The organism is Arthrobacter sp. TJ-270 (assembly GCF_058269075.1).
In genome coordinates, this window is the sequence record NZ_JBZCNB010000001.1 from 114634 (window position 1) to 171404 (window position 56771).

Here is a 56771-nt window from a genome sequence, read left to right on the forward strand (position 1 = left end):
GTGAGGTTGAAGTCATCGGCGTGGTGGAAGACGCAGTCGCTGCCGGCGGTGAGGGTGGACTGTTGGGTGTTGCGGTGCCGCCCGACTTCACTGAGGATCCGCGCCTCTACCTGTACTACACGAGCCCGGACGACAACCGGATCGTCACCATGGCCTATGACCAGGACGGCCTGGGGACTATGGAAGAGATCCTGACCGGGATCCCGAAGGCCAGCATCCACAACGGAGGGCGCATCAAATTCGGCCCGGACGGGTATCTCTACGTCGGTACCGGGGACGCAGCGAACGCAGACAACGCCCAGGACCAGACGAGCCTCGGCGGGAAGATCCTTCGGCTGCGCGCCGACGGTGCACCTGCACCGGATAATCCGTTCGGCTCTGCGGTTTATTCTTTGGGTCACCGCAATGTGCAGGGTCTGGACTGGGACTCTGATGGCCGACTCTGGGCGAGCGAGTTCGGCCCGGATCGCGATGACGAACTGAATCTCATTGTGCCCGGCGGCAACTATGGGTGGCCTGCTGTCACCGGGGCCCCGGGAGATAGCGACTTCATCGACGCTAAGGTCGTGTGGCCGTCCACCGCCACCTCGTCGCCGAGCGGCATGGCCATTGTCAATGATGTCGCCTTCATCGGCGGGCTGCGGGGTGAAAGATTGTGGCGGGTTCCCCTGGCCGGTACCTCCGTTGGAGAGCCGGTGAGCTACTTCGAGGGGACTTACGGACGGTTGCGGGACACGATTACGGGGGGTGACGGCGAGCTGTTGATAGCGACCAACGAAGGCGGCGGTTCCCGCATCCTGCGGGTGGAAGTGGACTAGCTCACATCCGGCCTCCCGATTTCAATTTTCCGTCAGAGTGCTGGTACAGTTTAGTGCTGTTGCGGAACGCGGTAGGACCGGATTTCGCAGGCACCTCTAGCTCAACTGGCAGAGCAATTGACTCTTAATCAATGGGTTCCGGGTTCGAGTCCCGGGGGGTGCACAGAGAAAAATCCTCCTGTCGGGCGTACCGACGGGAGGATTTTTTATACTTTTCGGGCAGATTCGTTCAAGGGCAACCGATGACTCACCGGTTGCCCGTGAACGAATGAAGCTATTCCGCTCCTAGTTTTCCTGCTGGCCCCGACGGGTCGCGGGAGCCTGCTAATCCTTACTCAGCGCAGGCTCCAGCAAGCCCACCTGCGGCACACCGGAACCCGGCGTCGCAACATCCCAGCTCCAGCGCGGAGCGCCAAGATCGCGAATGACGCCCTGAAGGTGTGATCTCAGTTCGTTCGATACGAGTCCCTCACCGGGGATGAGCGTACGCTCGACGTCCTGGGCTTCGCTGAGGACCCGACGTCCGGCCGGCGTGATGGAGACAGCATGGCTTCGACGGTCAACATCACTGCGTGTCCGGACGATATGTCCCCGCACTTCGAGGCGGGAGAGCGTCTTGCCCATAGTCTGTGCTTGTACACGAACAAGTTGCGCGAGGTTGGCCTGCGTCATGGCACCCTGGGATTCCAGGACCCCAAGTGCGATCACTCCGGCATGCGTGACGCCGATGGAAACCAAACGTTCATTCCACGCATGCTCCACCAACCGAGCGGCCGTCGTCAGTAGTCGACCTGTCGGCCATTGCTCGAGATCCGGCATCTGCTAAAAACTTCCTTCCGCCCCACGCTGCCTCATGCAGCCTCGCTGGGGACCTACAAATCCACCCCCATATGATAGCTACGGCCGAAGCCATAACTCGGACGAGTTGCACGGCTGATGCACAATTGAGACCGAAAAGAGAGGCTCGTATGTCAGAACGACTCCAGGCCGGGGACCGCGCACCCGACTTCACACTCCAGTCGGCGGACGGCTCCACCGTTTCGCTCGGCGACTTCGCGGGAGAGAACGTCGTCGTCTATTTTTACCCGGCGGCAGCAACACCGGGCTGCACCACTCAAGCCTGCGATTTCCGGGACAACCTCGCCTCGCTGGGCTCAGCGGGCTACAAGGTCGTCGGCATCTCCCCTGACTCAGAGACCAAGCTCCGCTCCTTCACTGAAAACGAGGCGCTTACCTTTCCGCTGCTCTCTGACCCTGACCACGCAGTGGCCGAGGCTTGGGGAGCCTGGGGCGAGAAAAAGAACTATGGGAAGACCTACGAGGGTCTCATCCGCTCCACCGTCGTAGTGCATGGATCGGGTCATGTTGCATTGGCGCAGTACAACGTGAGGGCCACCGGGCATGTCGCTAAATTGCGCCGCGATCTGGGGCTCAGCTGACCGACCCGCGATCGGCTCGTAACCAGGAACTGAACGCCGACTGAACTGAGTACAATGGAGCGTGCGTTGGCCGGTTCGGCAAGTCAGCGCACCTATGCGCGAGTGGCGAAATTGGCAGACGCGCTGGATTTAGGTTCCAGTGTCTTCGGACGTGGGGGTTCGAGTCCCCCCTTGCGCACCAGTGATTGCGGTCGTTTCAGACGCCGAACATGTGGACCCCCGGCCTTGGGCCGGGGGTCCACTGCTTTAACGCCCGGCGGTTGCCCTCCTGCGGCCTCGCGATCATCCTTCCCGGATAGCTCCCGCACAATTTCTTTTCATCCTCACCCATCCACCGACATTTCCCAGCCGAAGTAAGCGTGAGACACCTGCACGGTGTGTTCGTCCGGAAATTAGACCGCCGCGTTTGACGTGAGGTCGGAATCTTTAAAGGAGAATTGAAATGGAACTTCTGAAGCGCAGGAACCTTTCCGTACTCGGTGTCGCAGCCGTCGCCATGTTCGGCCTGGCTGCATGTGGCGGCGGCGAGGAAGCAGCTACCGGCGATACGGGGACCACCGAATCGACGACAACGGAGTCCTCCGAGGCTGAGATGACTGAAGAATCGACGGATGAGGCAATGGATCCCGCCGCAAATCTGGTGGGTCCCGCTTGTGAGGATTATGCAGCACAGGTTCCGGATGGAGCAGGCTCCGTTTCCGGCATGGCCGAGGATCCCGTGGCCACTGCTGCCTCCAACAACCCGCTGCTTACCCAGCTGACTGCGGCTGTTTCCGGCGAACTCAACCCCGAGGTTGATCTTGTCGACACCCTCAACGGTGGCGAGTTCACGGTCTTCGCACCGGTTGATGAAGCCTTCGAGGCACTTGATGCCGAGACCGTAGAGGCTCTGAAGACAGATGCAGACCTCCTCAGCGGCATCCTTACCTACCACGTGGTTGAGGGCCAGATGGCTCCCGATGAGGTGGCCGGAACCCACACCACCGTCAACGGTGCTGAGCTGATGGTCGAGGGCGAAGGCGACTCCATCACGGTCGGCGAAGAGAATGCGGCCGTGATCTGCGGCGGCGTCCAGACCGCCAATGCCACGGTGTACCTGATCGACGCCATCCTGATGCCCCCGGCCGAGTAATTCCTCGGGCTATCTCGTCGAGCAATGGACTGAACAATCAAGCCAGCCAAGTAGGCTAAGCGATTCAGTCCAGCAATTGAGCCAGATTATTAGGGCGCGTATTTGGCCCGCGTAAAAGGCAAAACAATCATGCGAGAAATCGCTCGATATAAACCCCCTGATTCGAATCCTCTAATCTGTTTCAGGGATACGGCGGGTATCTGCACCTCTGTGCAGATACCCGCCTTTATCGTCTCGAAGCTCCCACCTCCCCGATGCCACGATCAGCCGCCGTCCAGCCTCGTGACCTACACTGGATATTCCGTCCGCAGTCCTTGCCCACTGCACGCGCGCCCAGAGGAGACCATGCCAGCGAGCCCCACGCACCGCCGTCGTCGGCTGTCTCTGCCACTGCGCGCGCTGGCGGCCGCTACAGCTCTCGGGCTCACCGCGTGCACTGCCGGAACTCCCATAGCTACGCCGACGACGGCGCCCGCCACCTCGACGGAACCGTCGGCATCGGTCGGAGACACCACCACCGGTACGTTTTCCTTCGGCGCCGCCGCGGATCCTACCGGCCTGGACCCGGCACTTGCGTCAGACACCGAGTCGTTCCGGGTCACACGGCAGGTACTCGAAGGCCTTGTCGGGATCGACCCGCTCACCTCTGAACCGGTTCCGCTTCTGGCCACATCGTGGGAGGAACGGAACGAAGGCCGGGCCTACGCCTTTGAGCTGCGCAAGAACGTGAGCTTTCATGACGGCCAACCATTCAACGCGGCGGCCGTCTGCGCCAACTTCGAGCGCTGGTACACGATGCCTCCGGAGACCCGCACGGCGGTTGCATCTATCGCCTTCAAGTCGGTATTCAAGGCATTTTCGGACGCACCCGGGGAGTCTGTCTTCGACTCCTGCCAGCCTCTCGGCGAGCATAAGGTGCTCATCCGGCTCACCGGGCGCCTGACCTCGTTCATTCCCGCCCTCGCACTGCCGGCCTTCGGCATGGCCTCCCCGCAGGCGCTTGAGGAGCTCAACGCCAATGAGCTGACTGTGGAGAAGGATGGCAGGCAGCTCTCGGAGTTCGCACTCAGCCCGGTGGGTACGGGACCGTTCACCTTTGAGGCGTGGTCCGAGGACGGGGTGATCCTGAACGCCTATGACGATTACTGGGGTTCACCGGGGGAAATACAGACCGTGACATTCCGGACGATTCCCCGCCCGGATGCACGCCTTCGTGCGCTGTTGGGTGGAGATATTGACGGCTACGACCTTGTGACCGTGGACAACGCCGCTGAGCTTGCCAGACAGGGCCAGCAGATCCTCCAACGCGACCCCTATTCCGTGCTCTACCTCGGGATGAACCACGACTTCCCTGGAGTCGACGATGCACTGTTCAGGCAGGCGGTTGCCCACGCCATCGACAAGTCAGCCCTCATCGAGGGCCGCTTCCTGGACGGCACAAGCCCGGCAACGCAATTCACCCCGCCGAAACTCGGCGTAACCAACGAAGAAATCACCGACTACGAGTACAACCCGGAGCGTGCAAGGGAACTTCTGGATGAGGCCGGGTATGACGGGGAGCCTCTCCCCTTCCATTACCCCCGCAACATCTCCCGCCCATACCTCTCCTCCCCCGAGAAGGTCTATGCCGAGCTAAGCCGCCAGCTCACAGCGTCCGGGTTCAACCTTCAGCCCGTCCCCACGGAATGGTCACAGGGCTACATTGAGACCGTCCAGAACGATGACAACCGGGCCTTCCACCTGCTCGGCTGGAGTGGAAGCTACCAGGATCCCGACAACTTCGTCGGGGTGCTCTTCGGCAGTTACGGCGAAGAGTTCGCCTTCCGCGACAACCAGCTCTTCAGCAAGGTCGCACGCGCCGTCACCCTGCCCAACGGGGATGAACGCACAGCCGCTTACCGGGACATCAACGAAAGCATCGCCGTCGACGTTCCGGCGGTTCCGCTCGCCTTCCCCATCTCGGCCGCGGTGGTCTCCCCGCGGGTGCTCAGTTACCCCGTGAGCCCGGTTATGCACGAGGTGTTCAACAACATTGACCTCGCCGATGTCGAGCAGCCCACCCCTTCGAAAGGCAGCTGAACAGGGAACTGGGCATGTAGCTCAACTGGGACGAGGATCACGCCGCCGCCAGGGCGTTCCAATTTAGGGAACACCACCGCCAGAGGCTACGCTTCAAGGGCTAGCGCCCTTGCTATTGGAGACCCATCGTGACTGCTGAGAGCCAGGCGGGAAAGCCCGCGAACCACACTGACGTCGTTCTTATTGGCGGCGGAATCATGAGTGCCACCCTCGGTGCATTCCTCAAGCAACTGCAGCCGGACTGGGGCATCACTCTTTTCGAGCGGCTCGACCGGGCCGGACTGGAAAGTTCAGACCCCTGGAATAACGCCGGAACCGGCCACGCAGCATTGTGCGAGCTCAACTACGCGCCGGCCGGCAAGGACGGCTCGGTTGATCCGTCCAAGGCCATCGCCATCAACGAGCAGTTCCAGGTCTCCCGCCAGTTCTGGGCGCACATGGTCTCGAACGGACACCTCGGCGATCCGGGCAGCTTCATCAACGCTGTACCGCACATGAGCTTTGTGTGGGGCGAAGGCAACGTGGAGTACCTCCGCCGCCGGTATGAGGCTCTCCGCACGCAACCGCTCTTCAAGTCGATGGAGTTCGCAACGGACCACTCAGCCATTGCCGAGTGGGCTCCGCTCATCGTGAAGGAACGCGATCCCTCACAGCACGTGGCAGCATCGCGGGTGGCCGGTGGAACCGACGTCGACTTCGGCGCTCTCACGCGCGGCCTCACAGCCTATCTCGGTGAGAACGACGTCGACCTCCGCTACGGACACGACGTCACGAACCTTTCCAAGACTTCGCAGAACCGCTGGGATGTCACGGTGCGAAACCGTGCAACCGGCGAGGAGCACACGGTCAACACCCGCTTCGTGTTTATCGGCGCCGGTGGCGGCGCGCTGCACCTGCTCCAGAAGAGCGGGATCCCTGAAGGGCGAGGATTCGCCGGGTTCCCGGTCTCCGGTCAATTCCTGCGCTGCACCAACCCGGATACCGTCAACCAGCACAGTGCCAAGGTGTACGGGCAGGCGTCGGTCGGTGCACCGCCCATGTCCGTACCGCACCTTGACACCCGCTACGTCAACGGCGAACGGTCATTATTGTTCGGTCCGTACGCGGGGTTCTCCACCAAGTTCCTCAAGCGCGGATCGCTGCTGGACCTGCCGACCTCAATTCGACCGTCCAATCTCGTGCCCATGCTCGCAGTAGGCAAGGACAACATTCCGCTCACCAAGTACCTCATCAGCGAGGTGCTCAAGAAGCGCGAGGCAAAGAACGAGTACCTCAAGGAGTTCGTACCGTCGGCCGATGGCAACCGGTGGGAACTGATCACTGCGGGGCAGCGTGTACAGGTCATCAAGAAGGCACCCGGGAAGGGCGGCGTCCTGCAGTTCGGCACCGAGATCATCACCTCGGCTGACGGCACTGTCGGCGCCCTGCTGGGTGCATCCCCAGGAGCATCGACCGCGGCACCGATCATGATCGAGCTGATGCGCCGGTGCTTCCCCGGACAGCTTGCTGGCTGGGAACCCAAACTGAAGGAAATGATCCCCGGGTACGGCACGAAGCTCAATGAGAATGAGTCTCTCGCCGATGATGTCCAGTCAATGACCGACAGGGTGCTGGGGCTCAAGTAGACCGCGGCGCCACCAGGACTGGTCGCCCGCAGAAGGCAGAACCGATGTTCCGTTTGGCGCAACTGTCCCTGGGGAATCGCGCACTGATTGCCCTGATCACCGTGTTCGCTGCGGTGTTCGGGGTAATCACCATGGGCTCCCTGAAACAGGAGCTCATCCCCTCGCTGGAGTTTCCCCAGGTCACGGTGGTGTCCTCCCTCCCAGGGGCCAGCCCGGAGTACCTTGACAAGCAGGTCAGTGAGCCGCTGGAACGAGCGCTGAGCGGTGTGGAGGGGCTGGAGTCGTCGTCGGCGACCTCACGCAACGGCGTCTCCACGGTCAGCCTGATGTTCGCCTACGGCACCGACCTTGACCGTGCCCGCGGCCAGGTCGACCGCGCTATCTCGACCGTGCGGCCCGCGCTTCCCGAGGATGTGGAACCCCAGTCCCTGGCGGGCAGCATCAACGACCTACCCATCGTCTTCATGGCGGTGTCCTCTAATCAGTCGCTCAGTGAACTGGGTGAAGAACTGACGCGGCTCACCGTGCCGCAGCTTCAGAAAATAGAGGGCGTACGCAGCGCCGAAATTACCGGCGGCGCCGAACAGCATATTTCCGTCCTCCCTGCCCCCGAGGAACTCGCAGCCCAGGGGCTCACCGTCGGGGACATCGTTGACGCCCTCGAGAACAACGGCGAACTGTTTCCGATCGGCACCCTGGACGAGGGCGAACGCTCGCTGACGATTCAGGCCGGCAGTCCCATCCAGTCACTGGCCGATATCCGGAACCTGCCGCTCCTCCCCCAGGATCCGCCGACTGGCTCCGCCACCGACCCTGTGACCATCGGCGACGTTGCGGATGTGGCAGTAGCCGACGACGACGCCACCTCCATCACGCGGACCAACGGCGTCGAGACGCTGGCACTGACCGTGACGAAGGTTCCATCGGCGGATACCGTCACGGTCTCGAACGCAGTCACGGCCCTGATCCCGGAACTTGAGGCCGAACTGGGTGACAGTGCGGACATCACGGTGATCTTCGACCAGGCGCCCTTCATCGAGCGTTCCATCTCCGACCTCACCACCGAGGGCCTGCTTGGTCTGGGATTCGCCGTCCTCGTTATTCTGGTGTTCCTCCTCTCGGCCCGCTCCACCCTGGTCACCGCCGTGTCCATCCCGCTGTCGCTTCTCATCACGTTCATCGGGTTGGCGGCCACCGGTTACTCGCTCAACATCCTGACCCTGGGAGCGCTGACCATTGCGATCGGTCGCGTTGTCGACGATTCGATCGTGGTCATCGAGAACATCAAGCGCCATCTCAGCTACGGCGAAGACAAACGCTCGGCGATCCTGACGGCCATCCGCGAGGTGGCCGGCGCCATCACCGCCTCCACCCTCACAACAGTGGCGGTGTTCGCACCGATCGCCTTCGTCGGGGATCTCGCGGGTGAGCTGTTCCGGCCGTTTGCCCTGACCGTCACCATGGCCCTGCTCGCCTCGCTGGCTGTCTCGCTGACGATCGTTCCGGTGCTGGCCTACTGGTTCCTGCCGAGGACCCGAATTTCCTCGGAGCTGACGGATCCCGCAACGGCGGCGGCCGAGCAGCGGTACCTGGCAGAAGAGAAGGAGAAACGCTCCTGGCTCCAGCGGGGGTATCTTCCGATTCTTCGCGTGACCCAGCACCACCCGGTGTGGACGGTAGTGGCCGGAGTGCTGGTGCTTGCCGGGACGGTTGCGCTGGTGCCCTTCATGCAGACCAATCTTCTGGGCAACACCGGCCAGAACAGCTTTAGTGTCATCCAGCGCCAGCAGCCGGGCTCGAGCCTGGAAAACACCGTTGCCGAGGCGGGGCGCGTGGAGGAAGTCCTCTCCGGCTTCGAAGAAATCCGTGATGTGCAGGTGACCGTCGGAAATGCAGCCGGAGCCGTAGGCGCGCGGTTCTCCGCCGGTGCTTCCACCGCGCAGTTCACCGTGACCACGGAGGAAGAGGCCGATCAGCAGCAGCTTCAGAATGAGGTTCGTGCCTCGCTGAACGAACTTGAGGGAGCAGGCGAGATCGCGCTGTCGACCCAGCAGGGCGGGTTCGGCACGTCGAACACCGTGGACATCAACATCACCGCGCCGGAACCTGACATCCTTGCCGAGGCAAGTGACGCCGTCGTCACCGCGATGCAGGGTGTACAGGGGGCCCGCGACGTGACGTCCAACCTCGCTGCAGCTCAGCCGCAGATCCAGGTCAGCGTCGATCGCGCGGCCGCGGTGCGGTCGGGACTGAGCGAGGGCCAGATCGGCGCCCTGCTCGGAGGCAATGTCAGCGCCATCCCCGGCGGCGTGGTCCGGCTTGAAGCCACCGACTATCCCATCCTGATCGGGGAAGGGACCGAGATCACCAGCCTGGACCAGCTCCGCGACCTCACCGTGCCGACCCCCGCCGGACCGGTCCCCCTCACGGATGTCGCAACCGTCGAGGAGGTACAGGTTCCGCTCACGATCACCAGCTCCAACGGTGAACGAACAGCACAGGTTTCCATCACGCCGTCGGGAGACAACCTGGGCGCCCTGACCGCGGCCGTCACCGAACGCCTGGAGGGTGTAACGCTCCCGGCCGGCGCAACGGCCACGCTGGGCGGGGCATCGGAGCAGCAGGCGGAGTCCTTCGGGCAGCTGTTCCTGGCACTGTGGGCTGCCGTGGCCATCGTGTACGTCATCATGGTTGCCACCTTCAAGAGCCTCATCCAGCCGCTGATCCTCCTCGTATCGGTCCCGTTCGCGGCGACGGGCGCCATTGCCCTGCTGGTGATCACCGGGATCCCGCTGGGGCTGCCTTCGCTGATCGGCATGCTGATGCTGGTCGGGATTGTCGTCACCAACGCGATTGTCCTGATCGACCTGATCAACCAGTACCGGCGGCCGCTTGACGGTTCTGTCGGGCTCAACGTCGCGGACGCAATCACGCGAGGAGCCAGACAGCGGCTTCGACCGATTCTCATGACTGCGCTGGCGACCGTCTTCGCGCTGACACCGATGGCGCTTGGTCTGACCGGAGAAGGAGGCTTCATCTCCCAGCCGCTTGCCGTCGTCGTTGTTGGAGGTCTGGTCTCCTCAACGCTGCTGACGCTGGTGCTGGTTCCAGTGTTGTACCGACTGGTCGAAGGCCGCCGGGAGAAGCGTGACGAGGTGGCGGAGGAGTGGGAACAAATCCGGGAAGGCGCTGGTTACGGAGTACAGTAGATGCAAATGCATGTACTTCTAGGAGGAGGAATTCCATGCAGATCGGTATCTTCAGCGTCGGCGACGTAACGGTTGACCCCACCAAAGGCACCGCTCCCACCGAACACGAGCGTATCAAGGCCATGGTGACCATCGCGAAGCACGCCGAAGACGTTGGACTGGACGTCTTTGCCACCGGCGAGCACCACAACCGCCCGTTTGTCCCCAGCTCCCCCACCACCATGCTCGGATATGTGGCGGCGCAAACCTCCCGCATCATCCTCTCGACCTCGACGACACTGATCACCACCAATGACCCGGTCAAGATCGCCGAAGACTACGCGATGCTCCAGCACCTTGCCGACGGCCGGGTGGACCTGATCCTGGGACGCGGCAACACCGCACCCGTCTACCCCTGGTTCGGCAAGAACCCGCAGGACAGCGTCGAACTCACGGTCGAGAACTACCATCTGTTGCGCCGGCTCTGGGACGAGGACGTAGTCACCTGGGAAGGCAAGCACCGCACGCCCCTGCACAACTTCACCTCCACCCCCCGCCCGCTCGACGGCGTCGCCCCCTTCGTCTGGCACGGCTCCATCCGGACTCCCCAGGTCGCTGAGATTGCCGCTTACTACGGTGACGGCTACTTCGCCAACAACATCTTCTGGCCGAAGGAGCACTACCAGCAGCTCATCTCGCTCTACCGGGAACGGTATGCGCACTATGGGCACGGCACTGCGGAACAGGCGATCATCGGTCTAGGCGGACAGTTCTTCATCCGCCCCAACTCCCAAGACGCCATCAACGAGTTCCGTCCGTATTTCGACAATGCGCCGGTGTACGGTCACGGCCCATCACTGGAGGACTTCAGCTCCCAGACGCCACTGACCGTAGGCAGCCCGCAGGAAATGATCGACAAGACGCTTTCCTTCCGCGAATTCTTCGGTGACTACCATCGCCAGCTGTTCCTCGTGGACCATGCAGGGCTCCCGCTGAAGACGGTGCTGGAGCAGCTCGACCTGTTCGGTGCCGAGGTCCTGCCTACCCTGCGCAAGGAATTCGCCGAGCGCACACCTTCTTCAGTGCCCGCTCCACCGACATTCGAGAACCGCAAGGCTGCGGTGCCTGCCGATGCCTGAGTCCCCAGGCACGCCGATGCGCCTCACCGCCGAAGCATGGGAGTCACTCTTCCGGGCGCAGGTTGCGGTGATGCGCAGGCTACGGCGGGAAGGGTCCTTCTCTCCGCTCGCAATCGGTGAGTACGACGTCCTTTTCAATCTCAGCCGCTGCCCCACCGGATGGACCAGGCTCAATGAGCTGAACAGCCACCTTTTGATCAGCCAGCCGAGCCTCAGCCGGATGGCGGAGCGCCTCGAAGACAAGGGACTGATCCAGCGCAAGCAGGCGCCGAACGATCAGCGCGGTGTCCTGCTGGCCCTCACCGACGAAGGACGCCGGCTCCAACGCGAGATCGGGGCGGCACATGTGCGCAGCATCCATGCCATCCTGGGGCCGATCCTTGACGAGGAGGAACTGGAGCAGCTGTTGAGCCTGACCACGAAACTCAGGGCAGGCCTGGAGAACGACGACGGAGCGCATCATCCGGCCTGACGGCCGCTTTGCAGCCGGTCGGCTGGATGCACGCTAGTTGAGTTGCACCAGCGAGGCGCCGTCGTCGTCGTGCAGGGTGCTTGACGTAGCGGTGACCGTGAGTGTGTCCAGCGTGAGGCTGCCACCGACGGTGGACAGGAAAGCCGTATCTGCGGCGTCGCGTCCTGTTGCAATGCGCAGGAGGTTGGTCCGCGGTGCGAGGCCGGTTGCGTCGACGACATGCCACGCCCCATCCACCCATGCCTCCACCACCGCGTGGAAGTCCATCGGGGTCAACCCCGGGGCATAGACGGACACCAGTCGGGCGGGGACATCCTTGGCCCGCAACAGCGAAATCACCAGGTGAGCGTAATCACGGCAGACGCCGCGGCGGGACAGCATCGTGTCCGTGGCGCCGTCCGTGTGGCGGGATGAGCCGGAGACATAGCTGAGGTTCCCGCTCACCCACTCCCGCACGGCCGACAACAGTTCACCGCCCTGCATACTTCCGAACAGGGCGTACGACGACGGCAGCAGACGGTCCGATTCGCAGTAGCGGCTGGGGCGCACATAGCGGATGAGGTCGGCGTCGTCCTTTTCAGCGGCGGCGGCTGTGCCCGAGACCTCCGCACGGTAGTTCAGTTCAAGCGTTGCGGGCCGCTCGAGCGTGAGCGTATGCAGGACTCCCCCATGGAGGTCCCCGACGGGCGTGAGCGCCACCGGTTCCCCGTCGGCCGTGACCTCGAAGACTTCGTCAACGGATGAATACCCGGCATTCCGGGCAACCGCCACAGAGAAGGCAATCGATGTGTTGGCCCGTGCCTGGGCGGTCAGGTGAGCCGTAACGGTTCGATTCATTCGGCGAAGCTCCTGGCGGATCTCGGTGAGCGTGGACTGTGCCGGTCTGAAACACTGGCTGTAACACGGTACGACGAGAAAGGCGCACTTTGTGAATCACTCAATCAACGACACGTCCGGAGAGTCCAGTCTGGATGGGCTGACCGCTGTTGTCACCGGCGCCAACAGCGGCCTCGGGCTGCAAACCGCCATTGGTCTGGCCCGGCGCGGGGCGTCAGTGGTTCTCGCGTGCCGCAACGAGGAGCGGGGTGCGGCCGCCCTGCAGCGGGCGCGCGACGCGTCCGGAAGCGCGTCACTGACCCTGCGGCAGCTCGACCTCGCAGATCTTGGGTCGATCCGGTCCTTCAGTCGCGACTGGGCCGGTCCGCTGGATCTTCTGGTCAACAATGCAGGGATGATGGCCACACCGCTGAGGCGCACGGCTGACGGCTTTGAGCAGCAGTTCGGCATCAACCACCTGGGTCATTTCGCGCTGACCGGACTGCTGCTGAACGCACTCCGCCAGTCGCCCTCGGCGAGGGTGGTCACTGTCTCCTCGCTGGCTCACAGGCGCGGGCGGATTGACTTCCAGGACCTCAATGCCCATTCCCGGTATCGGCCGTGGAAGGCCTACAACCAGAGCAAGCTCGCCAATCTGCTGTTCACGATGGAACTCGACCGCCGGGTACGCGCTGCCGGCTGGCCGCTGATCGCCGTTGCCGCACATCCCGGGTTGTCCACGACCAACCTCACCGCTGGGATGCGTGGCGCGGCAGTTCTCGATTTGATGGGCGGTTTTTTCCGGCTGATGGGCCAATCGGATGCAGAGGGCGCAAAGCCGATCCTCCTGGCTGCCACCGGCGCGCAGGTGCACGGCGGCGACTACTACGGCCCGAACGGACCCGGCGAAACCCGCGGGACCCCGGTTCTCGTTGCTCCCTCTCCGTCGGTGCTCGACGAGGCTGTCGCCGCGAGGCTGTGGGCAGTCAGTGAGGAACTTACCGGGGTGACCTACGACAGCCTTCCCGCCGGCCTTGGTTCTGATTTCCAGTCCGGCCCTTGATCAGAGGCGAATGGTAAGCATACTGTTTGTTCGTGCCGCGGAGCTGCCTGCAGCGGCTGCTCCGTAGCCCGAAACCGAGCGAAAGGAACACCATGGCTGATTCACCCAGCCCGATCGACATCCAGAAGGCCCTCGGCGGCGTCAGCTACCCCGCGAAGAAGGACGACCTCATCAGCAACGCCGAAAGTTCCGGTGCGGACGACAACGTGCTCGAATCGCTGAGGGGCATTCCCGACAAGGAGTACGAGTCGCCCGCCGATGTCAGCAAGGCCGTTTCCAAGTAGGAACTCCCCCGCCTGCCGGAGTTTGGATCATCCGGGAGTGACAATCGACGTGAGGATTCAACTCGCTACCTGGAGCGACAAGATCATCCTGCGTATCTGGTCAAAGTCCTTCTGACCGAACCGCTTCTGAGCCTCCGCGATGGTCGCAAAGGAGGCGGTTCGGGAACCGACCTGCGCCGGCTCCAGGGCACGAAGCTGGATGCTGTCCCCGAAGGAGTACAGCCCGATGTGGTCCGGCCCCTGGACGGTGTTGTGGAGAACGCACGCCGCACCATCCGCTCCACCAACCATGTCCGTAATCCCATACGAACTGAAGAACCTGTACCCCTGGATCAGCCGTACTACGAAGCGTGGCTCAATGGAGCCCTCTGCTTCTGCTGTCGACGGGATGTCAACGGGCTCGCTGCTCAGCACAATGTAGGGACTTGCGGCGTCCGCTGCACACTCCTCCGACGGCGGGGTTATCCGGGTGTGCAGTTCAGCCACGGTGGCGCCGTCGGCATTGGACACTTCGAAGTGCATACCGCCCTCACCGAACCCTTCGCCCGGGTTCTCGATCACCTCTACCGTCCAGTCCTCCGGCAGCTCGAAACTGACGAACCGTTGCTCGTCCGTGAACGCGGTCCACCCGTCACCCGGCGCCGCCCGTTCCGGAAGCATCGGGAGCGCAATAGGGGTCGGGCTGGCTGTTGCCGGAGCCGGACTCTCGGCGGCGGCACTCACAGAAGGGCTGGCTGGCGGACGATCACCGATCTCAAAGTCCTCACACCCGGTGATCGTCGCGGTAACGGCAAGAAGTGTGACAGCACCGAGGAGACCAAACCTCACAGGTCGCGTCATATTCGATCCTTCCGAGTAGCCCTGCTTCCACTCTATGCAGTGAAGTGAGCCGTCTGGAGGCATCCGCGGCAGGCGTGGCGCAGAATCACTACCATGAAGCGCTTAGTCCAGACCTCGCTGGGGCCGGTCGCGATTCGCATTCATCGCGGTTCGCATTCGGTCACAGACCCCGACGCACCACCGTGGGTGTTCCTGCACGGCGCATCCGGTTCGTGGCGTTCCTTCCGCGCGCTGGCTGACGACCACGCGGTGCGGGAACGCAGTGATCGGGTCTTTGTTGATCTCCCCGGCTGGGGCGATTCCCCGGGCCGGTTCCCCTTCACGGTTGAGCAGCAGAGCGCAGCCGTCGTGGAAGCGCTGAGAGAGCTCAACTACCGGAGGTGGTACCTCTTCGGCCACTCGATGGGAGCAGTTCTTGCACTGGATATCGCAGCGTCATATCCGGCCGAGACCTATGCCGTCGTCGCCCTCTCCCCAACCGCGCTGACTGCCGTCGCAGCTTTGAACCAGCCGTTCCGCTATCCCGCCATGGCGCCGCTTGTCGGCATGTACGGGCTCATGGTCATTCTGCGTGCGCTCGGAGGCATGGCGCCTGGGCTACTTCGCATCGTGGAGCGCTTAGGACTTCTCCGTCTCATCCTGAGCCCGTTATTCGCCCGTCCGTACCTGCTGCAGCGTCAGGTATTCGTTGATCTGGCAGTAGACGCCCGGCCGGCATCATTCATTGCTGCCGCGGGCGCGCTGAGAAAGTACGACGTCGGCACCTGGCAATCCATCGCAGCGCCGACAATTCTTGCCCGGGGAAGCAGGGACATCTTCACCCAACCGTCCGAACTCCGCGCGCTTGCGAACCTCATCCCGCATGCCCGAAGCGTGGTGCTGGCCGGTTCCGGGCACTTTGCGCATCTTGAGGATGCGGACCGCACCGCCGCACTGCTCACGACCCTACGCGCGGCTGCCCAGCCCCTGAACGGTCTTGACTGACGAGACGACGGCTCGTGCGGCGAGCGCGATCTCTGCATCGGTCGTTGCAGCTGTCCAGGACAGGCGCAGTGCGGTCTGGGCGACCTCGGCTTCCAGGCCCAGTGCCAGCAGCACCGCGGAGGGCTCGCTGGCACCCGCGGCGCATGCCGATCCACTTGAGGACACCACGCCCGCACGTTCGAGTTCGAGGAGGATCGCCTCACCGCTGGCGCCCGGGAAACAGAACGAGGCGATATTCGGCAGCCTCTGCGTCCTGTGTCCGGTCAGAAGGGCGCCGTCCACTCCGCCGAGCACCGAGTCAACCACATGGTTCCGGCGCGCTACCGAGGCAGCTGAATGAGCAACCCGCTCCTGCTGCGCCAGCCGTAACGCCGTTGCGAGTGCCACCGCACCCGCAACGTTCTCGGTACCGGACCTCTTCCCGCGCTCCTGCCCGCCCCCATGCACCAGCGGCTCCAACGGAAGCCGCGAGCGCACGAACAGGACGCCGCAGCCTTTCGGTGCACCGAGCTTGTGACCGGAGATGCTCATCGCATCCACACCAAGCTCGACGGTATCCAGCGGCAGCCATCCGGCGGCCTGCACAGCATCGGTGTGGAAGGGCACGCCCTGCTCACGGCACACTGCCGCCAACGCAGGGATGGACTGCACGGTTCCGACCTCGTTGTTTGCGTACATCAGCGTGCACAGCGTGGTCTCTTCGGTCAGGGCCGCGCGGAGTGTTCCTTCCTCCACGAGGCCCTCCGCGGTCACAGGAAGGAGGGTGATCCGGAAGTTGTGCAGCCGCTCGAGGTAGTCCAGCGTTTCGAGCACGGCCGGATGCTCGATCGCCGACGCAACGATATGTCTCCCCCTGGGCCGCGCCAGTGCAATCCCCTTGATTGCAAGATTGTCCGCCTCCGTGCCGCCCGAGGTAAAGACGACGTCATTCGCTTTGCAGTTCAGCTCCGCCGCTACCAGCCGGCGCGCATAATCCAGCGCCCGTGCGGCAGCCTCACCCACAGTGTGGTGACTGGATGGGTTCCCGTACTCGGTAGTGAGCAGCGGCCACATGGCTTCCAGCACCTCCCGACGTACTTCGGTGGTGGCAGCTGCGTCGAGGTAAATCACCGCACACCGTCCGAATTGGTGTGACTGTGCTGGCCTCCTGCACCGAACGCGGGCGTCCCGATTCGGATGTCGAGGCCGAGATCCAGCGCCCGGACGCTGTGGGTCAGCGCTCCCGACGAAATAATGTCTACACCTGTGCGTGCAATGGCACCGATGGTTTCCAACCGCACGTTGCCGCTCGCTTCCACGAGTGCCCGCCCGGCAATCTGTTTGACTCCGGCTTCAAGGTCTTCAAGACTGAAGTTGTCGAGCATGATCGTATCCACGCCGGCGGCGAGTACCGGTTCCACCTGGTCGAGACGGTCCACCTCGACTTCGAAATGGACGGTATGCGGCAGGCGCCGGCGCGCAGCACGCAGTGCGTCGGTTACATCGACCGCACCGCCCTGCGTCAGTACAGCAAGGTGATTATCCTTGGCCATGACGGCGTCGGAGAGGCTGAAACGGTGATTGGCCCCCCCGCCGCAGCGCACCGCATACCGTTCAAGAACCCGCAGCCCCGGAGTCGTCTTTCGAGTGTCCACCACGCGGGCGCCGGTTCCGGCCACCTCTGCAACGAAGCGGCCTGTGAGCGTCGCAATACCGCTCAGGCGCTGTGCCAGGTTAAGTGCCACACGCTCGGCAGTGAGGACGGACCGTGCGGGGCCGGACACGGCAGCCAGCACGGCACCGGCGTCGAACGCGTCCCCGTCGCGGACCTCGAACGTGACCTGGATCCCCGGGTCCGTCAGGCGCATGGCGGCCTCAATGACCTGCTCGCCGCAGAAGACGCCCGGTTCTCGTGCAATGACGGCCGCGTCTGCGCGTGTTTCTCCGGGTATGAGCGTCTGGGATGTCACGTCTCCCCAGGGCGCATCTTCGGCGAGCGCAGCCGCAACGATGCGGTCGACGTCAGCGGCAGACGGTCCGGCTGGTGCAAAAGTCATGAGGTGCTCCTCAGGATGATGGGGCTGCCCGAAGGCTCGGAGGTGGCGGGGAAATCGGCACGGTAATGAGCTCCACGCGATTCCTTGCGCGCGAGTGCTGCCGAGGCGATGAGCCGGGAGCAGAGCAACAGGTTCGCAGTCTCTCTCTCCCCGAGCGAGGTACCGGTGGAATGCCATTCGGCGAGCTGCTTGGAGGCAACGCGGAGGCCGGCATCCTCGCGAAGGATGGAAACGTGTTCGGACATGACGCGCAGCACGTCGTTCCGGGCAGCCTTCAGCGGACCCGGTGCCAGCGTGAGCGTCTCAGCTTCAACGGTTGGCCAGGCCGCAGGCGTGGCGACAATCGCCTCCGCGGCCCGTGCACCGAAGACCAGCCCCTCCAGCAGCGAATTGGACGCAAGCCGGTTGGCGCCGTGCACCCCTGTTCGGGCAACCTCTCCCACGGCATACAGTCCCGGCAGGGACGTCCGGCCTTCGGTGTCCGTGACCACTCCGCCCATCCAGTAGTGCGCCGCCGGAACCACCGGCAGCACGTCGCGCCCCCAGTCGAACCCGGCTTGCCTGGTCACCGCGGTCAGGGTGGGAAACCGCTTGGCCAGGAACTCACCGCCGAGCGAGGTCGCATCGAGGAACACTTCCCTACCGCCGGAGCGCGCGAGGTGCAGCGCTATGCTCCGGGAAACCACATCCCGTGGCGCCAGCTCACCGGCGGGATGGTAGTCGGCCATGAATCTGTGCCCGGTCCCGTCCCTGAGCACCGCTCCCTCGCCGCGCACCGCCTCGGAAATGAGCGGGTGCCCGGGAACGTTGAGCGATGTTGGATGGAACTGGAAAAACTCGAGGTCCGCTACAGCCGCACCTGCCCGCCAGGCGGCGGCAACGCCGTCGCCCGTGGCGACTGACGGATTTGTGCTGTGCTCGAAAATACCTCCAGCACCGCCCGTTGCGAGCACGACGGCGTCAGCGGACACGCTCTGAAGCTCACCGGCGCGGAGAACGACGGCGCCCGTCACCTTCCCGCCGTCCATGACGAGGTCGGCGGCGAAGGCGTGTTCCTCCAGGCTGATACCCGGATCCGCCTGGACAGCACGGATAAGCGGAGCCCCAATTCCCGCTCCGGTTGCGTCACCGCCAATGTGGAGGATGCGCGGTGCTGCGTGCGCCGCTTCCCGCCCGAAAGCCAGGTGTCCGTCGGCGGTGCGGTCGAGGAGCACACCGAGCTCGATCAGCCTCCTGATACCCGCCGCCGCGCCGGAAGACAGCACGCGCGCTGCTTCTTCGTCACAGTGCCCCGCACCCGCCGCAAGGGTGTCTGCCACGTGGGACCCGACGCTGTCCTCCCCCGCCGGCACTGCCCCAATCAGGGAACTGTCGAACGGCGCTGACCCGGCAAGGACCGCCGCTATGCCGCCCTGGGCGTACCAGGTATTGCTCTCGGCAACGGCGGCCTTGGCAAGAATCGTGACGTGCACGTCCGAACGCCGGCGCAGTTCCAACGCCGTGTACAACCCGGCAATACCGCTGCCGATCACGAGGACATGATTCACGGCTTGGCCGCCAGCATCCGTTCCAGTGCCACTCGTGCATGAGTCGCCACGTCGGAATCCACCGTGATCCGGTTACGGACTTCTCCTGCTACAAGACCCTCAAGTACCCAGGCCAGATATCCGGGGTGAATGCGGTACATCGTGGAGCACGGGCAGATGACCGGGTCGAGACAGAAGATGGTGTGCTCGGGGTACTCAGCGGCAAGCCTGTTCACCATGTTGATCTCCGTACCCACCGCAAAAGTGGTGCCTGGAGCTGCCGCGGCGATAGCTTTCCGGATGTAGTCCGTGGAACCGGCTTCGTCCGCAGCATCGACCACAGGCATGGGGCATTCCGGGTGCACTATTACGCGGACGCCCGGGTACTCGGTGCGCGCCTGCTCGATCTGGTTGACGGTGAACCTCTTGTGGACGGAGCAGAAGCCGTGCCAGAGGATCACCCGCGAATCCAGCAGCTCCTGCTCGGAATTTCCGCCGAGCGCCTTGCGGGGGTTCCACATGGGCATCTGGTCGAGTGGCACGCCCATTGCCTTCGCCGTGTTGCGTCCAAGATGCTGGTCCGGGAAGAACAGAACCCGCTGGCCGCGCTCGAAGGCCCATTCGAGCACTGTGGCGGCGTTGGAGGAGGTACAGACGATGCCGCCGTTCCGTCCGCAGAATGCCTTGAGCGCAGCGGAGGAGTTCATGTAGGTGACGGGGATGACCGGTTGGCGGCCGGCCTCGTCGGGTTCTGATCCGAAAAGCTCTTCGAGCTGCTCCCAGCACTCGGTGACCGAATCGGCATCAGCCATGTCCGCCATCGAGCAGCCTGCGGCAAGGTTGGGCAGGATCACGTCCTGATCCGACCGGGAGAGGATGTCGGCTGTTTCGGCCATGAAGTGCACCCCGCAGAACACGATGGCTTCAGCATCCGGACGGGTCAGCGCAGCGTTCGCAAGCTGGAATGAATCGCCCACGAAGTCTGCATGCCTCACAACCTCGTCACGCTGGTAGAAGTGGCCGAGGATGACGAGGCGGTCACCGAGCCTTTCCTTCGCTGCAAGGATGCGCGCTTCGAGTTCCGCCTCACCGGCAAGCCGGTACTCCTCGGGCAGGGCACCCTGACGGGGAGTCGAAGCCGGAGCGATGTCCTGCATCGAAGCACCGGGGCCGTAATCAGGACCCTGTACCGGGCTGGCGGGAATGTCGAATTCCCAGGGGTTCTTCGCGAGCTCAGGACTGCACGTTCCGCCCCGTGCTCCTGATCGCTCCGCGTCCTCGCGCGTCATGAGCTGAATGGCGGTATTAATGCTCGACATGGGACTCTCCCTGATGGAAACGGGCTTGTGTAAGCCGGTGGGTACTCGATGGGGTCGGGTGGAGGTTCAGCGTCACGGCGCTTCAGCCTGCTGCGGCTGACGCATTGCCGTCAGGCACGGGCCCGGCGTAACGGTAGAGCCGCGGTGGCCGGTGACGCGTGCCGGTGAGGTAGTCCTCGGTGGGCTCGATGTGCGGTGTTGCACGGAGCTGGCGGCGGAAATTCGCCGGATCAAGTTCCTTGTCCAGCACCGCCTCGTAAACCTCGCGGACCTGCGCCAGCGTGAAGCGTTCCCCGAGGAGGTGGTAGGCGATGGAGCCGTACTCCATTTTGTTGCGCAGCCGCCAGAGCGCGTAGTCGACAATCTCGTTGTGGTCGAACGCGAGCCGCTCCAGCCGATCTGCCCGAAACCACCGAACGTTCTCCGACTCCCGCGTCAACGCCGCCTCGTCGGGTTGTACGAGCGCCCAATAAACGATGGACACCAGACGCTGGCCGACGGATCGATGCAGGCCTCCGAAGGCGTACAGCTGCTCAAGGTACCGGGGCGCCAGGCCGGTGGTTTCAAGCAGGTTGCGCGACGCCGCGTCCTGCAGGGACTCGGAATGCGCCAGGGGCCCGCCGGGCAACGCCCACTGGCCAAGATACGGCTGGCGGATGCGCCGGACCAGCGGCAACCACAATGTGGGGCGGCCGGAGGCTTCGCTGGGGCGCAGGCCGAAAATGACCGTAGAGATAGCCAACGACGGCGGCTGCTGACTCCGCTCGGAGACGTTGGCTGACGCTGTGCTCATCCGGCACCTCCCTTGCAGATCCGTCCCGACTAGTTATGGTCAAAGTGACTATAACTAATTGTAGACCCCCCGCCGATGAGGAGCGAATCGGCCGCTATGGCGCCGTCTATACCTCACGATTCTGGGAACTGGATGGGAATGCCCGTTCCGGATTTGCTTTACCCTACGAGCGGTGACTAAAGTCACATGAGTTGGCCACTGCTGGCCGGGCGGCGGAGATCTGTTCAATGGAGCACAGTTCTCTGCCGCTTTTTCTTTTCCCGGCCAGTCGCGCCCGGGGCGCTAGAGTTCAGAGAACAGCCGCAGCGAGGAGAACCCGGGAGGAACGCATGGGACGACACAGCGATCATCTTGTCGAGGGGACGAATCCGGGGCTGAATGTAGTTGTTCATGAGCCAGCTTCCGCGTCTGCGCTGAGGCCCCTCCTGCTCCTTCACGGATTTGCGTCCTCTGCCAAGCTCAACTGGGAAGATTCCGGCTGGGTGCGTGCACTGACGGACGCGGGCCGGAAAGTCATCACCTTGGATTTGCCTGGTCATGGTTCAAGCGCCGCTCCGGAAGAGATGGACGCCTACTCCCCCAGCCGCATCCGCGCCGACCTGCTGCAGATCCTGCTGGATGCGCATGTCCGTCCCCTTGTCGACGATCACCCGGATAGCGGCGTCGACATCATCGGCTACTCGCTGGGCTCGCGGCTCGCCTGGGAGTTTGGCGCTACACAGCCGGAACTGGTGCACCGGATGGTGCTGGGCGGACCGGGAACCGGTGACCCCTTGGCCGCGTTCGACCTTGCGGCCGCGCAGCAGTTCTTGACCGACGGAACCCCCATCGAGGACCAGTCAACCAGCGAGCTTCTCCGCATGGCACGTCTCATCCCGACAAACGACGTTTTCGCGCTGCTCACCATGATCGAGGCCATCAAACGGGAGCCCTTCGTTCCGTCAGATGCCGTCCCGCACATGCCCCTACTGCTGGTGGCCGGGGACCAGGATGAACGCGCACGCACGCTTCCGGATCTGGCCGAACTGAGCGGCCAGGCGGAGATAGTTTGGCTGCCCGGGCGCACCCATACCAACGCAGTCACATCCCGGACCTTCAAAAGCGCGGCAATCCGCTTCCTCGCAACATAACAATTGTCGAACGTTTAATCCCTCGCCGCGGGGCTGTCTTTCGCGTTGCCCTGAACAGGGTAGGATTCACAAGGTGATCAGCATGCTTATCACCTGTTTTTCACCATTTATAACTTTCTTTCTTCCCCGGAGGTCTCACGTGGATGAACTCCTGGCCGAACGGTACCAACCCATCGAATTGATTGGTACCGGCGGCGCAGCCTCGGTGTTTCGGGCATTGGACCGAAACCTCGGCCGGGACGTGGCGATCAAGGTCTTCAACCCCACCACCTCTGATGATGATGACTACAAGCGCCAGCACACCGAAACGATGCTGCTGTCGACGTTGAACCATCCCGGACTGGTAACACTTCATGACGCCGGGCTCCAAGAGGACGGAACCGGCAAGACCACCAGCTTCCTGGTCATGGAACTGGTGGACGGTCTGGATCTGCGGAAATTGCTGAAGTCGGGCGCGCTACCTTCCGAGCATGTAGCGCAACTGGGCGCGGACCTCGCGGATGCACTGGCGTATATCCATTCTCAGGGTGTCATTCACCGTGATGTGAAACCGGCGAACATCCTCATGTACCACTCAGGTGAACATGAAACGCGGCTCTACCCCAAGCTCACCGATTTCGGCATCGCACGAATGATGGAAGCCACGCACTCCACCGCGCACGGCGCCACTATCGGCACGGCGAACTACCTCAGTCCGGAGCAGGCCGAGGGTATCTCTGTTGAACCTCGCACCGACATCTACTCGCTTGGCCTGGTGCTCCTCGAGTGCCTCACCGGTGAGAAAGCGTTTCCTGGGCCGGTTGTCGAAGCGGCCGTCGCCCGCCTGCTGCGGGACCCCGAGATTCCCGAGCATCTCAGCTCCGATTGGGTTCAGTTGCTGACCCGCATGACCGCCAGGGACCCCCAGGCCCGCCCCGACGCGCATGAGGTCGCAGTGGCCCTACGCGCGCTGGGTTCCGACAACGACGACGGCGCCATGACACTAAACCTACATACCCCCCATGAGGCGCTACCAGACACTCCCGACGTCATCACAGGCGGCGTGACCACCGGAAACGTGCATATCCCGGCACCGCCGTCGCGGGCGCCATCCCTGGGCTAGCTTCTTCGCTCTAACAAAATGAGACTTGACGCGGTTACTGCTGGCTGCCGCCCTCTTCGGAGTCCTTCCCGGTGTCTTCCTCAGGTTCGAAGCTGCTCGGCTCCTCAGTGGTGGTGACGCCAACACCGTCTTCCGTGTTGGGAATGGTTCCCTCCGGCTCCGTGTGCGACGAATCCTCGCCTTGGTCGTCCTGCGCGCGGTCGCTTGGTTCACTTGTCATGATGACCTCCGTAGTTGGAACCGGATCCTTACACTCTCGATCTTAGGGTTCCCGGTGGAGCAACAAAAGGGCAGGCCATCAGCAACAGCCCTCGAACCGGCATCGGCGTCCACATCAGAAGATGTAGAGGTGCTCGGTCACTTCAGAAATTTGGAGGTTCGCCGGTCCGCAAGCGGTTTGCCCCCCGTCTGGCACGTCGGGCAGTACTGGAGCGCTGAATCGGCGAATGACACCTCACGAACGGTGTCCCCGCACACGGGGCAGGGCTCACCGGTTCTACCGTGCACTTTCATTTCGCGCCGCTTTGCATCCTTCAACTCCTTCGCTGGTTTGCCGGCAGCTGCACTGATGGCGGCTCCCAGAACCGAGTGCATGGCGTTGTGCAACGCGGCCAACTGCTCGTCACTGAGGTTGGCCGCCAGCGTAAACGGAGAGAGCCTTGCGGCATGCAGGATTTCGTCGCTATAGGCGTTGCCGATCCCCGCAATGAACGATTGATCACGCAGCACGCCTTTTAGTTGGCTGCGGTGTCCGTGCAGCATCGCCACGAACTGTTCCTGCCCCACATCCAGCGCTTCGGGACCCAACCTGCTTACGCCCGGGACCTCGGCGACATCACGCACAAGGTAGACCGCGGCTGACTTCTTGGTGCCGGCCTCGGTGAGGTCAAACCCATAGCCTGAAGGTTCGGTGCACCTCAGCCGGAGCGCTATCGGGCCTTTCCCAGGCCGCAGAAGGGTGTCGGGAACGGAATCGGACCACCGAAGCCACCCGGCGCGCGCCAGATGCATCACGAGGTGCACACCCTCCAGACTCAGGATGAGGAATTTACCCCGCCTGTCAACGCTGGTGAATTTCATGGAGGACGCCGCTGAAAGCGGCACCTCAGCCGTCTTGAGCACGGCGAAGGAGCCAAGCTGAATGTCCCGTACACGAGCGGGTGCGCCGTCGTCGGGAACCAGTTTGCTGGCCAGGAACTGGGCGAGCCCCTGAACCTCAGGCATCTCCGGCATGGCACTACGGTAGCAGCGGACACGTTGCCCATGGGGCGGCGGCCACGCGCCGTCTGTGTCGGGCGGGCAACACCGCAGGAGGTCTTCCATTACCGTGTAGGTGAGGGAGCATCTCCGCTCCGGACTGGGAAGGATTCAGGAACACAGGCAATGGTCAGCGCAACCGGTTCTACCCGTCGATCAGCCGGCAGGCCGCTGAACAGGATCCTCTCCCAGGAGGCGATCACCCGGGCCGCCCTCACGCTCATCGAAGCCCGCGGGTATGAGGGGCTGACCATGTCCTCCCTTGCGCGTGCACTGAAGGTGGCCCCGTCGTCGTTATACAACCACGTCGAGTCCAAGGGCGATGTATTGATTCTGGTGCAGGACCACGTCATGACGCAGGTCGACGTATCGGGGTTTGATACCGAGCCGTGGGATGAGGCCATCCGCCGGTTCGCGTGGTCCTATCGCGATGTCTTCACCCGGCACACACCGCTCATCCCGGTGATCGCCGTGCTGCCGGTGAGCGGTGCCCCCCAGACCCTGGCCGTCTATGAGGCGCTCACCCAGGGGTTCGAAAAGGCCGACTGGCCGGAGCCCCTGATTGTTCCGGCCATCATTGCGTTGGAGTCCTTCATTTTCGGATCCGCTTTCGATGCCACCGCCCCTGAGACGATCTTCGAGTCAGGACAGCTTGCAGCACACTATCCGCGATTCACCTCCGCAGTGTCTGCACAGAAGAAGAACGCGGACCAACGGCAGGCCGACATAGCATTCGGCATGGGCCTTGATGCGCTCATCCACGGGTTGCGGGCGCGGGCGGCCGGGTACTCAACGTAACCCGCAGGCAGCAGGAAAGCCGCCCCACCTGCACCCGGTATTCCTACCTATGGGCGGTGGAGCGGCCTTCTCTCGTACTACTTTGCTTCCGTGTGGCGTTCAGCTACACGCAGTGGCACCCCGCGGGTTTCCTTCACCAAGGTCACGCCGACGAAGGAAATGACGCACAGGACCATGATGTACACGCCGATTGAAATCGACGTCCCGGTGCTCGTCAGGAGCGCTTCCGCGATCAGCGGAGCGAAGGCGCCGCCAAGGATCGCGCCCAAGGCATAGCCGATCCCGATCCCGGAGTACCGGACGTTCGCCGGGAACATCTCTGCGTACATCGCCGACATCGGTCCGTAGGACAGTCCGAGGCCGATAGTGAGAACAAACAGGGCAACCCCATAGGCAACGATATTCTGGGTATCGATCATCATGAACAGGGGGATCATCCAAACGAACACCAGGGCGTATCCGATCTGGAAGGTCCGCACCCGGCCAATCCGGTCGGAAAGGATCCCGCCGAACATGGTGAAGGTGAGCCATCCGAAGGACGCCAGTAGAGTCGCAAACAGGACGGGGCCTCCGGGCATACCAAGCGTGCGCTGGGCGTAGGACGAGAAGAAGGCAATCAGCAGGTATCCGGCAGCGTTGTTCGCGATGAAGATGGCCGCCGTGAGCACAACCTGCTTGCTGCTGTGCTTGAAGAGCTCCTTGAGCGGAACCGACGACTCCAGCTTCCGCTCGGTCATCTCCTTGAAAACTGGGCTCTCCGCGACTGCCATCCGGATGAAGTATCCGACCACGATCAGTACTACGGACAGCAGGAACGGCACACGCCAGCCCCAGTCGAGGAAGGCTTCCTCCGACATCGACGAACGCAGGGTGAAGAGCACCAGCGTAGCGAGGATCATTCCAAGAGGAACACCGATCTGCGGGTAAGCGCCCCAGAAGCCGCGCTTGTTCACGGGCGCGTGCTCTACAGCCATGAGAGCAGCCCCGCCCCACTCTCCTCCGGCCGAGAAACCCTGGAGGACGCGCAGGATCATCAGAAGGATGGGCGCCGCGACCCCGATTTGGGCGTAGGTCGGCAGGAGGCCGATCAGCGCCGTGGCTGAACCCATCATTATCAGGGTGAAGACGAGCATCGCCTTGCGCCCGATGCGGTCTCCAAGGTGACCGGCAACTACTGCCCCGAGCGGCCGGAAGAAGAAGCTGATACCGATGGTGGCCCAGGAAACCAGCTGTGCCAGCCCGGGGTTCTCATCATTCAGTGGTGCGAAGTACAGCTGGGCGAAAATGAGGCCCGCTGCCTGCGCGAAGATGAAGAAGTCGTACCATTCGATGGTGGTGCCAACCATGGTGCCGGCGACGACCTTGCGGTCCTCCCGGGACATACGCTGCCGGGGGGCAGCCGTTGAAGACGTCATTGTTACTCCAAGTGGACGGATTGAATTACTGACAGAACGTTCGGTAATTGTGGTCTAGATCATACCCGCAATCAAGAGCGCGGCCCAGTCCTTCCAATTCCGTGCAGGATCGGTGACGAGAACGGAGTTGGTCCCCCTCAGTTCCTGTTCGATAGTTGAACATATCGTTCCGATATAGAATAATATCTGAACGTGACCTCCGACACAACGACTCAGCATTCACAGACCCTCTCCCGAGGTCTACGCTCCCTCGAAATCCTTGCGGATGCCCCAAGGGCGCTATCCATTGCGGAACTATCAGCAGAACTGGGAGTGCATCGTTCCATCGCGTATCGGATCGTTCGCACACTGGAAGATCATTCGCTTGTCGTCAGGGATGACGCAGGCAAGATCTCGTCGGGTCCCGGTCTTGCCGCGCTCGCCCGGGGAGTGTCCCGCGACCTTCAGACGGCTTCACTCCCGGAACTGACAGTTCTGGCGAATGAACTGGGCATGACCGCTTTTCTTGCTGTCTGGGACCGCCATGACTGCGTGACCCTCGTGACCGTGGAGCCGCGTCATTCCCGTGCCGCCGTCGCGCAGCGCCCGGGAACCCGCCACGCATTCAGCGCAGGGGCGCCGGGAATAGCGATTCAGTCCGCGGTCAGCGAGGAGGAATGGGAACGGCTTGCACCCGGTCAGCTTTACCGCGAGGAATCTGCTTCGGCACGCATCCAGGGGTTCGCCACCAGTCACGACGAGGTCATTGCCGGCCTGTCTTCTGTCGCCGCACCGGTCAGGGTGCCGGGGAGGCTGCCCGCGGCAGTTGCCGTCGTCTATATCCGCTCAGCCCACCCGGAGGCCGAACTCGGCGCCCGGATTGCAGCCAGTGCCCGTGCTATTGAGGAACAGCTCAGCTGACCTCTGCGACTTCCGGCCTGCGACGAAGTACACCGGCGGAGACGAAACCCAGGAGCAGCAGCACGACGGCGGCCACGACAGGCACCAGGAATGCATTCTGTACACTGCCCTCCGCCAGGGCCCCGGCAATCGAAGCGCCGATCGCGGTGCCCGCGACGATTCCACTCGCCAGCAGGGTCATCACCGTCCCGACCAGATGCTTGGGCGCCACCAGCGAGCCGACGCTGAAGATGCTGACCATTGTTGGTCCTACGGGGAGGCCGAGGATCAACAGCGCAGTGAGCATCAGCGGAATGTCAGGTGCAAACAGGGGCAGTAACGCGGCGATGCTCATGGTCCCGGCTGAGACCACCCACCGCAGTGGGTGCCGGAATCGCCGCGGCCAGTAGGCAACGGACAGCGCTGTAAGCGCAGAGCTGATGCCCATGACGGCATAGAGCAGGCCTGCCGCCGTCTCGACGCCGAAGCCGCCGGCGAAGGCGATGAGTGCCGTTTGCGTTGAACCGAAGAACGTTCCCATACTCACCATTCCGAGAACCGGCAACGCCACGAGGAACCGCACCCGCGAAGGTCCTCGCTTGCCTCCCCGATGGGGCTCCCGAACCCTGGGGCGGCGCCGCAAGGGAACCACCGCCCGTTCGGTGGGGTGGACAGCGAACGCGGAAACGAAGGCAACCGTCAGCGCCGCAGCCAGCGCCAGCGGCAGCCATGGCGCGATGAGGCTGGCCAGCAGCCCGACCAAGGCAGGGCCGAGTACGAAGGTCAGTTCGTCGGCGGTGCTTTCGTAGGAGAGCGCTGTATCGAGATCGGCCGGCCGCTTGTCCTGAGTCAGCGCCATCCAGCGAACCCGCGCAAGAGGACCGATTTGCGGGCAGGTTGCGCCCATCAGGAAGGAGGCAATCAGCGTGGGCAGGAGGCCGGTTCCGCTCCCCGGGAGTCCACTGACGGCAAGCAGCGCGACGATGGCCAACGCATTGAGCACGGCCGCGACCAGCAGGACCGGGCGCTGGCCGTGACGGTCGGCCAGATAGCCGAGAACCGGCGCGCCCAGGGCAGAGCCGATTCCCACCGATCCGGCCGCGAAACCACCGGATGCATAGGAGTCAGTGGCGGCGGTGACAAGAGTGAGCGCTCCGACGGTAAGCATCGCCAGCGGCAGGCGTGCAACCAGGCCCAGGGGAATGAAGCTGGAGCCTGCGATGTCCGGCAGGCGGCTGAAGCGTCCGCGATCGCTCGCAGGTGGCGGTGCGTTGCCGGGAACCGGCGATGTACCCGATGATGCGGCGGACGCATGTTCGGGCGGAAAAGCTTCAGATTCAGAGGTTGGTGTAGCCATGTGCTTTCCGGGTGCTTCGAACCGCGCATCGTCCCTCCTCCCGATGCGCCCGACCCGGTAACACCCCGATTTTACACTCGCTGCAGTTGATTCACTAAGCGGACGGTGGAACCTGTCCGGCCCTTGGAGACGTGCAGCTGCGCGGGTATCCGTTGCTTGAGTTCGCCAACGTGGCTGACCAGCCCGACCACGCGTCCGCCGTCGCGCAGGTTCTCCAGGGCATCCATCACCTGTTCGAGGGACTGCTCGTCGAGACTGCCGAATCCTTCATCCACGAACAGGGTCTCGATGTCGAGTCCGCCCGACTCCTGCTGTACGACGTCGGCCAGCCCCAGAGCAAGAGCCAGCGAGGCCATAAACGACTCCCCACCGGAAAGCGTTGCGGTGTCGCGGCGCACACCGGTCCAGCTGTCGATGACATTGAGTCCTAGCCCGGACTTCCGGTTTCCCGACTTGGAATCGCTGTGCACCAGAGAGTATCGGCCATCCGACATCTGCTGCAGACGCGCAGTGGCAGCGTCTGCGACCTGTTCCAGACGGGCGGCAAGCACGTAGGTCGCCAGGCTCATCCTGTAGAGGTTCTCACCGTTGCCGCGGGCTGTGTCCGCGACCGATTTCGCAAGCTGGTATGCGTGCCGCAACGGCACCAGTCGTTCCTCAAGGGCTGCAGCGCGGTCGGCGTACGAGCCCAGCTGAACCACTGACTGTTCAAGCAAGCCCACCTCAAGCACAGCGCGACCGAGCCGCCTTGCTGCTTCCGCTTCGTCATTCGCAGCGGAAGCAATCTCGTCCTCCTCAGGCAGCCCCCCGCCATCCTTCTCAAGGGCGGCCGCGGCAAGATTCTCCGGCCGCTCCAGGTCCCGTTCGATCCTGTGAGCTGAATTCTCGACGTCCCGGATGGCCTGCTCCGCGCTCTGCACCTGTGCCTTACTCATCAGTGAGTCACGGACAGCATCCGGCGACGCGAAATTCGTTGCCAGCAACTCGGCCTGCAGTGCAGCTTCGGCTTTCTCCAGTCTCGCCTCTGCCTGCTCGCAACGTGTCAGCGCAGCACACACAGCGCCAAGCCGCCGCTCTGCCCTCTCAAGCGACGCTGCCTTTTCAGACGCGGAGTTGTAGGGGCCGCGCACCTGCGAGAGCCTCGCGGTCAATGCGGCCTGTTGCTCCAGGAGCGCGCCAAGCCGTGATGATCCTTCAGCCTGACTCTGAGCGAGGTCACTTTGTTGATCCTTCAGACCGGTGAGCGTTTCCTCCAGCTCCGATTTTCGTGCGCTGAATTCTGTGACCGCACGTACCGCCTGTTCCGCCTCGGCTCGTTCCTGTTCGAGTGACGAGAGCGCAGCGCGGAGTTCAGGTGCCGATATATCGCCGCTACGGGCCCGCAGTCCTGCGGCTTTGAGAGCCACAGCGTCGCGAGCCGCTGAGGTCTCCCGCAGCCGGAGCTCAGCGTGGTCCTGTTCAGCACGCGCAAGCTCCTCCTCCTCGCGGCTTACGAGGGATTGGAATCCTGCTGTTGCCGGCTTCGGATGTTCTTCGCTGCCGCAGACCGGACAGGGCTCCCCTGCGCTCAACCGAGCCGCAAGTTCCGCAGCTGTTTGTTCCAGACGCAGCTGCAGCTTACGCAGCCAAATCTCCTTCGCAGTGAGGAAGACCGTCTGATGCTCCTGTTGTTGCTCGTCCAGCTCCTGCAGCGAACGTTCCGCGAGTTCCGCCTGCGCAAGCAGCTCCAACCGGGAGGCCGCTTCCGCACAGTCAGTTGCCAGCTGCGCCGCTCGTCCTGCTGTTGCCTCTGCGACGACCAGCCCCTCTGTCAGCCGCGTAAGCTCCTGGCCAAGATTCTCCTGTCCCTCCTTGCACTGCACCGCCTCCAGCCTCTGCTGTTCGAGCCTGCACTCCACATCCCGGATTCTCTGCGCGAGCTGGGTGAGATCCTCTTCCAACGGAAGGGCCGCACGCGCCTCGGCCAGCTTTTCCCGAATCTGCTCGTGTGCCCGCGCAGAGCAGGCCAGCGACCGCGTAGCCTCGGGTTCGAGGATTTCGGGTACCTCGTGCCTGACCGCAGGGTCCGTCTTCAGCTGGAGCGTCGTGGAAAGCAGTTGCTCCTGATCGATGTGCAACTGTTCCGCTGCCTCATCCCGTGCGTGGAGGGGGCCCTGGAGGATTTGTGCCCGCCGGTGGTTCTCCAGCATGGACCGCAGCGTTGCTGCCTCCCCCAGTGCAACCTGGTTCGCCTCAGCCTCGGCTACCAGACGCCGGAAGGCAATGCGGTCCCAGCGTTCGGCCTCAAGCTTGGAACGCTGCGTTGCCGTGGCATCCCGCAGCGCGGTGAGCTCCTTGGCATGGTGACGCCCTGCAGCCAGCGCGGCCGTCAACCGATCCTGCAGGGCACCAAGATCCGGTTCCGGGTCAGCAGTGTCGCTTCCCACCGGGACCATGTCCGAAGATTCTTCTTCAGGAAGCGCCGACGCATCCGACACCGGCTGCGCGGATAAGCCGTGACGCAGTACCTCTTCAGCAGCCCGGGCAAAAATATCCTCCAATTCCCCTTCGACCTTCTGGACCCGTGCGGCAGCTGTGGCGGCGTGGTCCGCGAGCATCTGCTCCACGGTGGAAAACCGGTCGGTCGCGAACAATCGCTGCAGGAGCTCACCGCGAGCGGCAGCGTCCGACCGGAGGAAGGCCGCGAACTCGCCCTGGGGCAGCATGACCACCCGTGTGAACTGCTCACGGTTCATCCCGAGGAGGTTCTGCAGTTCCGCTCCAGCCTCATCGTTGCGGGTGGAGCGGACAACCCACTCCCCCGCAACGCGCTCGCGCAGGAGCGTTTTTGCCTGCTCCGTAGTTGTTCCGCTGCCCCGCCTGGTCGGCCGGTTCCAGGACGGGTTGCGCGTGACTTCAAGACGGCGGGAACCTGCCGAGAATTCGCAGACCACCTCCGGTGCGAGGCCGTCCGCGGCGTGGTCGCTGCGTAACCGCTTGGCGTTCTGGCGCGCGCCCGGAACAGAGCCGTACAGGGCGTAGCAGATTGCATCCAGCACGCTCGACTTACCCGCGCCGGTAGGCCCGTTCAGCAGGAACAGGCCCTGCTCGGTGAGAGTGTCGAAATCGATGTGCTGGCGTTCGGCGAACGGCCCGAAGGCCTGGATCTCGAGCCGGTGGATTCTCATACGCCGCTCTCCGCAGCACGCATGGCACCGATTGTTTCGGCGAAGAGGGCCGCCTCCTCAGCGTTGGCCTTGCGCTGGCGCACGTGCTCAAGGAACCCGCAGCAGATCGCGGCGTCATCAGCGGCGCGTGCGATGCGTTCACTGTAGGTGCGTTCCTCACCGGAGTTCCGCGACGCAGGTTCGAAGGCGAGTACCAGTGTGCCGGGGAAACGGGCCCGCAACCGTTCCATGGCCTGTTGCGGCCGCTCAGTGTCGGTCAGCGTCACATGGCACCACGCGCCCTCCGCTTCAACATGGTCGGGTGAGGAGATGAGGTCATCGATGGGACCGCGCAGAATGGCCAGGTGGCGTGGCGGTGTCCACCTCACCGGCCTGATGCCGCCCACACCATCCACCCCGATGTCGATGAGCCACGCGCCCTTCGACTGATGTACCTCCGAAAATGAATACGCCAGCGGAGATCCCGAGTACCGGACCCGCTCATGCAACTGCTGCTGACCGTGCAAATGACCCAGCGCAACGTAGTCGAAATCCTCGAAGAGGTCCAACGGCACCACACCGAGGCCGCCCATGCTGAGCTCCCGCTCGCTATCCGACCCGACACCACCGCTCGCGAAAGTGTGTGCCATGACCACTGAATGTACGGTGTTCCGACTTCGGCGGCGTGCCAGATCCGCGCGCACCCGTTCCAGCGCCGCGGACGTCACAGCAGTATGCGTAGCGCTCTCACACCCAAGCGGGTCTGCAACCATGCGAGGTTCCAGATACGGCACTCCGTAGACTGCAACCTCAACGCCGTTCTCCAGCGGGAATACGGCAGGGCGTCCGATATCTTCCAGCCGCGTGCGCAGGTGGACGCCGCCTCGCTCGATCAGCTTTCCACCGAATCCCAGCCGGACTGCTGAGTCATGGTTGCCGCTGCTGACAACTACCCGAGCGCCTGCCTCTGTGATCCGTTCCAGCGCTTCATCGAAGAGTTCAACGACGTCGACAGCAGGCAGTGCGCGATCGTAGACATCCCCGGCAATCAGGACCACATCCACGTTCTCCTCACGGACCGTCTTCTCCAGCTGGTCGATGAAGAGTTGCTGCGCCTCAAGCATTCCCACCCCATGGAAGGATCGACCCAGATGCCAGTCCGACGTGTGCAGTAACCTCATGATTCCAAGCTACCGGCCACCTCCGACAGTTCCGGAGGGCAACGCCGCGGCACCGTGGAACGAGGTGCCAACCGGGCAGGTGATCTCGATTACCGGCTACCGGCTACCGGCGTAGTCGTCGTTCGTCCCGAAGCGGCGCCGGTACTAGAGCGGCCCCGGTACTAGAGCGGCCCCGGTACTGAGCGGCGCCGGTAGTGAGCCCCGTGCATCGACTGCCTACACTGGCGGGGTGACTCATTCTGCAGGCTCCTCCAGCACACTCCGCCACAAGATCACCGGTTCCCTCCTGGGCTGCGCGCTCGGTGAAGCAGCCGCAGGATCACCCGATGCTTCCACGTTCGCCGACGCCACGCAGCTCACGCTTTATACGGTTGATGGCATGACCGAGGTGCTCGAGTGGGCCAACGACGGCGTCGCGGCCGACGAGGCCGCCTGCCTCTGGCTCGCCTATCTCCGCTGGCTTGGCGCCCAGGGTGAGACGCCGCCATCGTCGGCTCCCGCTCCTCCCGCCCGCTGGATCGACAGGCAGGAGGTGCTCCACCGCCGCCGGTCACCCGACGCTGCCACCCTCCGCGCGCTCAGGAGCGGCGACATGGGCAGCCGCCAGCGCCCGCTCGAACGCGACGACGACGGTCCCGGCGCCCTGCAGCGCTCCGCGCCTTTCGGACTGGTTGCCAATGTGCCGCCCGCGATGATCGAGAAGCTTTCACTTGACGCCGCAGCTATCACCCACGGCAATCCGAGCGCGCAGATGCCCGCTGCCGTCTTCGCCGGGCTGATTCACGTGATCGTTGTGAACAACCATTCGCTGACTGAAGCGGTGAGTGCGGCGGCGGAGCATGCAGCAACGTTGAGAGCGACGCCCCTGTCCGAACAGCTGCAGGCACTGACCGCATCCTCGCCTGTCACGGGAGAGGATGCAGCGGGCGTTCTGTGTGCGGGGATCCGGCTGGTCCTTGCCACTGCGGATGACGACGGCGCTGTTTCCATGCGCGCACTGCTCGCCGCAGCGGCGGATCAGGACGGACCGGCAGCACGCGCTGTCGGTGCTGTTGCCGGTGCGATTGCCGGGGCTTTACACGGCCGCGACTCTCTCCCTCCCGCTGCATGCGAGCAGCTGGAAGGAGCCGGCGTCGTCGAGGAAGTGGCTGTTCGCTTCGCCGCGGCGATGGGCGCCTGAGAGTAGCGCTACTGGCTGGTGACGGGCCAGCGCCCGCCGGTCATCTGCAGGAATTCCGCTTCGGAGAGTACCTCGATGTTCTGTCCCCGGCTGTGCAGCTCCATTACCCGCCGGGCCTTTCCCGTCACGCGACCGCTGCGCAGGTCTGCGGCAACGAAGCCATTGCCCACCACCAGCACCGTGGTGCTTCGTGTCACCGTGCTCGCAGGCTGGGCGCCCAGCACCGCAGCACGCTGTTTCGCCTGGGGCCGCGGGATGCCCAGATCGCCGGTGAAAACGACGGTCTGTCCATACAGAGGGTGCGTCGGGTCCGCGCCCGGGTTCGGCTCCGGGTTATTCCCTTCGTCCGGCCACCCTGCCCAGCCTGAGGCAGGCCCGCGGTCCAGAGCGGTCCGGGTTGCCTTCGAAAGCTCAGACACTCCAGGCTCGTAGGCTTCCAGACGAGACAGTTTGAGGCGGTGCCCTGACACCAGTTCATCGATCGTCGCCGCTTCCGCGCGGCGTGCTATATCCACCAGAATTCCGGCGCAGGCGCGGGCGTCCTCGACGGCGTCGTGATGGTTCACCAGCGGCACGCCGGCGGCCTCCGCGACATAGGGCAGCGAGTAGGAGACAAGGAAGTAGCTGCGCCGTGACAGTAGAACCGTGCAGGCGTAGTCATACGCAGGACCCGCGCGGTTGGACACCTCCAGCGCCGAGCGGATAACCCCCATATCGAAGGCGGCGTTGTGCGCAACCACGACGTCGTTCCCGATGAAGGCGCCTATCTCCGGAAAGAGCTCACCGAAGCGTGGGTGGTGCGCCACCATGTCGGCTGTGATTCCGTGAATGGCGACGTTGCGCGAATCGAAGTGATCGTGGCCCGCGGGCGGACGCATCAGCCACTGTGCTTCCTCGACGATGCGGCCGTCACGTACCTTCGTGAGCCCTACGGCGCAGGGCGAGCCTCGAAACCCATTGGCAGTCTCGAAGTCGATCGCCGTAAACTCAATTGCCACCTGATCACGTTATCGGGTAGTAGGTCTCCAACCCCGGAACCGGCTCCGCGTGGCGGACGCTACTGCGCGCTGCAGCCCCTCGGCGCTCTACTGCGCTCCGAGAGATGGCAGGATCCGTTCCACGCCATCCACCTCCAGCGCCCAGTCCGGCCGTCGGAACAGGTCTGCCTCGAGACGCATATGCACTTGCTTAGTCACCTCACCTGGGCGGGCAACCACCTCGGACACGCCGTTCGCTTCGTAACCCAACGCGCGGGAAACCCCAAGCGAGGCGCTGTTCCATTCGGCGGCTTCTGACAGAGCAGTGGCGGCACCGAGGTGGTCGAACGCAAACAGGAGCATTGCCGCCCGCATCTCCCTGCCGATGCCGCGTCCCTGCACGGACTGTGTGAGCCAGGAACCGCTGTGGACTGTGCGCAGGACAGAGAAATCACGGGCGGAGATGTCCTGCATGCCAACCACGCACCCTTCGAAGCTCACGGCGAGATTTATGGTCCAGTGATCCCGTTCGAGGGAACAGCGCTGACGCCACTGGTGTTTGGCGGTTTCGCGGATCAGGACGTCGCGGGGAGCGTCCGTCCACGGCACGCTGAACGGCATGACTGCCGGGTCATGGATCCCGGCCAGCGCCGCATCGACGAGCTCGGGCAACTGCTCATCGCGGATGGGTGTCAGCGACAACCTCGGAGTTCGAAGCTCGAGCCCGAAGAGCGGCCACACGTCGGTGGGCAGCATCATGACGCTTCGCGCTTGCGCCGCACCTTCCGCACCTTGCTGATGACAAAGAACGCCAGCAGAAGCACGACGGCGGCAATCACCAGCTTCTGGAAGATGTCCGCATACTGCTCCACAAGGTGCCAGTTCTCGCCCAGGTAAAAGCCAGCCAATACGAAGATGGAGTTCCAGATGAGGCTCCCCGCGAGGGTCAGGCCGAGGAATGTCCAGACCGGCATTCGTTCGATGCCGGCAGGAATGGAGACCAGGCTGCGGAAGATCGGCACCATCCGCCCGAAGAACACGGCCTTGTAGCCGTGGCGGTTGAACCATGCCTCCACGCTGTCAACGTCCTCAAGATCGACCAGCGGCACCTTGCCTACCAGCCGGCGCATGCGGTTCCGGCCAAGGAGCACGCCTAGCATGTACAGCAGGTAGGCCCCCACGACGGATCCGGTTGTGGTCCAGAACAACGCCTCAAACAGGGTGAAATCTCCCCGGCTGGCGGTGAATCCTGCCAGCGGGAGGATGACCTCGCTCGGAAGGGGCGGGAAGAGATTCTCGAGAGCGATGGCAAGGCCCGCGCCGGGCGCGCCGATCGTCTCCATCATGGTGACCGCCCAGTCGGCGACACCTCCGAGGGTGGATTCATTCCCGATCTGCAGCGGCAGGTAGCTCACGAAAGTCCTCATATCCCGATCAAGTTTGCCCTATCGAACTGTGCACGCTGGAACGGCAGTTGAAACGCCGGCCCAGGACGATACGGTCAGCGCAGGACCTCGATGATCGACGGCAGCAATGCGGCAAATGCCTTGGCCCGGTGGCTGATGGCGTTTTTCTCTTCGGGGGTCAGTTCGGCACAGCTGCGGTTCAGGCCGTCAGGCTGGAGCGCCGGATCATATCCGAAACCGCCGTCTCCGCGCGGCTCGTTGAGCAACGTTCCCCCCAGTTCGCCCCGGGTCACGACGTCGGCACCGTCAGGAACTGCCAACGCTGCGGCGCACACGAACCTGGCCGCCCGCCGATCCGCCGGAATGTCGGCGAGCTGGCTGAGCAGCAGGTGCAGGTTCGCGGCATCATCACCGTGCCTCCCGGCCCACCGGGCCGAGAAGATGCCGGGAGCTCCCCCGAGCACGTCGACGGCAAGGCCGGAGTCATCGGCCACCGCGGGGATGCCCGTGGCTTCCGCAACTGCGCGTGCTTTGAGGAGCGCGTTTTCCTCAAAGGTTGTCCCGCTCTCCACCACGTCGGGAGCACCCGCCGTGACGGCATCGATCACCTGGGTGTCGACGTCGAGCCCGGGAACCCGGTCCCGCAGCAGGGCGCGGAGTTCACGCAGCTTGCCCGCATTGCGGGTTGCGAGAACCAGCCGTGCCGGTGCAGACCCGGCGTGCTCAGGCACCGGCGGCTTCCCCGAGCGTCTCGCGCTGGATCTGTGCGAGTTGTGACGTTCCCAGCAGGGCGAGGTCAAGCAGGGCGTCCAGTTCGTCCCGGTCGAACGGAGCGCCCTCGGCGGTCCCCTGAACCTCGACGAAGCTTCCGCTTCCCGTCACGACGACGTTCATGTCAGTTTCCGCGCGGACGTCTTCGACGTAGGGCAGGTCCAGCATCGGCACACCATCGATGATGCCGACGCTCACCGCGGCGACCGTATCGGTCAATGGACGGGAGGACTGCGGAATGATCCCGTGTTCCTTGGCGTACCGGATCGCCTCGGCGAGCGCCACATACGCGCCGGTGATCGCGGCGGTACGGGTGCCGCCGTCGGCCTGCAGTACGTCGCAGTCCAGGACGATGGTGTTCTCCCCCAGCGCACGGGTATCAATGATCGATCGGAGGGACCGGCCGATCAGGCGTGAGATTTCGTGGGTACGCCCACCGATTCGGCCCTTCACCGACTCACGGTCTGAGCGGGTGTTGGTGGCACGGGGAAGCATGGCGTACTCGGCCGTCACCCAGCCCTTGCCCTCGCCCTTCAGCCACCGGGGAACACCGGTGGTCAGCGAAGCAGTGCACAGCACCCGCGTGTTGCCGAACTCGATCAGCGCGGACCCTTCGGCCTGGTTGGACCAGCCGCGCGTGATACTGATGTTTCTGAGCTGGTCCGGCGCCCTGCCGTCTGCCCGGACAACTCCATTTTCGGAAGCGGATGGAGACGTGGATGCAGAAACGGACCCGGGAGAGGAAGGGGAAGTCATGGGTCCAGTCTGCCAGAGGCGGTTCTGTGTGAGCGATTTACGCGGGTGCGGACCGGTCCCGCCGTCATACCGAGTAGGAGACCCCGGCAACGGCGACTGCGACGTCCCCCGAGTAGCTGCTCCGCGCCTCTTCCATGGTCCGGACGGCGTCATTCCAGACAGGGAGGTGGGTAAGCAGCAACCGCCGCGACGCGGCGGCGGATGCGACGTCGCCGGCCCGTTTCCCCGTCAGGTGGACGCCGCGGACGGCGTCGTCCCTGCCTTCGTGGAAAGCGGCTTCGCAGAGGAAAATACTTGAATCGGCTGCCGCCTCGATGAGACCGTCGCACGCGTCAGTGTCGCCCGAGTAGGTTAAGACCCGTTTTCCGCCCGGAACGCCGGGGTCGGCCACTTCGACGCGCAGCGCGTATGCCTCCTCGACCGGATGAAGGACGGGATAGGGCGTAATGCTGAAGGGCCCTACCTGCACGGCCGTCCGCGGTGACCAGGCGTGGAACTCGAAGTCCTCGTGCATCCCGGGTTCCAGGTCCAGCCCGTAGGCGGTGGCCATCCGGTCTGCAGTGCCGGCGGGCCCCCACACGGGGATCCGCGGCTGGTTCCAGCCCTCCGGGTCCCAGTGGACTGCCACGTGTAAGCCGCACAGGTCCATGCAGTGATCGGGATGCAGGTGGGTCAGCAGGACGGCATCAATGTCCCGCAGGTCCATGTAGCGCTGCAGCGCGCCCAGCGACCCATTGCCGAGGTCAAGCAGGATCCGCCATGTCTTGCCGTCCTCCTGCACCGTGACGAGGTAGCAGGAGGCAGGCGAATGCGGGCCGGGGAAAGATCCACTGCATCCGACGATGGTCAGCTTCATACGCGGCGGCTCCCGCCGGCATCTGCGCGGGCGGTGGCAATCATCTCCGGAGTGATGCGGGCCATGCTCCCCGTCGGGTATTGGGCCGATACATGGTCAACGTGTTGCACGCTGAGGACTTCCGGACCAAGAAAGCGCCGTGCAAGCTCCTCGAATCGCGCTGCATTCCCGGTGGCGACGAAGTGATGTTGGGGCTGGCCGGAGCCGGTGCGCAGGAGGTTATGGGACACGAGTGCGCGGTAGACGTCCTTGGCAGTTTCCTCCGCACTGGAGACAAGCGTTACGGAATCGCCCATGACGTACGAAATCACCCCCGTCAGGAGCGGATAGTGGGTGCATCCGAGAACCAGCGTGTCGACGTCGGCCTCCTGCAGCGGCCGCAGGTAGCGGGCTGCTGTTTCCAGAACCTCGGAACCTGCAGTGACGCCGGCTTCCACGTAGTCAACGAAATCCGGACAGGCCGCGGAGAAAATCTCCAGGTGCGGGGCCGCGGCGAATGTGTCCTCGTAGGCGCGGGAGCCGACGGTGGCACTGGTTCCAATGACACCCACCCGGCCGGTGCGCGTGGAGGCCACGGCGCGCCGGACTGCCGGCTGGATCACCTCGATGACCGGAATCCCATACCGGGCGGTGTAGCGCTCGCGGGCATCCCGCAGCACGGCAGCGGACGCCGAGTTGCAGGCGATGACCAGCAGTTTAACGCCGGAATCGACCAGTTCGTCCATAACGCCGAGCGCGTACGCCCTCACCTCGGCGATGGGGAGCGGGCCGTAGGGGGCGTGGGCGGTATCTCCGACGTAGAGCACCGATTCGCGGGGTAGCTGGTCGATGACTGCCCGGGCGACGGTGAGACCTCCGACGCCTGAGTCGAAGATGCCGATGGGTGCTTCGGTGGACCTCAGTGCGGCCATCTCGGCAGCCTCAGAGTCGGCAGGGTCAGAACTCATGATCTTTTGAGAATAGGACGCACCGCTCCGGTTGGCGAAGAGATGGGGCGTGTCCTTAATCACAGTGTTTCCCCGCCGGCGGGGCACGCGACCGTCACCGGGCGGTCATTCGGCGGGCTCTACAGTCGCAAGTAGAGCCTGCATCAGCCCCTCCTGCACCCAGGTGACGAAGTTGTAGACCAGGGCGAGATAGGACTCAAGATCATCCGCGTCCTCAAGGTTCGCAATCTCGTGCAGCCGCGCGGCGTCGTCGTCGGTTTCGATCTCCAGGCGGTCAGCCAGAACCAACCGCACGTCATTGAGCGCGCGGGCCAACACCTGCGCCTGGTCCGGGTTCATAACCACCTGGGTGTTCTCAAGCAACAACGCCGCCCCGCGCAGGACACTGACCTTCTCTTCCCGCAGCGAACGCTCGGTAAGGCGGCGGAATTCGAGCGCGCCGTCGTCGTCGTTCTTCACAGCGTCCGGCAGCAGGCGGATCACCGCGCTGTCCTCAGGCTTCACGGCTTCCATATCGAGGCCTATCAATGCCACCAGGGGATCCTCGTTCTCCCGCTTTTCCGGTTCGAGCAACTGCACGACGTCGGCGAACAGCCGTCGCAGCAACTTCAACTCGCCCGGTTCGAAGTCACCGGTGATACCCCGCCGCGTTCTCCTGAATGCCCTGGCCACTGCCACTCCCTATGCGTCCGCTGTCTGGAAAGTAGCCCACAGGCCGTACGAGTGCATTGCAACGGTGTCCCGCTCCGCCTGTTCCCGGGAACCGGTGGAGACAACCGACCTGCCCAGCTCATGAACCTCAAGCATGAGGGTGCGAGCTTTAGCCTCGCTGTAGCCGAAGTAGGTCTGGAAGACGTACGTCACATAGCTCATCAGGTTGACCGGGTCATTCCACACGATCACAACCCACGGCACATCGGTACTGGTCAGCGAGTCTTCTTCCGTCGCCTCAGTCTGGTGGGTTTCGGGAACAACGCCAACACTCATGGTCCCCATTGTAGGTTGGCGGGCGGATGCCACTGCGCGACCCCCGGCGCGGGCCCTTCTGCACACCCTGCCGGTACTCACACAGCAAACGCGGGGCTAGAGTTTTGGTGTGAGCCCCCATAAAACCTGGCAGCACCCCAATTCCGCGCTCTACACGGACCACTATGAGCTGACCATGCTGCAGGCTTCCCTTCATTCGGGAGCCGCGCACCGTAAGTCCGTGTTCGAGGTCTTCACCCGGCGCCTGCCGGAGGGGCGCCGCTACGGCATCGTGGCGGGAACCGGGCGCCTGCTTGAGGGCCTGAAGCATTTCCGCTTCGAGCAACCGCAGCTGGACGCGCTGTCAGCGGCTGGGGTTGTTGATGACGCCACGCTCGGCTGGCTCGCGGACTTCCGCTTCACCGGCAGCATCTGGGGGTACGCCGAGGGCGAAGCCTACTTCCCCTCCTCCCCCATCCTCATCGTGGAGGGCTCGTTCGCGGAGGCGTGCATCCTCGAGACGTACCTGCTCTCCGTCCTGAACCATGACAGCGCCATAGCCTCCGCAGCATCCCGCATGACAGGGGCTGCCGGAACCCGCCCGTGTATCGAGATGGGTTCCCGGCGGACGCAGGAGGAATCAGCCGTGGCGTCCGCGCGTGCAGCCATCATCGGCGGCTTCGCCAGCACCTCCAACCTCGAGGCAGGACGCCGCTACGGCCTGCGGACCGTCGGCACGGCAGCGCATTCCTTCACGCTACTCCACGATTCCGAGCCCGAGGCCTTCGTCGCGCAGGTCGCCGCCCTCGGGAAGGGCACTTCGCTCCTTGTCGATACCTACGATGTCGAGCAGGGCGTCCGCAACGCTGTCGCCGCCGGAGGGCCGGATCTAGGAGCGGTGCGCCTTGACTCCGGCGACCTCGTTGAACAGGCCCGCTGGGTCCGGCAGCTGCTCGACGACCTGGGCAACCACCAGACGCGCATTGTGGTCACCTCCGACCTTGATGAGTACGCCATCGGCCTGCTCGCGTCCGCTCCGGTGGACTCCTACGGCGTCGGCACCTCCCTCGTCACGGGCTCAGGAGCGCCCACCGCCGGCATGGTTTACAAACTGGTCAGCCGGACGGACGACGACGGCACTTTCGTCTCGGTGGCGAAGGTCGCCAAGAACAAGGCCTCCGTGGGAGGCCGCAAATACGCGCTGCGACGCCTCAACGAGTCCGGCACGGCGGTCGCCGAAGTGGTCGGGATCGGCAATAATCCGTACGACGACGGCAACGACCGTCCGCTGCTGCAGCAGTTCGTGGCAGACGGCGAGGTGCTGCCCGGGTGGACCGGCCGGGAGGGCGTACAGCGCGCCGTCGAACGCCACCGGGTGTCCATGGCGGAGCTGCCAAGCTCCGTAATGCGGCTCCAACGAGGGGAGCCCGCTATACCCACCGAGTACGAGGAGTCCGCATGACACGCGCACTTATTATCGTCGACGTACAGAACGATTTTTGCGAGGGCGGATCCCTGGCGGTCGCCGGCGGTGCCGGTGTGGCTCAGGATCTCAGCGATTACATAGACGCCCAGGGCGACCACTACGACTACATCGTCGCCACCCAGGACTGGCATATCGACCCGGGTTCCCACTTCTCCGACCAGCCGGATTTTGTGGATTCGTGGCCGGTGCACTGTGTGGCGGACCAGCCCGGCGCCCAGTTCCACCCGAATCTGGACACCGAGGGGCTCGACGCCGTCTTTCGGAAGGGGCAGTACGAGGCGGCGTATTCCGGCTTCGAGGGCGTTCTTGCCCCCGAGGACCAGGTGCCCACCGGTGACCAGAAACTGGGCGCGGCCGTTGCGGTCACAGCCGACGATGCCGTCTCGCTCGACGACTGGCTGCGCGACCACGAGGTGGATGAAGTGGCGGTCACCGGCCTGGCGGCCGACTACTGCGTGCGGGCCACGGCCCTGGATGCGGTGGGCGCCGGATACACCACGCGGCTCCTCGTCGACTACATCCGTCCCGTTCACCCCGAACGCCTCAGTGAAGTTCTCGCCGAACTGGAAGACGCCGGCGTCGAACTCATCGACTGACCCGCACTCGGCCGCGGACGTAGCGGAAGGGGCGGGTCAGGTGCGCCCGATGAACCAGTCCTGGAGCTTTTTCAGCCGCCGCCGGAGCTGCTCCTCGTTCGCCTGTGCCACGGCCGGACCGCCGCACGCCTTGCGCAGCTCGGTGTGTACGACACCGTGCGGCATCCCGGAACGGGCAGACCAAGCCGATACGTTCTTGGCGAGCTGTCCACGCAGTTCCGTGAGCTGGCGGTGATCAACCACCTCAGGAGCCACCGGTTCATGTGCGGCAACCGGGCGCCGTCGTCGTGATTGCTGCTCCTGCTGGCGCTGCCGCAGCAGAGCGCCCACCTGATCGGCATCAAGCAGACCGGGGATTCCAAGGAAGTCCAGCTCCTCCTCGCTGCCCATTTCGCCGCCCGTGCCGAACTCACCGCCGTCGAACAGCACGCGGTCAAAGGAGGCCTGGGACTCGAGCGCCTCGAACTTCTGCTTCATCAGCTCACCGGAGGCCTTCTCCTCACGGTTCGCGGCCTCCATCAGCGCTTCTTCGGGCGCGAAGCCGTCCTCGTTGTTCTCCGGCCGGTCGAGCGCGTGGTCCCGCTCCACTTCCAGCTGGTTTGCCAGCGCCATGAGGTTCGGTACCGAAGGCAGGAAGACCGACGCCGTCTCCCCCCGCCGTCGTGCACGCACAAACCGTCCTACGGCCTGCGCGAAGAACAGCGGCGTGGCAGTTGATGTGGCATACACGCCAACTGCCAGGCGCGGAACGTCCACGCCCTCGGACACCATGCGGACGGCGACCATCCAGCGCGCCTCGCCCGCGGAGAATTCCTCGATCTTTCCCGATGCCTTGGCGTCATCGGACAGGATGACCGTGGGTGATTCACCCGTGATCTTCTTCAGCTGCCCTGCATAGGCCCGTGCATCCTCGTGGTCGGTGGCGATCACCAGGCCGCCCGCGTCCGGGACTGCGCGCCGGACCTCGGTGAGGCGCCGGTCGGCCGCCGCAAGTACTGCCGGAATCCATTCGCCGTTCGGGTTCAGGGCGGTCCGCCACGCCTGCGCGGTGATGTCCTTGGTGACGGCCGCCTCGCCGAGGGAAGCCGCCATCTCCTCCCCCGCGCTTGTCCGCCAGCGCATCTGGCCGGAGTAGGCCATGAACATCACCGGACGGACTACGTGGTCCCGGAGTGCTTCGCCGTAACCGTAGGTGTAATCCGAGCGCGAACGCCGGATGCCGTCTGCATCTTCCACGTACTCAACGAACGGGATGGCTGCCGTGTCAGAGCGGAACGGGGTTCCGGTGAGGGCGAGCCGGCGGGTTGCGGGTTCGAAGGCTTCGCGGATGCCATCGCCCCAGGACAGTGCATCACCGCCGTGGTGGATCTCGTCGAGGATCACCAGTGTCTTTGCTGCTTCGGTCTTCGCCCGGTGCAGCATCGGTTTGCTGGCCACCTGCGCGTAGGTCACGGCGACGCCGATGAAGCCCTCGCCGTGACGACCGTCGGCATTGCGGAAGTTCGGATCAATCGACAGCCCGACCTTGGCGGCGGCGTCGGACCACTGTCGCTTGAGGTGGTCCGTAGGAGCAACGACGACGATGCGGTTGACGATCCGCCGGTCCACCAGTTCCGTAGCGACCCGCAGCGCGAAGGTGGTCTTACCGGCACCAGGCGTTGCTACCGCCAGGAAATCCTGGGGAGAGTTGGCGAAGTACTTCGCGAGCGCCTCTTCCTGCCACTGCCGAAGCTTGGGTGCGGTACCCCAGGCGGCTCGTTCCGGGTACGCGGGAGGAAGAGCCGGACCGGCGCCGAACAGTGCATTGTTGCTCACTCTTGGGACGGCACCTTTCGTGTGTCGGTCGTTGCTGGGAGGGCTTCCCGGTCACCCCGGGCAGCCCTCAACCCGGCCACTATACCGACTACCGCGAAGACGCACAGAGCCAGCCAGATTGCAACAAAGACGGGTACCTGCCCGGGTGCATCCGGGTCCCGCAGGAGGGCGAACAGGCCACCGGCACCGGCGGTTCCGATGACCCCGCCGAGCTGGTCCGAGAGTTGCAGCGCGGCCGAATTGCGGCCCTGCTCGCTCGGGGGTGACAACTTGAGGACGAGCACCGACGTGCTGGAGAGGGTCAGTCCCATGGCGAAGCCGGCAGCACTCCACACGAGCACGAGAACCCAGAATGGAACCTCAGCCGCTGCGGCGAGGGCGAGGCCACCGATGCATAGGGCCAACAGGGATGAGCCGATGACCAGCAGCCATTGACGGCGGAAGCTCACCCGGGCCTGGACGAATGAACCTGCGCTCCAACCGATCGCGGCAGCACTCAGGGCGAGGCCCGCTGTTGATGCGCTCAGACCGCGGGCGGAGACCAGCATCAGGGGCACGAAGGCTTCCGCACCGAAGAAAGCGACCGTCAGAAGGCCGCGAGTGGCAATGACGCTGGGGAGCCCCGGCGCCAGGCGCACTGTCCCGGGAGGCAGAAGCCGGGGGAAGGCGACAGCAGCGGCAGCAAACCCGGCCACTCCGAACGCCACCAGGAGCCAGGCCCGTACCGGGTCGGCAAAACCGCCCGCCGCGATTTGCGTTAGAGCGAACTGGGCTGCGAAGACGCCAGCCGCCAGCAGTACGCCGGTCGCTGCGTTCCTGCGCGCCGCCGCGTCGAGCGGCTCACGCGCACCGGAAACCTTCAGGCCCCGTGTACGCGGCCAGACCAGCAGGAACGCCGCAACAACCACGGGAGCTACGCCCAGGAAGACCCAGCGCCAGCTCGCCTGTTCGGCCAGCACGCCGGAAACGTACGGCCCGATCAGCGAGGGCACCACCCATGCGGCGGCAAGCCAGCCGAACACCACGGGCTGCATACGCTGGGGGTACGCCCTCGCTATGATCACGTAGACGGCGACAATCATGAAACCGCCACCGAGTCCGGACACAGCGCGTCCGGATGTCATGATCCAGAAGGCCGGAGCGCTTCCGGATACCGCGAGGCCGGCAACCATGAGACCCAGGCCGGCGGCAAGTGCGGGGCGCGGTCCACGCCGATCGCACCAGATCCCGCCGAGAACGCTGCCGAGCAGCGAAGCGGTCAGGTACATGGAGAAAGCCAAGCCATAACTGGATACACCGTCCAGTTCCGCTGCCACCGACGGCATCGCCGTCACCACCGCCATGGCCTCGAAGGCGGCGCAGGTGATGATGGCGATGACCCCGACCGTCAGCGGCCGCAGAGAGGACATCTCCCCGCCACGCAAAGCCTCTGGTTGTGACATGGCTTCCTCACGAACATGCGAACGTCCGCCAGGCCGGGCCCGGCGGACGTGCCAATCAACTTTCCTAGGACTTGTCCCCGGGACGCATGGAGTTGTAGATTTCCTTGCACGTTGGGCAGACTGGGAATTTCTCCGGATCCCTGCCGGGCGTCCAGACCTTGCCGCACAGAGCGATTACAGGCTCTCCGGACAGCGCCGACTCCATGATCTTCTCTTTGCGCACGTAGTGGGCGAACCGATCCCTGTCACCGGGCTCGATCTCCTCGCGCAGTTCCTCGCGCTCGATCGTAGCCGTGGATGTGCCGGAATCGCCGGGTGCTCCGTGGGGGCTGTCATCAAATGGGTCTGCTGGCGTGCTCATTGCTCCATCCTACTGCCGATGCTGTGTGCGGTCAGGGGCTCACTTATTGACGCTGACTGCCTGCAGCAGTTCGGGGCCGCGCTTGTCATACCAGGCGCCACCGAGGCGAATACCACCAATGAGAACCGCGCCGCCGAGCACCACCCCCGCGAGGAGCGTCAACCAGCCGAACATGGCGCTGCCAGTAAGGAGGTACGCAATTGCCAGCGCGATCTCCGGCAGCAGAAGCACCAGCAGGACCACCCAGACAAGGAACTGGATGGCGAGCATCGAAAACCCCGTTCCGGGTGGTGTCTTGAACGGACTTTCGCCGGGAAGCGGAACATTGTAGGTGTAGCGCGCGGAGAGGACACTTGAAAATCCCGCTCCCGACAGGAGCGCACCGAGAGTCAGCCCGAGCATCATGGGGAGATCTGCCAGCGAGCCGCTCATCCAGAGCGGGACGATGGTGAAAATCAGCACCACGGGCACTGCGAAGACCATCAGGGCGATCGTTCTGCCCGCGCGATCCGCCCTGCCGCTCACCCCAGCCGAGAGGTGAAGCCAGAAGGCGGTGTTGTCGTAGGAGATGTCCGCCGAGATGGACCAGGCGAGCAGGAAGGCCGTGATTGGACCGAGGTAGTTCAGCAGGAACAGGTCTCCGGACTCCCCGTTGATGAACCAGAGCAGAATCGGCAGCAGCGGCACCACAATGATTGATGCGGCATACCGCGGGTCCCGCATCCAGTAGGTAAGGGCGCGTGCGGCGACCGCGCCCGTGGGCGTTGCCGGGAAACGAGCGAAGAGGCCCAGCCGGCCCGCACCCTTACGGGTCACTGCGTTATACGGCGGCGTGACCAGGGCATGGCTAAGGCTCCTGTGCCAGAGGTAGACCAATCCCGCGATGGCGCCCAGACCGATAGCAAAACGTGCCAGAGCAGTAAGCACCTCACCCGCGGCAAGGTCCGCAGGGATGGCAACGAAGACGCCGAGGGGCGTCCACGCCATCACATTCGCCAGTTCCCCTGCGAACTGGGGTGAGTTCTGGAACCCTGCGGTGATGCCGGCAAATATCGGACCGAGAAGAATAAGTGGGATGATCGCGATCGTCGAACTGAGATCCTTGAACCGCCGCGAAGAGGCGAGAGCTGTGCCCGCCGTCGTAATCAAACGGGAACCCACGATGCACAGCAGGACAATACAGACCGCGCACACGATCGCTGCGAGCGCCGCAGCAGGGTAACGAATCCAGGTCAGGGCCAGGGTAAGGAACGCGATCAGCGTGACGACCCCTGGGATACCGATGACACCGCCAAGAGCGAGCCCGGTCATAAGCTGATGCATCGGTACGGCGAACGTGACAAACCGGGCAGGATCCAGCGTCATGTCGACGCCCGCGGCAACAAGAGGGATGACCAGCCAGCCAAGTACAGCAGCAGATCCGCCCAGCACCACAACGGTCCGGATCAGTTCGAGGTCCAGGGCGCCCAGACCGATCAGGCCCGCGACGATCAATCCGAGCAGGCCCAGGCCGTACAGACCGCCGAGGATCACCCCGACAAGCTGCCAGGTGCTGCGGCGGAGCGAGTTGCGCAGAAGCAGGAGTTTTAGCTTCAGGAGGTGCGCAACCATGACAGCCCCTCTGCGGTGTTCCTGCCCCCGACAAGCTCCACGAACCGGTCTTCAAGGCTCGCGTCGCCACGCACTGCGTCGACCGTGCCCGCAGCCAACACAGTACCTGCCGCGATGACGGCGACGTGGTCACACATACGCTGGACCAGGTCCATGACATGGCTCGACACGATCACGGTCCCGCCGGAACGTACATAGGTGGCGAGGATATCGCGGATATTGGCCGCCGACACCGGGTCAACCGACTCGAACGGCTCATCCAGGACCAGCAGCCGGGGCGCGTGAACTAGTGCGGATGCGAGGGCGATCTTCTTCGTCATGCCGGCTGAGTAGTCCACCACGAGGGTTCCGGCGTCCTCCGCCAGATCGAGCGCCCGCAGCAGGTCCGCGACCCTCGTTGCAACCTCGTCCCGGTCCATTCCGCGAAGCAGGCCGGCGTAGGTCACCAGCTGTTCACCGGTCAACCGGTCGAAGAGCCGGACACCATCCGGCAGTATCCCCATCAGCCGTTTGGCCTCGAGCGGATTCTGCCACACACCCACGCCATGCACCCACGCCCCGCCATGATCCGGACGCAGCAGTCCCGTGGCCATGGAGAGCGTTGTGGTCTTGCCCGCACCGTTCGGCCCGACCAGCCCGTAGAACGACCCGGCCGGAACATCGAGGTCGATGCCATTGACCGCGACCTTGTCGCCGAAGCGCTTCGCCAGCCCGCGCAGCGCCAGTGCGGGCCGGCCGTCCGCCTGTGCGTCGACCGGTTGCTCATGCGGTTCCGGGACAGGCGGGAGCGAGGGGAATGGCGGGGAGGTCATGCGTCAACGCTAACAACGGCGCTGGCCGCATTCGTCATCCGAAAGGACTAAAAACCCGCCATACGCTGGTACCGACAGGATCTAGAACAGCGCCCTCGCCAACGCGCTGCGCGCCTTGTTCACCCGCGGGTCAGTGGGACCGATGATGTCGAACAGCTCCAGGAGACGGACACGTGCCGCCTCCCGGTCCTCTCCAGCGGACCGGGCAATGAAGGTGGTCAGTCGCGCGAAGGCGTCCTCCACATGCCCGCCCGCCAGATCCAGGTCGGCTACGGCCAGCTGGGTCTGGAGGGAGTCCGGAGCTTCTGCCGCCGCAGTGCGCAGGGCGGTGGCGTCTGCGTCCTGAAGCCGCTGCATCAGCTGTACCTGCGCAAGGCCTGCCTTTGCGTCGGCGTCGGCCGGTTGTTCCGCCAGGGCCTTGCGGTAGGCAGCGGCAGCTGCGGCGTAATCGCCTGCCTCGATGGCGTCGAACGCCTCCTGGTGCAGTGGCGGCAGGGATTCTTCAGCCGGTTCGCCCGCGGCCGCCGGATCACCGGCCGGCGCGTCATTGAGCGAACCGCTCACACCGTTGGCCTGTGCGACCTTGAGGAGTTCATCCACGTAGGTCCTGATCTGGGGTTCTGCGAGCATGCCCTCGAACAGGGGCACGGGCTGTCCCTTCAGGATGCCGACGACGGTGGGAACGCCCTGCGCCTGGAACGCCTGTGCGATCCCCTGCTGGCTATCAAAATCGACCCGTGCGAGCAGGATCCGGCCAGCCTGTTCCACTGCGATCGCCTCGAGGACCGTGAGAACCTGCGAAGACTGGTCGCTCCAGGAAGCCCCCAAGGCAACGATCACGGGTACCTGGGCGGACAGCTGCACGAGCTGCGGAAAAACCTGCTCGGTGACGTCGACGATATAGGCGCTGCCGCTTTCCGCTGCACCGGTAGGGCCGGCGCCTCCGGCAGCCGGTCGGCCCGGTGTGCCGCCCGGCGCACTGCCGGACTGCGCTCGGGCTTTCAGCGCCGACAGGTCGACGGCGCCGCGCAGGTTCATTGACGACGGCGCGGAGCCGCCGGGGATATTCGGAGTGGTCATGCTTTCACCTTATTACTGGGGCAATATGTGTGGGCAAAAAGAGATTCTGCTGAGGATCTTCCGGCGTCATCTCAATTCAGCGGAAAGCAGCTGCTGCGCGGCACCGATTACGGTGATTTTCCCACCACTGCCTTCGGCGGGAACGTACATCATCACTGCTTCCCCGTAATGGACGTCGATGCCGTCCTCCGTGGACTCTTCACCGGTGAGCGCTTCGTAGACCGTATCCTCAAGGGCGATCGAGTCTCCGGGCCCTTCCGGCACGCTGCTGTAGGTGTGGTCGAGATATCCGAACACCATCGCTCCACCGTCACCGGTCGAGATTGCCCTCGTGTATTCAGCGACGGGTTTATGAGAGAAGGTGATTTCAGCCGAATCATTCCCGGCATCGGCTACCACGTCGGACTGGAACGAGGTGATCGCATCCGCGAAGGAGTTCGACTCGAATGTCGCCTCGTTCCTGCCGTCCGGGCTGGTCAGGTAGTCGGCAATGGCCGCAACTGCATCCTCCGGGGAAGCAACGAGGCCCTCATCGCCGTCGACGGGAACCTCCTGAAGACCGTCCGGTGACCCCGCTGTGGGGAAGGTTGTGCCGGGCAGCATCTGGATGGAGGAGGTGAGCCGGTAATTGGAACGGGGGTCCTCCTGCACGAGCACGAGCGCCTGCGGCACCGGGTTTGCCTCGCCCTGCGTCAGAGCGACGACGGTGCGGGGCCATTCGTTCGCCGCCGGGATCATCGTTGTGAGTACCGGATCGGCGACAACCGGCGTGGGTGCGGGCACATCATCAGCCTGGGCGCGGACTGAATAGTTGGCGCTTCGCAGGGCGGCGGCCGCGCCGGCAACGCGCGGCTCAAGGAGGGTGGCGTCAGCGGCGGCATCGGCTTCCGTGACCGTGGTGGCCACGGAAGCAAGAATGCGGTCCAGCTGGCTCTCCAGGATCACCGGGTGCTGTTGAGCCGTTCCACTGTCGACCGGCCCCGCGGATTCTGAAGGCACCACGGATTCTGAAGGCACTGCGGATTCTGAAGGCACTGCGGATTCCGTGGCAGCCGGCTCGCTCGGCTGCGCCGACTCGGTCTGGGATGCTTGGCCCACAGCAGTTCCGGAAATCCCGAGTGCGGTCGCCAGTCCAATCGCTGCCCATGGACGAACGGGGTGGGCAGCGAAAACAGTTCCCGAATCGCGGCCACGGTTCTGCTGCCGGGCATAGGCGCGGGAACCGACTGTGGCTGGTTGACGCCGGGGCCTGCCCGGCGTCATAAAGGCAAGGGCAATACCGAGGACTAACAGCAGCGCGCCCAGGATGATCAGCGGGACCGCCCACGGAGTCGCCGTGTCGTTGGCGCTTGTGATCGAAATCGCGGTGGGAGCAGGAGATTTGCCGTCAGCAGCGATGAGGATGGACCACTCCCCCTCGCCCGGATCGAGCCAGCGGTGGGTCAACGTGCGGTCGGCGGTTTCCTCGCTCGTCCAGAGGTCCGCGCCGCTCGGGTTGGGAACCGTCTCCTCACCTTCCGCGAATTCGGTCAGCAGCTCATCCTCTCCAACACCGGTCACCGTAAGATGAGCCGCGTCTGCCACCCAGGAGTCGACGTCGGACGCCCTGCCCACAGCAAGAGTGAAGGTGCCCTCCGATTCCACCGTGATGTCAACGTCCTCGGTCTCGGTTTCCTTGGCACCGGCATCAATGACTGTGACAGGTCCGCTGCGTGCATCCGCCGGGACGGCAACCGTCACCGTTTCCGACGGCGCCCACCAGGTGAGCTGGCCGATACCCAGCAATACCAGCAGCGCGCCGATCGCCATGGCGGGAACAGCAAGAGGAAAGCGCACGCGAGAACCTAACGTTGGGTTGGGTGAAGCCCGGATCACCGGGCAAAAAGGACTAGACCCATGGTAACGAAATGTGTTGGCAGCACCTGCCGGGCACCGGCATCGGCCCCGCGGCGAGGCTTCCCCAGCCAAGGCCCGGAGCGAGGCCTGCGTTTGCCACGAAGAGCCTTACGCGCCTGTTACTGTTTCGCTAGTCATACAAGGGTTCTGCCCGTGCCGATACGCGAACGAAAGCGGACCATTACGTGAGTGAACACGAAGACGTGCCGATCAGCGAGCCCCTGCCTCGCCCGGCGTCGTCAGTGACGGAGGCGCCTGAGGCGGAAGAAACCGTTCCGCGTGTTGAGGCACGCCGCCGGGCACTGGGTATCGCCATGGCGCGCCTGCGGCACCTGATGCCGGTCGCGCACCCCCGGCCGCGATTCGAGTTCCCGCCTGAAGTCAGCGATGACATTCCCGTGGACGAGTCGGTAACCATCAGGGATGCCCGGCTGAAGTTCGGCGGCCCGCAGCCGCGGTCCATGCGCCAGCACCCCATCCACTTCGGTTTCATGGCCAGCGTCGGTGCGGGGCTGGCGCTGCTCGCATACTTCATGATCACCAACGTCGGCCATCTCCTGGTCTGGATCGGCGCCGCACTGTTCATAGCCCTCGGCCTGGACCCGATCGTGCGCTGGCTTGAAAACCGGCGTTTTCCCCGCCCAGCCGGCATCACCCTGGTGCTGACGATGCTTGTGGGCATCATCGTGGCTTTCTTCGCGGTCCTTATCCCGACGATCGTCTCGCAGACGACCCAGCTCGTTGAACGGGCTCCGGGTTATGCGCGGGAATTTCTTGCTTCGGACTTTTTCCAGACCGTCGACCAGCAGTTCGAGTTGCGTGAACGGGTCACGGAGGAAGTAAACAGGTTCTTCGCCGATTCCGAGGCGGTCGGTGGCATCTTCGGCGGCGTCGTGGGGGTCGGTACGGTCATCCTCAACAGTGTGTTCGGTGTCCTGGTCATCCTGGTGCTCACGCTGTACTTCCTTGCCTCACTGCCGGCGATGAAGAAGTGGGCCTACCGCCTTGCCCCGCGCTCACGCCGCGCGCGCGTGGAGCGGCTCGCTGAGGAGATAACGAGCAGCGTCGGCAACTACGTGATCGGGCAGGCGTGTGTCGCCCTGCTGAATGCAACCTTCGCGTTCATTTTCATGACGATCGCTGATGTCCCGTTCTCTGTCCTCCTCGCATTCATTGTGGCGATGCTGGCATTCATACCGCTGGTCGGTGCGATGATTGCGGCCGTCGTCGTGAGCCTCGTGGCTCTCACCGTCGGATGGCAGACCGCGGCGCTCTTCGCGGTGATGTACGTTGCCTACCTCCAGGTGGAGGCGTATTTCATCTCTCCGCGCATCATGCAGAAGGCTGTGGCGGTGCCGGGCGCGGTGGCCGTCATCGCGGTCATTGCGGGCGGAAGCCTGCTGGGCGTGCTTGGGGCGCTCATCGCCATTCCGTTGGCGGCCGGCGCGATGCTGCTCCTCAAAGAGGTCTTCATCGCGCGCCAGGACAACCAGTAGCGGCAGCCCCAGGAGGACGGCGCTCTAGTCCGCGCGCGCCGTCGGACCTTCCCATTCGGTGGGCAGGCTGACTGCTTTCCCGAGCACGACGCCGGCAATCTCATCAAGCACGCGGCTCACGTACTTCTCCCCCACCCAGAGGTGCTTCGCGCCGTCGACGCCGACAACGCGCGCCTGGGGCACTCGGGCGAAACGCTTGGCGGCTTCCTCTGGCCGGAGGAAATCATCATGCTCCGGGACCAGGACGTGCAGCGGAAGGCCTGACCTTGCCCAGGAGTCAAGGTCAGGATCCTCTGCGCGGTGCAGCGGCGGAGAAAGCAGAATCGCGCCCTCGATGAGTTCGGCGACGGGCTCCCTTGCTCCGTACTTCAGGCAGAGCTCGGTGCCGAAGCTCCAGCCGACCAGCCATACGTGGGTCAGCCCTTCGTTGACGACCCACCGCACAGCTGCTTCGAGATCATGCTGCTCCAGGCCGCCGCCGTCGAACTCCCCTTCGCTGCGACCGCGCGGGGATGCGGTGCCGCGGGTGTTGAAGCGAAGGACCGCAATATCCGCCAGCGCCGGAAGCCGGAAGGAGGCCTTGCGGTAGACGTGTGAGTCCATGAATCCTCCCGCAGTGGGAAGCGGATGCAGCGTCACGAGCGTCGCTGCCGGCGTTCTGCCCTCCGGTGAGGCGAACTCGCCCACCAGCGTCTTGCCGTCCGCTGTCGTCAATTCAACGTTGCGGCGGGTGGCGGGCAGCACTGTCCCTGCCCTTATCTCGGCGGGTTCGGAGCTTTCGGAGAACTGGTACACGGGCTCTGGGCTGGTCATCTGATTCAGTCTACTGAAGTTACAGGTGCGCCCCGGGGGACCGGCCCGCTGTTCGTGTCGGCCGGTTAACCCGACCGGCGGGTCCGCCAGCACGTTAGATGCCAGTGGCGCCGGTCTGCCAGCGCGGTTTCCGCCCCAAACAACGAATCCTCCTGCCACGCCACGAGGTGGGCAAGGCCGGGCGGGATGTCGCGATGGCAACCCGGGCACACGTAGTGCTTCGCAGCGTTCCGTTCGGTGATTCGCCGGACCGACCAGACGCCGTCGGATGCGGATTCCCTGGTCGGAATGCCCGCACGGGCGCGTTCGAGATCCAGTTCCGGCGCCTCGGACCACTTTGGACGCGGCTGGCCGCGGGGCTTCCGGGGCCGGTTGGATCGGGGCATGGATCCAGTCTGCACCGAAGGCTCGGTGAACAGAAAACCGCCGCCGGCCCGGTAAAGTTCCAAGGGTGCGTTTAGTTATTGCCCGCTGCTCCGTTGATTACGTCGGACGCCTCCGTGCCCACCTTCCGTTGGCGACCCGGCTGCTCATGGTGAAAGCCGACGGGTCGGTTCTGGTTCATTCCGACGGCGGTTCATACAAGCCGTTGAACTGGATGAGTCCCCCGGCCACGCTTAGGATCCTCGAGCCCGCGGCCGAGGACGCCGAACTGGGTGTGACCGAGACCTGGAATGTGCAGCATGCCAAGAGCGATGACCGCCTGGTGATCAGCATCCACGAACTGCTTCACGAAAGTTCGCACGAACTTGGGGTGGACCCCGGGTTGGTCAAGGACGGGGTGGAAGCCGATCTACAGAGGCTCCTCGCGGAGCAAATCAGTCTCCTCGGCGACGGTTATTCACTCATTCGCCGCGAGTACATGACCGCCATCGGTCCGGTGGACATTCTGGCCCGTGACGGTCAAGGCCGGACAGTTGCCATTGAGCTGAAACGACGCGGCGACATCGACGGCGTCGAGCAATTGACCCGGTACCTGGAGCTGCTCAACCGGGACCCGCTCATGGCTCCGGTCAAGGGAGTTTTCGCGGCCCAGCAGATCAAGCCTCAGGCGCGAGTCCTCGCTCAGGACCGTGGCATCGATTGCCTCACCCTCGACTATGACGCCATGCGGGGCGTCGACGACGTCGATTCGCGCCTCTTCTAAAACCAACTCCGCGGACGGTGTGCGCTACACGACCGGTTTGAACCGGTTACCGCAGTCCTGACCGTCCGGATATTCGAATTTCCCCTTAACAATCGGTTTAATCGTCGGATTGTCCGTTGACCAGCCCATACGGCTATGTGATGCTTATTTCAGTCTTTGTGTACGTGGTTTTCATGCTCGCAAGACAGGTTGCGAGCGTGAAGTTTCGCGTAGGTACAAGGTCATTCCTGTCCTCGGTGGAATTCACGCGAAGTAACTCGCTGTCGGCACGCAGGGTGCCGATTAGAAATATGTTCCATTATGAGGAGATATACAAATGGCACAGGGAACCGTGAAGTGGTTTAACGCTGAGAAGGGCTTCGGCTTCATCACGCCGGACGACTCCGAGGGCGACGTTTTTGTTCACTACTCCGAGATCCAGACCGGCGGGTTCCGGACTCTTGATGAGAACCAGCGCGTACAGTTCGAGATCGGCCAGGGCGCCAAAGGCCCGCAGGCTACCGGCGTCACCGCGCTGTAACTCGTCCTTACGCAAATAA

53 protein-coding genes and 2 tRNA genes (1 of these 55 running past the window's edge) are annotated in these 56771 nt (G+C 64.0%); 23 read left to right on the plus strand and 32 right to left on the minus strand.

Going from position 1 to position 56771, the window contains the following annotated elements; genetic code table 11:
- Both AC4D2M_RS00545 and AC4D2M_RS00550 read left to right on the plus strand, forming a co-directional pair.
- Positions 1 to 818: the 3' portion of a PQQ-dependent sugar dehydrogenase gene (locus AC4D2M_RS00545; RefSeq protein ID WP_490889067.1), read on the plus strand. It extends 307 nt beyond the left edge of the window; the window shows 818 of its 1125 coding nt (coding positions 308-1125); the start codon falls outside the window, past its left edge; the stop codon is at positions 816 to 818.
- A gap of 90 nt (positions 819 to 908) precedes the next feature.
- Positions 909 to 981 (plus strand) — tRNA-Lys (locus AC4D2M_RS00550).
- Positions 982 to 1142: 161 nt separating this feature from the next.
- On the opposite strand, the gene AC4D2M_RS00555 is transcribed toward AC4D2M_RS00550, so the two are convergent.
- A complete protein-coding gene (locus AC4D2M_RS00555; RefSeq protein WP_490889069.1) occupies positions 1143 to 1637 on the minus strand; it encodes a MarR family winged helix-turn-helix transcriptional regulator in 495 nt (164 codons plus the stop codon).
- Positions 1638 to 1786: 149 nt separating this feature from the next.
- Between AC4D2M_RS00555 and bcp the strand changes: the two genes are divergently transcribed.
- The 8 genes from bcp (at position 1787) to AC4D2M_RS00595 (ending at position 11892) form a co-directional block, all read left to right on the plus strand.
- Positions 1787 to 2257: a thioredoxin-dependent thiol peroxidase gene (bcp, locus tag AC4D2M_RS00560; protein WP_490889070.1), complete on the plus strand. Its 471-nt coding sequence runs from the start codon at positions 1787 to 1789 to the stop codon at positions 2255 to 2257.
- Between the two features lie 96 nt (positions 2258 to 2353).
- Positions 2354 to 2438, plus strand: a tRNA-Leu gene (locus tag AC4D2M_RS00565).
- A 261-nt stretch (positions 2439 to 2699) separates the two neighbouring features.
- Positions 2700 to 3389: a fasciclin domain-containing protein gene (locus AC4D2M_RS00570; RefSeq protein ID WP_490889072.1), complete on the plus strand. Its 690-nt coding sequence runs from the start codon at positions 2700 to 2702 to the stop codon at positions 3387 to 3389.
- Between the two features lie 345 nt (positions 3390 to 3734).
- Positions 3735 to 5468: an ABC transporter substrate-binding protein gene (locus AC4D2M_RS00575; RefSeq protein WP_490889073.1), complete on the plus strand. Its 1734-nt coding sequence runs from the start codon at positions 3735 to 3737 to the stop codon at positions 5466 to 5468.
- Between the two features lie 128 nt (positions 5469 to 5596).
- The gene (locus AC4D2M_RS00580) at positions 5597 to 7093 is read left to right on the plus strand and encodes a malate:quinone oxidoreductase (protein WP_490889075.1); all 1497 of its coding nucleotides are present in this window, start codon (positions 5597 to 5599) and stop codon (positions 7091 to 7093) included.
- Between the two features lie 44 nt (positions 7094 to 7137).
- The gene (locus AC4D2M_RS00585) at positions 7138 to 10302 is read left to right on the plus strand and encodes an efflux RND transporter permease subunit (RefSeq protein ID WP_490889077.1); all 3165 of its coding nucleotides are present in this window, start codon (positions 7138 to 7140) and stop codon (positions 10300 to 10302) included.
- A 35-nt stretch (positions 10303 to 10337) separates the two neighbouring features.
- On the plus strand, positions 10338 to 11420 hold the full coding sequence (locus tag AC4D2M_RS00590) for an LLM class flavin-dependent oxidoreductase (protein ID WP_490889079.1): 1083 nt from the start codon (positions 10338 to 10340) through the stop codon (positions 11418 to 11420).
- The gene (locus AC4D2M_RS00595; RefSeq protein WP_490889081.1) at positions 11413 to 11892 is read left to right on the plus strand and encodes a MarR family winged helix-turn-helix transcriptional regulator; all 480 of its coding nucleotides are present in this window, start codon (positions 11413 to 11415) and stop codon (positions 11890 to 11892) included. The genes AC4D2M_RS00590 and AC4D2M_RS00595 overlap by 8 nt, the downstream gene beginning before the upstream one ends.
- A gap of 33 nt (positions 11893 to 11925) precedes the next feature.
- Here the strand turns inward: AC4D2M_RS00595 and AC4D2M_RS00600 are convergent, their stop codons facing one another.
- Positions 11926 to 12729: a transglutaminase-like domain-containing protein gene (locus AC4D2M_RS00600; RefSeq protein WP_490889083.1), complete on the minus strand. Its 804-nt coding sequence runs from the start codon at positions 12727 to 12729 to the stop codon at positions 11926 to 11928.
- Between the two features lie 91 nt (positions 12730 to 12820).
- Here AC4D2M_RS00600 and AC4D2M_RS00605 point away from each other — a divergent pair, with 91 nt between their 5' ends.
- On the plus strand, positions 12821 to 13771 hold the full coding sequence (locus AC4D2M_RS00605; RefSeq protein WP_490889085.1) for an oxidoreductase: 951 nt from the start codon (positions 12821 to 12823) through the stop codon (positions 13769 to 13771).
- Between the two features lie 92 nt (positions 13772 to 13863).
- The gene (locus AC4D2M_RS00610; protein WP_490889086.1) at positions 13864 to 14055 is read left to right on the plus strand and encodes a DUF2795 domain-containing protein; all 192 of its coding nucleotides are present in this window, start codon (positions 13864 to 13866) and stop codon (positions 14053 to 14055) included.
- A 57-nt stretch (positions 14056 to 14112) separates the two neighbouring features.
- Here the strand turns inward: AC4D2M_RS00610 and AC4D2M_RS00615 are convergent, their stop codons facing one another.
- The gene (locus AC4D2M_RS00615) at positions 14113 to 14895 is read right to left on the minus strand and encodes a hypothetical protein (protein ID WP_490889088.1); all 783 of its coding nucleotides are present in this window, start codon (positions 14893 to 14895) and stop codon (positions 14113 to 14115) included.
- A gap of 93 nt (positions 14896 to 14988) precedes the next feature.
- Here AC4D2M_RS00615 and AC4D2M_RS00620 point away from each other — a divergent pair, with 93 nt between their 5' ends.
- A complete protein-coding gene (locus AC4D2M_RS00620) occupies positions 14989 to 15879 on the plus strand; it encodes an alpha/beta fold hydrolase (RefSeq protein WP_490889090.1) in 891 nt (296 codons plus the stop codon).
- On the opposite strand, the gene AC4D2M_RS00625 is transcribed toward AC4D2M_RS00620, so the two are convergent.
- The 5 genes from AC4D2M_RS00625 to AC4D2M_RS00645 form a co-directional block, all read right to left on the minus strand.
- Entirely contained in the window at positions 15841 to 16989 is a 1149-nt protein-coding gene (locus tag AC4D2M_RS00625) for a cysteine desulfurase family protein (RefSeq protein ID WP_490889091.1), read from the minus strand. The genes AC4D2M_RS00620 and AC4D2M_RS00625 overlap by 39 nt on opposite strands.
- Entirely contained in the window at positions 16986 to 17915 is a 930-nt protein-coding gene (gene nadC, locus AC4D2M_RS00630; protein ID WP_490889093.1) for a carboxylating nicotinate-nucleotide diphosphorylase, read from the minus strand. The genes AC4D2M_RS00625 and nadC overlap by 4 nt, the downstream gene beginning before the upstream one ends.
- Entirely contained in the window at positions 17912 to 19447 is a 1536-nt protein-coding gene (nadB, locus tag AC4D2M_RS00635; RefSeq protein WP_490889095.1) for an L-aspartate oxidase, read from the minus strand. The genes nadC and nadB overlap by 4 nt, the downstream gene beginning before the upstream one ends.
- A gap of 11 nt (positions 19448 to 19458) precedes the next feature.
- A complete protein-coding gene (gene nadA, locus AC4D2M_RS00640) occupies positions 19459 to 20760 on the minus strand; it encodes a quinolinate synthase NadA (RefSeq protein ID WP_490889096.1) in 1302 nt (433 codons plus the stop codon).
- Between the two features lie 82 nt (positions 20761 to 20842).
- Positions 20843 to 21553 (minus strand): NUDIX hydrolase, encoded by a 711-nt coding sequence (locus AC4D2M_RS00645; protein WP_490889098.1) that lies wholly within the window; start codon positions 21551 to 21553, stop codon positions 20843 to 20845.
- 329 nt (positions 21554 to 21882) lie between these two features.
- On the opposite strand from AC4D2M_RS00645, the gene AC4D2M_RS00650 reads away from it, so the two are divergent.
- A complete protein-coding gene (locus AC4D2M_RS00650) occupies positions 21883 to 22683 on the plus strand; it encodes an alpha/beta fold hydrolase (protein WP_490889100.1) in 801 nt (266 codons plus the stop codon).
- A gap of 139 nt (positions 22684 to 22822) precedes the next feature.
- Positions 22823 to 23785: a serine/threonine-protein kinase gene (locus tag AC4D2M_RS00655; RefSeq protein ID WP_490889101.1), complete on the plus strand. Its 963-nt coding sequence runs from the start codon at positions 22823 to 22825 to the stop codon at positions 23783 to 23785.
- A gap of 34 nt (positions 23786 to 23819) precedes the next feature.
- Here the strand turns inward: AC4D2M_RS00655 and AC4D2M_RS00660 are convergent, their stop codons facing one another.
- Together AC4D2M_RS00660 and AC4D2M_RS00665 are read right to left on the minus strand one after the other, a co-directional pair.
- On the minus strand, positions 23820 to 24005 hold the full coding sequence (locus AC4D2M_RS00660; protein ID WP_490889103.1) for a hypothetical protein: 186 nt from the start codon (positions 24003 to 24005) through the stop codon (positions 23820 to 23822).
- A gap of 137 nt (positions 24006 to 24142) precedes the next feature.
- The gene (locus AC4D2M_RS00665) at positions 24143 to 25018 is read right to left on the minus strand and encodes a DNA-formamidopyrimidine glycosylase family protein (protein WP_490889105.1); all 876 of its coding nucleotides are present in this window, start codon (positions 25016 to 25018) and stop codon (positions 24143 to 24145) included.
- A gap of 150 nt (positions 25019 to 25168) precedes the next feature.
- On the opposite strand from AC4D2M_RS00665, the gene AC4D2M_RS00670 reads away from it, so the two are divergent.
- Entirely contained in the window at positions 25169 to 25840 is a 672-nt protein-coding gene (locus tag AC4D2M_RS00670; protein ID WP_490889107.1) for a TetR/AcrR family transcriptional regulator, read from the plus strand.
- A gap of 77 nt (positions 25841 to 25917) precedes the next feature.
- Here AC4D2M_RS00670 and AC4D2M_RS00675 read toward each other — a convergent pair whose 3' ends face one another.
- Positions 25918 to 27255 carry an MFS transporter gene (locus tag AC4D2M_RS00675; protein WP_490889108.1) on the minus strand — a complete coding sequence of 446 codons (1338 nt, stop codon included), beginning with the start codon at positions 27253 to 27255 and terminating at the stop codon, positions 25918 to 25920.
- Positions 27256 to 27447: 192 nt separating this feature from the next.
- Between AC4D2M_RS00675 and AC4D2M_RS00680 the strand changes: the two genes are divergently transcribed.
- Positions 27448 to 28155 carry an IclR family transcriptional regulator gene (locus AC4D2M_RS00680; protein WP_490889110.1) on the plus strand — a complete coding sequence of 236 codons (708 nt, stop codon included), beginning with the start codon at positions 27448 to 27450 and terminating at the stop codon, positions 28153 to 28155.
- Here AC4D2M_RS00680 and AC4D2M_RS00685 read toward each other — a convergent pair.
- The 3 genes from AC4D2M_RS00685 to AC4D2M_RS00695 form a co-directional block, all read right to left on the minus strand.
- The gene (locus AC4D2M_RS00685; protein WP_490889111.1) at positions 28148 to 29491 is read right to left on the minus strand and encodes an MFS transporter; all 1344 of its coding nucleotides are present in this window, start codon (positions 29489 to 29491) and stop codon (positions 28148 to 28150) included. The two genes, AC4D2M_RS00680 and AC4D2M_RS00685, sit on opposite strands and share 8 nt — an antisense overlap.
- A 71-nt stretch (positions 29492 to 29562) precedes the next feature.
- Positions 29563 to 32658, minus strand: coding sequence for an AAA family ATPase (locus AC4D2M_RS00690; protein ID WP_490889113.1), 3096 nt, complete (start codon positions 32656 to 32658; stop codon positions 29563 to 29565).
- Positions 32655 to 33818: an exonuclease SbcCD subunit D gene (locus tag AC4D2M_RS00695; RefSeq protein ID WP_490889114.1), complete on the minus strand. Its 1164-nt coding sequence runs from the start codon at positions 33816 to 33818 to the stop codon at positions 32655 to 32657. The genes AC4D2M_RS00690 and AC4D2M_RS00695 overlap by 4 nt, the downstream gene beginning before the upstream one ends.
- A 229-nt stretch (positions 33819 to 34047) precedes the next feature.
- On the opposite strand from AC4D2M_RS00695, the gene AC4D2M_RS00700 reads away from it, so the two are divergent.
- Positions 34048 to 34998 (plus strand): ADP-ribosylglycohydrolase family protein, encoded by a 951-nt coding sequence (locus tag AC4D2M_RS00700; RefSeq protein ID WP_490889115.1) that lies wholly within the window; start codon positions 34048 to 34050, stop codon positions 34996 to 34998.
- 8 nt (positions 34999 to 35006) lie between these two features.
- Here the strand turns inward: AC4D2M_RS00700 and AC4D2M_RS00705 are convergent, their stop codons facing one another.
- From AC4D2M_RS00705 to clpS, 9 genes are all read right to left on the minus strand, one after another.
- Positions 35007 to 35996, minus strand: coding sequence for a 3'-5' exonuclease (locus AC4D2M_RS00705; protein ID WP_490889117.1), 990 nt, complete (start codon positions 35994 to 35996; stop codon positions 35007 to 35009).
- 87 nt (positions 35997 to 36083) lie between these two features.
- Positions 36084 to 36734, minus strand: a complete 651-nt coding sequence (locus tag AC4D2M_RS00710; RefSeq protein ID WP_490889119.1) for a GNAT family N-acetyltransferase — start codon at positions 36732 to 36734, stop codon at positions 36084 to 36086.
- The gene (locus tag AC4D2M_RS00715; RefSeq protein ID WP_490889121.1) at positions 36731 to 37390 is read right to left on the minus strand and encodes a DedA family protein; all 660 of its coding nucleotides are present in this window, start codon (positions 37388 to 37390) and stop codon (positions 36731 to 36733) included. Before AC4D2M_RS00715 ends, AC4D2M_RS00710 begins: the two co-directional genes overlap by 4 nt.
- Positions 37391 to 37476: 86 nt before the next feature.
- Complete coding sequence (gene rdgB / locus AC4D2M_RS00720; RefSeq protein ID WP_490889123.1) at positions 37477 to 38112, minus strand: RdgB/HAM1 family non-canonical purine NTP pyrophosphatase; 636 nt, start codon at positions 38110 to 38112, stop codon at positions 37477 to 37479.
- The gene (rph, locus tag AC4D2M_RS00725) at positions 38105 to 38908 is read right to left on the minus strand and encodes a ribonuclease PH (protein ID WP_490889124.1); all 804 of its coding nucleotides are present in this window, start codon (positions 38906 to 38908) and stop codon (positions 38105 to 38107) included. Before rph ends, rdgB begins: the two co-directional genes overlap by 8 nt.
- 64 nt (positions 38909 to 38972) lie before the next feature.
- The gene (locus AC4D2M_RS00730; protein WP_490889126.1) at positions 38973 to 39764 is read right to left on the minus strand and encodes an MBL fold metallo-hydrolase; all 792 of its coding nucleotides are present in this window, start codon (positions 39762 to 39764) and stop codon (positions 38973 to 38975) included.
- Entirely contained in the window at positions 39761 to 40711 is a 951-nt protein-coding gene (gene murI, locus AC4D2M_RS00735; RefSeq protein WP_490889128.1) for a glutamate racemase, read from the minus strand. The genes AC4D2M_RS00730 and murI overlap by 4 nt, the downstream gene beginning before the upstream one ends.
- 105 nt (positions 40712 to 40816) lie before the next feature.
- A complete protein-coding gene (locus tag AC4D2M_RS00740) occupies positions 40817 to 41383 on the minus strand; it encodes a DUF2017 domain-containing protein (RefSeq protein WP_490889130.1) in 567 nt (188 codons plus the stop codon).
- Positions 41384 to 41392: 9 nt separating this feature from the next.
- Positions 41393 to 41698 (minus strand): ATP-dependent Clp protease adapter ClpS, encoded by a 306-nt coding sequence (clpS, locus tag AC4D2M_RS00745; protein ID WP_490889132.1) that lies wholly within the window; start codon positions 41696 to 41698, stop codon positions 41393 to 41395.
- A 109-nt stretch (positions 41699 to 41807) separates the two neighbouring features.
- Between clpS and AC4D2M_RS00750 the strand changes: the two genes are divergently transcribed.
- Both AC4D2M_RS00750 and AC4D2M_RS00755 read left to right on the plus strand, forming a co-directional pair.
- Positions 41808 to 43139: a nicotinate phosphoribosyltransferase gene (locus AC4D2M_RS00750; protein ID WP_490889134.1), complete on the plus strand. Its 1332-nt coding sequence runs from the start codon at positions 41808 to 41810 to the stop codon at positions 43137 to 43139.
- Entirely contained in the window at positions 43136 to 43759 is a 624-nt protein-coding gene (locus AC4D2M_RS00755; RefSeq protein ID WP_490889135.1) for an isochorismatase family protein, read from the plus strand. Before AC4D2M_RS00750 ends, AC4D2M_RS00755 begins: the two co-directional genes overlap by 4 nt.
- Before the next feature lie 36 nt (positions 43760 to 43795).
- Here AC4D2M_RS00755 and AC4D2M_RS00760 read toward each other — a convergent pair whose 3' ends face one another.
- From AC4D2M_RS00760 to AC4D2M_RS00790, 7 genes are all read right to left on the minus strand, one after another.
- On the minus strand, positions 43796 to 45574 hold the full coding sequence (locus AC4D2M_RS00760; RefSeq protein WP_490889136.1) for a DEAD/DEAH box helicase: 1779 nt from the start codon (positions 45572 to 45574) through the stop codon (positions 43796 to 43798).
- Complete coding sequence (locus AC4D2M_RS00765; protein ID WP_490889138.1) at positions 45571 to 47016, minus strand: MFS transporter; 1446 nt, start codon at positions 47014 to 47016, stop codon at positions 45571 to 45573. The genes AC4D2M_RS00760 and AC4D2M_RS00765 overlap by 4 nt, the downstream gene beginning before the upstream one ends.
- Before the next feature lie 64 nt (positions 47017 to 47080).
- Positions 47081 to 47377, minus strand: a complete 297-nt coding sequence (locus tag AC4D2M_RS00770) for a DUF3039 domain-containing protein (protein WP_490889139.1) — start codon at positions 47375 to 47377, stop codon at positions 47081 to 47083.
- Between the two features lie 39 nt (positions 47378 to 47416).
- The gene (locus tag AC4D2M_RS00775) at positions 47417 to 48988 is read right to left on the minus strand and encodes an ABC transporter permease family protein (RefSeq protein ID WP_490889140.1); all 1572 of its coding nucleotides are present in this window, start codon (positions 48986 to 48988) and stop codon (positions 47417 to 47419) included.
- Complete coding sequence (locus AC4D2M_RS00780) at positions 48970 to 49800, minus strand: ABC transporter ATP-binding protein (RefSeq protein ID WP_490889141.1); 831 nt, start codon at positions 49798 to 49800, stop codon at positions 48970 to 48972. Before AC4D2M_RS00780 ends, AC4D2M_RS00775 begins: the two co-directional genes overlap by 19 nt.
- An 81-nt stretch (positions 49801 to 49881) precedes the next feature.
- A complete protein-coding gene (locus AC4D2M_RS00785; RefSeq protein WP_490889143.1) occupies positions 49882 to 50880 on the minus strand; it encodes a co-chaperone YbbN in 999 nt (332 codons plus the stop codon).
- A 66-nt stretch (positions 50881 to 50946) separates the two neighbouring features.
- Positions 50947 to 52716: a DUF8094 domain-containing protein gene (locus AC4D2M_RS00790; RefSeq protein ID WP_490889145.1), complete on the minus strand. Its 1770-nt coding sequence runs from the start codon at positions 52714 to 52716 to the stop codon at positions 50947 to 50949.
- Positions 52717 to 52961: 245 nt separating this feature from the next.
- Here AC4D2M_RS00790 and AC4D2M_RS00795 point away from each other — a divergent pair, with 245 nt between their 5' ends.
- Positions 52962 to 54272 (plus strand): AI-2E family transporter, encoded by a 1311-nt coding sequence (locus AC4D2M_RS00795; protein WP_490889147.1) that lies wholly within the window; start codon positions 52962 to 52964, stop codon positions 54270 to 54272.
- Between the two features lie 24 nt (positions 54273 to 54296).
- On the opposite strand, the gene AC4D2M_RS00800 is transcribed toward AC4D2M_RS00795, so the two are convergent.
- Together AC4D2M_RS00800 and AC4D2M_RS00805 are read right to left on the minus strand one after the other, a co-directional pair.
- Positions 54297 to 55085, minus strand: coding sequence for an alpha/beta hydrolase (locus AC4D2M_RS00800; protein ID WP_490889149.1), 789 nt, complete (start codon positions 55083 to 55085; stop codon positions 54297 to 54299).
- Positions 55086 to 55150: 65 nt separating this feature from the next.
- Positions 55151 to 55471: an Rv1322 family protein gene (locus AC4D2M_RS00805; protein ID WP_490889151.1), complete on the minus strand. Its 321-nt coding sequence runs from the start codon at positions 55469 to 55471 to the stop codon at positions 55151 to 55153.
- Between the two features lie 65 nt (positions 55472 to 55536).
- On the opposite strand from AC4D2M_RS00805, the gene nucS reads away from it, so the two are divergent.
- Together nucS and AC4D2M_RS00815 are read left to right on the plus strand one after the other, a co-directional pair.
- Positions 55537 to 56232 (plus strand): endonuclease NucS, encoded by a 696-nt coding sequence (gene nucS / locus AC4D2M_RS00810; protein ID WP_490889152.1) that lies wholly within the window; start codon positions 55537 to 55539, stop codon positions 56230 to 56232.
- Between the two features lie 316 nt (positions 56233 to 56548).
- Positions 56549 to 56752 (plus strand): cold-shock protein, encoded by a 204-nt coding sequence (locus AC4D2M_RS00815; protein ID WP_026545871.1) that lies wholly within the window; start codon positions 56549 to 56551, stop codon positions 56750 to 56752.
- The last annotated feature ends 19 nt before the right edge of the window (positions 56753 to 56771 follow it).

Bases quoted from the DNA above. Each gene is read 5' to 3' on its own strand.
- AC4D2M_RS00755 (WP_490889135.1), top strand. From the start codon at position 43,136: ATGACACGCGCACTTATTATCGTCGACGTACAGAACGATTTTTGCGAG.
- AC4D2M_RS00805 (WP_490889151.1), bottom strand. From the start codon at position 55,471: ATGCCCCGATCCAACCGGCCCCGGAAGCCCCGCGGCCAGCCGCGTCCA.
- AC4D2M_RS00730 (WP_490889126.1), bottom strand. From the start codon at position 39,764: ATGAAGCTGACCATCGTCGGATGCAGTGGATCTTTCCCCGGCCCGCAT.
- AC4D2M_RS00780 (WP_490889141.1), bottom strand. From the start codon at position 49,800: ATGACCTCCCCGCCATTCCCCTCGCTCCCGCCTGTCCCGGAACCGCAT.
- AC4D2M_RS00785 (WP_490889143.1), bottom strand. From the start codon at position 50,880: ATGACCACTCCGAATATCCCCGGCGGCTCCGCGCCGTCGTCAATGAAC.
- bcp (WP_490889070.1), top strand. From the start codon at position 1,787: ATGTCAGAACGACTCCAGGCCGGGGACCGCGCACCCGACTTCACACTC.
- AC4D2M_RS00600 (WP_490889083.1), bottom strand. From the start codon at position 12,729: ATGAATCGAACCGTTACGGCTCACCTGACCGCCCAGGCACGGGCCAAC.
- AC4D2M_RS00585 (WP_490889077.1), top strand. From the start codon at position 7,138: ATGTTCCGTTTGGCGCAACTGTCCCTGGGGAATCGCGCACTGATTGCC.
- AC4D2M_RS00675 (WP_490889108.1), bottom strand. From the start codon at position 27,255: ATGACGTCTTCAACGGCTGCCCCCCGGCAGCGTATGTCCCGGGAGGAC.
- AC4D2M_RS00570 (WP_490889072.1), top strand. From the start codon at position 2,700: ATGGAACTTCTGAAGCGCAGGAACCTTTCCGTACTCGGTGTCGCAGCC.
- AC4D2M_RS00650 (WP_490889100.1), top strand. From the start codon at position 21,883: ATGGGACGACACAGCGATCATCTTGTCGAGGGGACGAATCCGGGGCTG.
- AC4D2M_RS00685 (WP_490889111.1), bottom strand. From the start codon at position 29,491: ATGGCTACACCAACCTCTGAATCTGAAGCTTTTCCGCCCGAACATGCG.
- AC4D2M_RS00695 (WP_490889114.1), bottom strand. From the start codon at position 33,818: ATGAGGTTACTGCACACGTCGGACTGGCATCTGGGTCGATCCTTCCAT.
- AC4D2M_RS00765 (WP_490889138.1), bottom strand. From the start codon at position 47,016: ATGTCACAACCAGAGGCTTTGCGTGGCGGGGAGATGTCCTCTCTGCGG.
- AC4D2M_RS00775 (WP_490889140.1), bottom strand. From the start codon at position 48,988: ATGGTTGCGCACCTCCTGAAGCTAAAACTCCTGCTTCTGCGCAACTCG.
- murI (WP_490889128.1), bottom strand. From the start codon at position 40,711: ATGAGTTCTGACCCTGCCGACTCTGAGGCTGCCGAGATGGCCGCACTG.
- AC4D2M_RS00690 (WP_490889113.1), bottom strand. From the start codon at position 32,658: ATGAGAATCCACCGGCTCGAGATCCAGGCCTTCGGGCCGTTCGCCGAA.
- AC4D2M_RS00610 (WP_490889086.1), top strand. From the start codon at position 13,864: ATGGCTGATTCACCCAGCCCGATCGACATCCAGAAGGCCCTCGGCGGC.
- AC4D2M_RS00815 (WP_026545871.1), top strand. From the start codon at position 56,549: ATGGCACAGGGAACCGTGAAGTGGTTTAACGCTGAGAAGGGCTTCGGC.
- nadC (WP_490889093.1), bottom strand. From the start codon at position 17,915: ATGACTTTTGCACCAGCCGGACCGTCTGCCGCTGACGTCGACCGCATC.
- nadA (WP_490889096.1), bottom strand. From the start codon at position 20,760: ATGTCGAGCATTAATACCGCCATTCAGCTCATGACGCGCGAGGACGCG.
- rph (WP_490889124.1), bottom strand. From the start codon at position 38,908: ATGACTTCCCCTTCCTCTCCCGGGTCCGTTTCTGCATCCACGTCTCCA.
- clpS (WP_490889132.1), bottom strand. From the start codon at position 41,698: ATGAGTGTTGGCGTTGTTCCCGAAACCCACCAGACTGAGGCGACGGAA.
- AC4D2M_RS00620 (WP_490889090.1), top strand. From the start codon at position 14,989: ATGAAGCGCTTAGTCCAGACCTCGCTGGGGCCGGTCGCGATTCGCATT.
- AC4D2M_RS00665 (WP_490889105.1), bottom strand. From the start codon at position 25,018: ATGCCGGAGATGCCTGAGGTTCAGGGGCTCGCCCAGTTCCTGGCCAGC.
- AC4D2M_RS00670 (WP_490889107.1), top strand. From the start codon at position 25,169: ATGGTCAGCGCAACCGGTTCTACCCGTCGATCAGCCGGCAGGCCGCTG.
- AC4D2M_RS00595 (WP_490889081.1), top strand. From the start codon at position 11,413: ATGCCTGAGTCCCCAGGCACGCCGATGCGCCTCACCGCCGAAGCATGG.
- AC4D2M_RS00575 (WP_490889073.1), top strand. From the start codon at position 3,735: ATGCCAGCGAGCCCCACGCACCGCCGTCGTCGGCTGTCTCTGCCACTG.
- AC4D2M_RS00555 (WP_490889069.1), bottom strand. From the start codon at position 1,637: ATGCCGGATCTCGAGCAATGGCCGACAGGTCGACTACTGACGACGGCC.
- AC4D2M_RS00800 (WP_490889149.1), bottom strand. From the start codon at position 55,085: ATGACCAGCCCAGAGCCCGTGTACCAGTTCTCCGAAAGCTCCGAACCC.
- AC4D2M_RS00645 (WP_490889098.1), bottom strand. From the start codon at position 21,553: ATGAGCACAGCGTCAGCCAACGTCTCCGAGCGGAGTCAGCAGCCGCCG.
- AC4D2M_RS00615 (WP_490889088.1), bottom strand. From the start codon at position 14,895: ATGACGCGACCTGTGAGGTTTGGTCTCCTCGGTGCTGTCACACTTCTT.
- AC4D2M_RS00590 (WP_490889079.1), top strand. From the start codon at position 10,338: ATGCAGATCGGTATCTTCAGCGTCGGCGACGTAACGGTTGACCCCACC.
- AC4D2M_RS00710 (WP_490889119.1), bottom strand. From the start codon at position 36,734: ATGATGCTGCCCACCGACGTGTGGCCGCTCTTCGGGCTCGAGCTTCGA.
- AC4D2M_RS00660 (WP_490889103.1), bottom strand. From the start codon at position 24,005: ATGACAAGTGAACCAAGCGACCGCGCGCAGGACGACCAAGGCGAGGAT.
- AC4D2M_RS00770 (WP_490889139.1), bottom strand. From the start codon at position 47,377: ATGAGCACGCCAGCAGACCCATTTGATGACAGCCCCCACGGAGCACCC.